General features: G+C 33.1%; 49 protein-coding genes, 1 pseudogene, 1 riboswitch and 1 other annotated feature (2 of these 52 running past the window's edge). Of the genes and pseudogenes, 46 read left to right on the top strand and 4 right to left on the bottom strand.

Features of this window, described 5'->3' with window-relative positions:
- From ATZ35_RS15435 to ATZ35_RS15405, 7 genes are all read left to right on the top strand, one after another.
- A protein-coding gene (locus tag ATZ35_RS15435) for an FtsW/RodA/SpoVE family cell cycle protein (protein WP_208928016.1) crosses the window boundary here: on the top strand, positions 1–799 show its 3' portion. The gene continues 386 nt to the left of window position 1, outside the view; the window shows 799 of its 1,185 coding nt (coding positions 387–1,185); its start codon lies beyond the left edge, outside the window; the stop codon is at positions 797–799.
- 18 nt (positions 800–817) lie between these two features.
- Entirely contained in the window at positions 818–1,174 is a 357-nt protein-coding gene (locus tag ATZ35_RS15430; RefSeq protein ID WP_208930513.1) for an arsenate reductase family protein, read from the top strand.
- Positions 1,174–1,503: a glycine cleavage system H family protein gene (locus ATZ35_RS15425; protein ID WP_208928015.1), complete on the top strand. Its 330-nt coding sequence runs from the start codon at positions 1,174–1,176 to the stop codon at positions 1,501–1,503. The genes ATZ35_RS15430 and ATZ35_RS15425 overlap by 1 nt, the downstream gene beginning before the upstream one ends.
- A gap of 55 nt (positions 1,504–1,558) precedes the next feature.
- Positions 1,559–1,803: a binding site (T-box leader), on the top strand.
- Positions 1,804–2,045: 242 nt separating this feature from the next.
- Positions 2,046–3,083 carry a methionine ABC transporter ATP-binding protein gene (locus ATZ35_RS15420; RefSeq protein ID WP_208928014.1) on the top strand — a complete coding sequence of 346 codons (1,038 nt, stop codon included), beginning with the start codon at positions 2,046–2,048 and terminating at the stop codon, positions 3,081–3,083.
- 49 nt (positions 3,084–3,132) lie between these two features.
- Positions 3,133–3,762: a methionine ABC transporter permease gene (locus tag ATZ35_RS15415; RefSeq protein ID WP_208930512.1), complete on the top strand. Its 630-nt coding sequence runs from the start codon at positions 3,133–3,135 to the stop codon at positions 3,760–3,762.
- Positions 3,763–3,798: 36 nt separating this feature from the next.
- A complete protein-coding gene (locus tag ATZ35_RS15410) occupies positions 3,799–4,650 on the top strand; it encodes a MetQ/NlpA family ABC transporter substrate-binding protein (RefSeq protein ID WP_208930511.1) in 852 nt (283 codons plus the stop codon).
- A 188-nt stretch (positions 4,651–4,838) separates the two neighbouring features.
- On the top strand, positions 4,839–5,384 hold the full coding sequence (locus tag ATZ35_RS15405) for a hypothetical protein (RefSeq protein WP_208928013.1): 546 nt from the start codon (positions 4,839–4,841) through the stop codon (positions 5,382–5,384).
- 66 nt (positions 5,385–5,450) lie between these two features.
- On the opposite strand, the gene hemH is transcribed toward ATZ35_RS15405, so the two are convergent.
- Positions 5,451–6,395: a ferrochelatase gene (gene hemH, locus ATZ35_RS15400; protein WP_208928012.1), complete on the bottom strand. Its 945-nt coding sequence runs from the start codon at positions 6,393–6,395 to the stop codon at positions 5,451–5,453.
- Positions 6,396–6,711: 316 nt separating this feature from the next.
- Between hemH and sufC the strand changes: the two genes are divergently transcribed.
- From sufC to ATZ35_RS15355, 9 genes are all read left to right on the top strand, one after another.
- Positions 6,712–7,482, top strand: coding sequence for a Fe-S cluster assembly ATPase SufC (gene sufC / locus ATZ35_RS15395; RefSeq protein ID WP_010765431.1), 771 nt, complete (start codon positions 6,712–6,714; stop codon positions 7,480–7,482).
- Positions 7,483–7,496: 14 nt separating this feature from the next.
- The gene (gene sufD / locus ATZ35_RS15390) at positions 7,497–8,783 is read left to right on the top strand and encodes a Fe-S cluster assembly protein SufD (RefSeq protein WP_208928011.1); all 1,287 of its coding nucleotides are present in this window, start codon (positions 7,497–7,499) and stop codon (positions 8,781–8,783) included.
- Complete coding sequence (locus tag ATZ35_RS15385; RefSeq protein ID WP_208928010.1) at positions 8,780–10,015, top strand: cysteine desulfurase; 1,236 nt, start codon at positions 8,780–8,782, stop codon at positions 10,013–10,015. Before sufD ends, ATZ35_RS15385 begins: the two co-directional genes overlap by 4 nt.
- Positions 10,002–10,469: a Fe-S cluster assembly sulfur transfer protein SufU gene (gene sufU / locus ATZ35_RS15380; RefSeq protein WP_208928009.1), complete on the top strand. Its 468-nt coding sequence runs from the start codon at positions 10,002–10,004 to the stop codon at positions 10,467–10,469. Before ATZ35_RS15385 ends, sufU begins: the two co-directional genes overlap by 14 nt.
- A gap of 48 nt (positions 10,470–10,517) precedes the next feature.
- Complete coding sequence (gene sufB, locus ATZ35_RS15375) at positions 10,518–11,912, top strand: Fe-S cluster assembly protein SufB (RefSeq protein WP_208928008.1); 1,395 nt, start codon at positions 10,518–10,520, stop codon at positions 11,910–11,912.
- Between the two features lie 184 nt (positions 11,913–12,096).
- Entirely contained in the window at positions 12,097–12,588 is a 492-nt protein-coding gene (locus ATZ35_RS15370) for a hypothetical protein (protein ID WP_208928007.1), read from the top strand.
- Entirely contained in the window at positions 12,578–13,195 is a 618-nt protein-coding gene (locus ATZ35_RS15365; protein WP_208928006.1) for a hypothetical protein, read from the top strand. The genes ATZ35_RS15370 and ATZ35_RS15365 overlap by 11 nt, the downstream gene beginning before the upstream one ends.
- 11 nt (positions 13,196–13,206) lie before the next feature.
- Positions 13,207–14,133 carry a hypothetical protein gene (locus tag ATZ35_RS15360; RefSeq protein ID WP_208928005.1) on the top strand — a complete coding sequence of 309 codons (927 nt, stop codon included), beginning with the start codon at positions 13,207–13,209 and terminating at the stop codon, positions 14,131–14,133.
- 699 nt (positions 14,134–14,832) lie between these two features.
- A complete protein-coding gene (locus ATZ35_RS15355; RefSeq protein ID WP_208928004.1) occupies positions 14,833–18,012 on the top strand; it encodes an SIR2 family protein in 3,180 nt (1,059 codons plus the stop codon).
- 245 nt (positions 18,013–18,257) lie between these two features.
- On the opposite strand, the gene ATZ35_RS15350 is transcribed toward ATZ35_RS15355, so the two are convergent.
- Positions 18,258–18,566 carry a hypothetical protein gene (locus tag ATZ35_RS15350; protein WP_244148179.1) on the bottom strand — a complete coding sequence of 103 codons (309 nt, stop codon included), beginning with the start codon at positions 18,564–18,566 and terminating at the stop codon, positions 18,258–18,260.
- Positions 18,567–18,743: 177 nt separating this feature from the next.
- Between ATZ35_RS15350 and ATZ35_RS15345 the strand changes: the two genes are divergently transcribed.
- The 5 genes from ATZ35_RS15345 (at position 18,744) to ATZ35_RS15320 (ending at position 27,086) form a co-directional block, all read left to right on the top strand.
- Complete coding sequence (locus tag ATZ35_RS15345; protein ID WP_208928003.1) at positions 18,744–19,058, top strand: helix-turn-helix domain-containing protein; 315 nt, start codon at positions 18,744–18,746, stop codon at positions 19,056–19,058.
- A 251-nt stretch (positions 19,059–19,309) separates the two neighbouring features.
- On the top strand, positions 19,310–20,983 hold the full coding sequence (locus tag ATZ35_RS15340; protein ID WP_208928002.1) for a class I SAM-dependent DNA methyltransferase: 1,674 nt from the start codon (positions 19,310–19,312) through the stop codon (positions 20,981–20,983).
- Positions 20,973–22,187 carry a restriction endonuclease subunit S gene (locus tag ATZ35_RS16850; RefSeq protein ID WP_244148178.1) on the top strand — a complete coding sequence of 405 codons (1,215 nt, stop codon included), beginning with the start codon at positions 20,973–20,975 and terminating at the stop codon, positions 22,185–22,187. The genes ATZ35_RS15340 and ATZ35_RS16850 overlap by 11 nt, the downstream gene beginning before the upstream one ends.
- 33 nt (positions 22,188–22,220) lie before the next feature.
- Positions 22,221–25,445, top strand: coding sequence for a type I restriction endonuclease subunit R (locus tag ATZ35_RS15325; RefSeq protein WP_208928001.1), 3,225 nt, complete (start codon positions 22,221–22,223; stop codon positions 25,443–25,445).
- A gap of 87 nt (positions 25,446–25,532) precedes the next feature.
- The gene (locus ATZ35_RS15320) at positions 25,533–27,086 is read left to right on the top strand and encodes an endonuclease NucS domain-containing protein (RefSeq protein ID WP_208928000.1); all 1,554 of its coding nucleotides are present in this window, start codon (positions 25,533–25,535) and stop codon (positions 27,084–27,086) included.
- Between the two features lie 139 nt (positions 27,087–27,225).
- Here ATZ35_RS15320 and ATZ35_RS15315 read toward each other — a convergent pair whose 3' ends face one another.
- Together ATZ35_RS15315 and ATZ35_RS15310 are read right to left on the bottom strand one after the other, a co-directional pair.
- Positions 27,226–27,492 carry a hypothetical protein gene (locus ATZ35_RS15315; protein ID WP_208927999.1) on the bottom strand — a complete coding sequence of 89 codons (267 nt, stop codon included), beginning with the start codon at positions 27,490–27,492 and terminating at the stop codon, positions 27,226–27,228.
- Between the two features lie 814 nt (positions 27,493–28,306).
- The gene (locus ATZ35_RS15310; protein WP_010763377.1) at positions 28,307–29,161 is read right to left on the bottom strand and encodes a helix-turn-helix domain-containing protein; all 855 of its coding nucleotides are present in this window, start codon (positions 29,159–29,161) and stop codon (positions 28,307–28,309) included.
- Between the two features lie 236 nt (positions 29,162–29,397).
- Between ATZ35_RS15310 and ATZ35_RS15305 the strand changes: the two genes are divergently transcribed.
- From ATZ35_RS15305 to ATZ35_RS15190, 25 genes and pseudogenes are all read left to right on the top strand, one after another.
- Positions 29,398–30,495, top strand: a complete 1,098-nt coding sequence (locus ATZ35_RS15305) for an SUMF1/EgtB/PvdO family nonheme iron enzyme (protein ID WP_208927998.1) — start codon at positions 29,398–29,400, stop codon at positions 30,493–30,495.
- Positions 30,492–30,737 (top strand): hypothetical protein, encoded by a 246-nt coding sequence (locus ATZ35_RS15300; protein ID WP_010763379.1) that lies wholly within the window; start codon positions 30,492–30,494, stop codon positions 30,735–30,737. The genes ATZ35_RS15305 and ATZ35_RS15300 overlap by 4 nt, the downstream gene beginning before the upstream one ends.
- A 61-nt stretch (positions 30,738–30,798) precedes the next feature.
- Positions 30,799–31,536 (top strand): HesA/MoeB/ThiF family protein, encoded by a 738-nt coding sequence (locus ATZ35_RS15295; protein WP_010763380.1) that lies wholly within the window; start codon positions 30,799–30,801, stop codon positions 31,534–31,536.
- A gap of 13 nt (positions 31,537–31,549) precedes the next feature.
- On the top strand, positions 31,550–32,539 hold the full coding sequence (locus tag ATZ35_RS15290; protein ID WP_208927997.1) for a hypothetical protein: 990 nt from the start codon (positions 31,550–31,552) through the stop codon (positions 32,537–32,539).
- Positions 32,540–32,541: 2 nt separating this feature from the next.
- Positions 32,542–32,793, top strand: coding sequence for an acyl carrier protein (locus tag ATZ35_RS15285; protein WP_010763382.1), 252 nt, complete (start codon positions 32,542–32,544; stop codon positions 32,791–32,793).
- Positions 32,790–34,040: an ATP-grasp domain-containing protein gene (locus ATZ35_RS15280; RefSeq protein ID WP_010763383.1), complete on the top strand. Its 1,251-nt coding sequence runs from the start codon at positions 32,790–32,792 to the stop codon at positions 34,038–34,040. The genes ATZ35_RS15285 and ATZ35_RS15280 overlap by 4 nt, the downstream gene beginning before the upstream one ends.
- A 15-nt stretch (positions 34,041–34,055) precedes the next feature.
- Entirely contained in the window at positions 34,056–35,297 is a 1,242-nt protein-coding gene (locus ATZ35_RS15275) for an MFS transporter (RefSeq protein ID WP_010763384.1), read from the top strand.
- Positions 35,284–36,801: an AMP-binding protein gene (locus tag ATZ35_RS15270; RefSeq protein WP_081631827.1), complete on the top strand. Its 1,518-nt coding sequence runs from the start codon at positions 35,284–35,286 to the stop codon at positions 36,799–36,801. Before ATZ35_RS15275 ends, ATZ35_RS15270 begins: the two co-directional genes overlap by 14 nt.
- An 80-nt stretch (positions 36,802–36,881) precedes the next feature.
- Positions 36,882–37,415: a 4'-phosphopantetheinyl transferase family protein gene (locus ATZ35_RS15265; RefSeq protein ID WP_208927996.1), complete on the top strand. Its 534-nt coding sequence runs from the start codon at positions 36,882–36,884 to the stop codon at positions 37,413–37,415.
- Positions 37,363–41,232: an AMP-binding protein gene (locus ATZ35_RS15260; RefSeq protein WP_208927995.1), complete on the top strand. Its 3,870-nt coding sequence runs from the start codon at positions 37,363–37,365 to the stop codon at positions 41,230–41,232. Before ATZ35_RS15265 ends, ATZ35_RS15260 begins: the two co-directional genes overlap by 53 nt.
- Positions 41,229–41,933 (top strand): ABC transporter ATP-binding protein, encoded by a 705-nt coding sequence (locus ATZ35_RS15255; protein WP_208927994.1) that lies wholly within the window; start codon positions 41,229–41,231, stop codon positions 41,931–41,933. Before ATZ35_RS15260 ends, ATZ35_RS15255 begins: the two co-directional genes overlap by 4 nt.
- Entirely contained in the window at positions 41,927–44,236 is a 2,310-nt protein-coding gene (locus ATZ35_RS15250; RefSeq protein ID WP_208927993.1) for an ABC transporter permease, read from the top strand. Before ATZ35_RS15255 ends, ATZ35_RS15250 begins: the two co-directional genes overlap by 7 nt.
- Positions 44,237–44,602: 366 nt before the next feature.
- The gene (locus ATZ35_RS15245) at positions 44,603–45,982 is read left to right on the top strand and encodes an AAA family ATPase (RefSeq protein ID WP_208927992.1); all 1,380 of its coding nucleotides are present in this window, start codon (positions 44,603–44,605) and stop codon (positions 45,980–45,982) included.
- Positions 45,979–46,545: a hypothetical protein gene (locus ATZ35_RS15240; RefSeq protein WP_208927991.1), complete on the top strand. Its 567-nt coding sequence runs from the start codon at positions 45,979–45,981 to the stop codon at positions 46,543–46,545. Before ATZ35_RS15245 ends, ATZ35_RS15240 begins: the two co-directional genes overlap by 4 nt.
- The gene (locus tag ATZ35_RS15235) at positions 46,542–47,135 is read left to right on the top strand and encodes an HNH endonuclease (protein ID WP_208927990.1); all 594 of its coding nucleotides are present in this window, start codon (positions 46,542–46,544) and stop codon (positions 47,133–47,135) included. Before ATZ35_RS15240 ends, ATZ35_RS15235 begins: the two co-directional genes overlap by 4 nt.
- A gap of 770 nt (positions 47,136–47,905) precedes the next feature.
- Positions 47,906–48,037 (top strand): annotated as a pseudogene (locus tag ATZ35_RS16955) (IS30 family transposase); the annotation flags it as partial.
- 121 nt (positions 48,038–48,158) lie between these two features.
- Positions 48,159–48,827, top strand: a complete 669-nt coding sequence (locus ATZ35_RS15230; RefSeq protein ID WP_208927989.1) for a TetR/AcrR family transcriptional regulator — start codon at positions 48,159–48,161, stop codon at positions 48,825–48,827.
- Positions 48,805–49,761, top strand: a complete 957-nt coding sequence (locus tag ATZ35_RS15225) for an alpha/beta fold hydrolase (RefSeq protein ID WP_208927988.1) — start codon at positions 48,805–48,807, stop codon at positions 49,759–49,761. The genes ATZ35_RS15230 and ATZ35_RS15225 overlap by 23 nt, the downstream gene beginning before the upstream one ends.
- An 18-nt stretch (positions 49,762–49,779) precedes the next feature.
- Complete coding sequence (locus ATZ35_RS15220; protein WP_208927987.1) at positions 49,780–50,712, top strand: alpha/beta fold hydrolase; 933 nt, start codon at positions 49,780–49,782, stop codon at positions 50,710–50,712.
- A gap of 459 nt (positions 50,713–51,171) precedes the next feature.
- Positions 51,172–51,341, top strand: a riboswitch (M-box (ykoK) riboswitch).
- A 150-nt stretch (positions 51,342–51,491) separates the two neighbouring features.
- Complete coding sequence (locus ATZ35_RS15215; RefSeq protein WP_208927986.1) at positions 51,492–52,166, top strand: MgtC/SapB family protein; 675 nt, start codon at positions 51,492–51,494, stop codon at positions 52,164–52,166.
- Positions 52,167–52,170: 4 nt separating this feature from the next.
- Positions 52,171–52,644, top strand: a complete 474-nt coding sequence (locus ATZ35_RS15210; RefSeq protein WP_208927985.1) for a GNAT family N-acetyltransferase — start codon at positions 52,171–52,173, stop codon at positions 52,642–52,644.
- Between the two features lie 200 nt (positions 52,645–52,844).
- Positions 52,845–55,499 (top strand): magnesium-translocating P-type ATPase, encoded by a 2,655-nt coding sequence (gene mgtA, locus ATZ35_RS15205; RefSeq protein ID WP_208927984.1) that lies wholly within the window; start codon positions 52,845–52,847, stop codon positions 55,497–55,499.
- Positions 55,500–55,799: 300 nt separating this feature from the next.
- Positions 55,800–56,168, top strand: coding sequence for a DUF2620 domain-containing protein (locus tag ATZ35_RS15200; protein ID WP_208927983.1), 369 nt, complete (start codon positions 55,800–55,802; stop codon positions 56,166–56,168).
- 4 nt (positions 56,169–56,172) lie between these two features.
- Entirely contained in the window at positions 56,173–57,480 is a 1,308-nt protein-coding gene (locus tag ATZ35_RS15195; RefSeq protein WP_208927982.1) for a YhfT family protein, read from the top strand.
- A 23-nt stretch (positions 57,481–57,503) separates the two neighbouring features.
- Positions 57,504–57,671, top strand: partial view of a phosphotriesterase family protein gene (locus ATZ35_RS15190; protein WP_208927981.1) — the 5' portion only. Its footprint extends 720 nt past the window's final position; 168 of the gene's 888 nt are visible here — the first part of the coding sequence; the start codon lies at positions 57,504–57,506; its stop codon lies beyond the right edge, outside the window.

Here is a 57,671-nt window from a genome sequence, read left to right as displayed (position 1 = left end):
TTTAATGTTAGCTTATGTTGTGACCATGCATAATGTGAAAAATGTCAATCGAACGTTAAAATCGGACTTTTGGCTGATCGGTAAAATGTTGCTGGTGACGTTGCCAGTCATTGTTTTGATTTTACTACAAGATGATTTTGGAACGATGTTGGTTTTCCTTGCCATTTTCGGTGGTGTCTTCTTGATGTCAGGAATATCGTGGAAGATTATCTTACCGACTTTTTTAGCGGCTATTTTAATCGGTGCAGGAACGATTTATCTTGTTACAACAACAACAGGGCGTGAGTTTCTTTATTCAGTTGGGTTTAAACCCTATCAGTTTGATCGGATTGATCTCTGGATGAAACCTTTCCACCATGATCCTGATCGTTCACAACAACCGGCATTGGCATTGACGGCAATCGGTTCTGGCGGATTATTTGGTAAAGGTTTTAATGTCAGTGATGTTTATGTGCCAGTTAGAGAGTCAGATATGATTTTCACTGTTGTCGGTGAGAACTTTGGTTTCATTGGCGGCTGTTTTATTATTTTGCTATACTTTATCTTGATCTACCGCATGATTCGTGTTTGTTTTGAGACAAATAATGAATTTTATGCCTACATTGCAACAGGGATTATCATGATGATTTTGTTCCATGTATTTGAAAATATTGGTGCAAATATTGGGCTATTGCCTTTAACAGGGATTCCATTACCATTTATTAGTCAAGGTGGTTCCTCGATTTTAGGGAATATGCTAGGCGTAGGGTTGATCATGTCGATGAAATATCAAAAAGAAGCAACGATCGAAGACTATTAAATGAAAGAAGGCGTTAAAATGTACACATTTTTCTGGTATCCAAAATGTTCAACTTGTAAGAAAGCAAAGGCTTGGTTAGATGAGCATCAGGTAAAATACGAAACGATCGATATGATCGAAAATCCACCCACTGCAAAACAATTAGCAAGTTGGATGGAGCAAAGTGATTTACCAGTCCGCCGTTTCTTTAATACAAGTGGCATCCGCTATAGAGAACAAGGCTTGAAAGATAAAGTCAACGACTTTTCAATCAAGGAAGCAAGTGAATTATTAGCAACTGATGGTATGCTGATCAAACGTCCGATTTTTGTTAAAGGAGAGCAATTTTTAGCAAACGGATTTAAAGAATCTGATTACAAAGGAGCTATTCAATAATGGCGGAAGAATTGAAAATAATCGATAGCTTGTGGCTCTTAAAAACAGATGCTGGCTATAAAATCGGTTTGACCAATCAAGCGCAAGAAGATTTAGGCAATATTACTTTTGCAACCATGCCGAAAGTAGGACAAACGTTGAAAAAAGGAGATTCATTGATTGAATTAGAAGCTGAAAAAGCAGTCAGTGAATTTAGTACACCACTTAGCGGGACGGTTTCAGCGATCAATGAAGCAGCTGAACAAGATCCTAGTACATTAGACGATGGCAATCAACTGAATGCTTGGATTGCGATTTTAACAGATGTGGATGAAGCAGAATTAAGCTAAGTGTGAAAATGATTGACAAGCGATTTGGATATTGCTATAATTTCATCAATATAAAGTGAAAGCTTTGAAAAGAAGAGTACATGTCAAACATGTTTGAAGAGAGCCTTGTTCGCTGAAAATGGGCAGCATAGTTGAGATGGAAGATGGTCTTTGAGCAGAATAAGTAAGCGAATGTGAACTTATTACGGGAGTGCCCGTTATAGCACAACAGTATGCGAATTCAAGTACTGTATAAGGCTATTATTGTGAAATAATGGTAAATCAAGGTGGTAACACGAAAGACAAGCTTTCGTCCTTTTGTCAGATCGATGACATGGGGCGGAAGCTTTTTGCATGTTCTACACAATTTACAAAGTAAAATGATGTTGAACAGTACTTGGCGAACGAAGTGAGAGGAATTTCTTACTAGTGAATGACAGTCCAAGCAGTAGATTAATCACACTGTATTATAAAAAAATAATCTACCTGCTATTTCACAACGCAAAGCAAATCATGTAGTATAATAAAAAAGAAGCAAAACCAAAGAAAGTGGAGGGGAAGAAATGCCTCTAATCGAATTACAAAACGTACAAAAACAATTTTCCGGTAAAAGCGGGCAAGTAACAGCGGTGAATGATGTTTCACTAACTGTTGATCAAGGTGATATTTATGGAATCGTTGGTTATTCTGGCGCTGGTAAAAGTACCTTGGTTCGTTTATTAAATGGTCTAGAATTGCCAACACAAGGAGAAGTCATTATTCAAGGTCAAAATGTTGCCCAAATGGCCAACCGAGAGTTACGCCAATTTCGTAAAAAAATTGGAATGATCTTTCAGCACTTTAATCTACTATGGTCAAGAACGATTTTAGAGAATATTATGTTGCCTTTAGAGCTAGCGAATGTTCCAAAGAAAGTCAGAAAGGAACGAGCACAAGAACTTTTAAGCTTAGTTGGATTAGAAGGTCGTGGAGATGCTTATCCAAGTCAATTATCTGGTGGCCAAAAACAGCGTGTAGGGATTGCTCGAGCGTTAGCCAATAATCCAGAAATCTTACTTTGTGACGAAGCAACAAGTGCATTAGATCCACAAACGACAGATGAAGTATTGGATCTGCTTTTGGAAATCAATCAAACGTTGAACTTAACCATTGTATTGATTACCCACGAAATGCATGTGATTCGTAAGATCTGCAACAAAGTTGCGGTAATGGAACAGGGCCAAATCGTTGAAGAAGGGGATGTTTTAGAAGTCTTTAGACATCCGCAACAAGCTGTTACCAAACGTTTCGTTCAACAGGAATTAGAGCCAAAAGAAGATACAGAAGAGCTGTTGCAAGAGTTGATCAAAGAAAATCCAGCAGGACTTGTTGCAACATTGCAATTTAGCGGTGATAATGCCAATGAGCCTGTGATCTCACAAGCAATTCGTCAGTTTGCTGTAGATATCAATGTGGTTCAAGGTCAAGTTCAACAAGCAAAAGAAGGAGCCTTTGGGACCTTGACTGTGATGATTACAGGAACAACTAGTGAAATAGATAAGGCATTGGCATTTTTCAATGAAAAAGAAGTTGTAATGGAGGTGATTCACCGTGGCGAATGAAACATTTGCAGAGAAATATTTAAACTTTAGCCGAGTGAATCCAGAATCAATGCAGCAGGCGGCGATCGATACATTGTTTATGACGGTCGTTGCGATGATTTTTGTTATTATTATTGGTTTTTTATTAGGTTTGCTATTATACAGTTTAAGCCGTAACAAATCACCGTTTGCAAAAATTTGTTATAGTGTTTTATCAGTCGTTAGCAATATTTTCCGCTCGATTCCTTATATCGTGTTGATTATCTTGTTGATGGACTTTTCAAGAAAATTAGTTGGAACAGGAATTGGTGCAAAGGCAGCAATTCCATCATTGATCGTATCAGCTGCACCATTTTACGCTCGTTTAGTCGAAATTGCCTTTCGTGAAGTGGACAGTGGTGTGCTAGAAGCAGCCGATGCAATGGGGGCTTCTAGAATTCAAAAAATCTTTAAAGTCTTGATCCCTGAAAGCACACCAGCGTTATTATCGGGTGTAACGCTAACAACGATCACAATGATTGGCTTTACAGCAATGGCTGGGATCATCGGTGGCGGAGGTCTTGGTGGTTTAGCGTATCAAGAAGGATTTAGTCGTAACAATAATACAGTAACGTTGGTTGCAACAGTTTTAATCTTGGTTATTGTGTTTATTATTCAGTTTGTCGGCGATCAATTAGTGAAACGCTCTGACAAACGATAAACAATCAAAATAGAACATAATTGGAGGAAATACATGATGAAAAAGAAATTATTCGGTTTAGCAGCATTGGCAGTTGTAACATTTGGTTTAGTTGCTTGTGGAGGCGCAAAGGACAAAACAGATGATAGTAAATCAGCAGGATCTGCAAAAGAATCTTCAGTTTTAAAAGTCGGTGCATCAGCTTCACCTCATGCAGAAATCCTTGAACAAGTTAAACCAATTTTGAAAAAAGAAGGTGTTGATCTAGAAATCGTTCAATTCGATGACTACATCTTACCAAATAAAAACCTAGCTGAAGGCGATATTGATGCTAATTACTTCCAGCATATTCCGTACTTTAATTTACAAGTCAAAGAAAATAATTATGATTTTGCAAATGCTGGCGGTATTCATATTGAGCCAATGGGTCTATACTCAAAACGAATCAAAGATATTAAAGACTTAAAAGACGGCGCAACGATCATTACATCAAACTCAGAATCTGACTGGGGTCGAATCATTACAATTTTACAAGATGCAGATTTAGTTACGGTTAAAGACGGTGTTGACTTAGAAACAGCGACATTTGAAGATATTGATAAAAATCCTAAAAACTTGAAATTTATCCATAATATCAATCCTGAAGTATTAACAACAACATACAATAACGATGAAGCAGATCTTGTTGCAATCAACGCTAACTTTGCTTATAGCGCAGGGCTGAATCCGTTGAAAGATTCAGTTTTACTTGAAAAAGACAACTCACCATATGTAAATATTGTGGCTGTTCGTTCTGAAGATAAAGATAGCGATAAAATCAAAAAATTAGTTGATGCCTTGCATAGTAAAGAAATCCAAGATTGGATTCTTGAAAAATGGGATGGATCTGTAAAACCAGTAGATAAATAAAGATGAAATCTGAAATGAGTGTTCCAACTCATTTCAGATTTTTTACAATAAAACTACAAAAAATACCTGTTTTTTGTAATATATTTATTTTTTATAGTTTAAAAAATATGTTCTAATGTTGAGATAAATATATTTTTATGTTAATATTAAATTTCGGTATACTGAAATAAAAAAAGGAGATAAGAAAGATGAAAAAAAGAAAAGTAATTTTATTTACCATCGCGCTGATTACAATGCTTTTTGCAAGTATTGTTAACAGCCAAAAGAGTGAAGCCGCACAAGAAATTGATATGAACAATGGCGCTGTTTTCACGTTTGATTCAAGTGGAGCCTGGAAAAGAATCTATTCGGGCGTTTATACGTTCGAAGCGGGTCGGTATGGTTATGCTGATTATTCAGGTGAGATTCAATACGCTCAGGCAACAGCCAATAGTCGATCGATTCAAGCTGCATATGTTGTAAAAGACCGTATTTTTGATTTTGTTGGAACCTATTCACCAAGCGATTCTTACTTTAATGGCGACGACAAGATTTGGGGGTATACTGTAACGCAAGTGAATGGCTTAACACCGGTATTCAAAACAACGGTTGCGATAACACAAGGTGCTTATGGAACCTCTCTATTTGTAAAAGCGAATCGGAGTATTGTTCCTAACTGGGCAGCTTTACCGAATGTGGGCAATATGTCTAAAGTAACCATTGAACCTGCTTATATTTCAATGAACCTACAATAATAATGAATTAAATAGTAAAAAGGAGTGACTCTGCTAATCAGTAGAGAACACTCCTTTTTAGTATGGTTATTTTTTATTTATCAGTTGTTCTAAAATATCAATGAAAATAGGATCAGCATTAAATGGATGAATATAGTGGAAATGTTCACCGCCATTTTCCATAAAATAGCCATAATTTTCTTTTTCAATTTCTTCTATCGTTTCTAAACAGTCAGAAACAAAACCAGGTGTCAGAATCAAAATATTTTTAGCTCCTTGCTTAGGTAACTCTTTTAACGTTTGATCAGTAGCTGGTGTCAGCCATTCAGCAGGTCCAAATTTTGATTGAAAGGTGCTAATGTGCGAAACATCACCGACCTGTTCCATAACAGTTTGGGTCGTTTGTTGACAATGCTCTAAATAATGATCCCCTTTTTCTACATAAGAAACTGGAATACCGTGATAAGAGAACACAATTTTATCTATTTTTCTTTCTGTTAAAGCTTGTTTGATTTGATTCGCTAAGGCTTCGATATATAATGGCTCATCATAAAATGATTGAATAAAATGTAAGCTAGGAATTGCTTCAGCTTTCAAATAAAATTTTGCTACTTCATCGAATATTGGCGCTGTAGTCGTTGTTGAATATTGGGGATACAATGGAATGATCGTCAAATCAGTTACCCCTAAATCATGCATCTCTTGTAACACTTCTGGAATCAAAGGGCTGCTGTATGACATAGCATAACGCACAACTTGATCTGGAAAGCGTGCTTGCAGTTGCTTCGTTTGTGATTGAGTATAAATAAGTAACGGTGAACCAGCTTCTTGCCAGATTTGTTGGTACAAAGCAGCAGATTTTTTTGGTCTGGTTCGTAGAATGATCCCGTGTAAAACAGGAAGCCAGATCAAACGATTAGTATCGATCACTCGTTTATCTCCTAAAAAGCGTTTAAGATAAGCTCGAACTTCCTTGGTTTCAGGTTTATCTGGTGTACCAAGATTAACAAGAATGATGCCTTTTTTAAACATTAAAAACCCTCTTTTCGGTTGGCTGGACAAAATGATTTTTGCTCTAGTCAAAATTATTCTGAAATCGTTGTAAATTATCTCACAATATGTGGGGAAAATCAAAGTAATCAGGAACGTATAAAAGCAAGCAACGGAGTAAAATCCAAATAAAAGAACAATAGTTAATTTAGAAAGATTCTAATTAAGTCCACTTTTTCACAAACAAAAGCTAGCTTAATTAAGAATTATTCTAGTAAAGAGATTGCTTATCATTCTCAATTGGGATAAAATGAATGAGAACGATAAAATAATTATTTTAAGTTGGAGGGAATTGTACATGTCCGTTTTAGAAATTAAAAATTTACACGTATCAATCGAAGATAAAAAGATTTTAAAAGGGGTTAACCTGACGATGAAAACAGGTGAAATCCACGCAATCATGGGGCCAAACGGAACAGGTAAATCAACCTTATCTGCGGCCATCATGGGAAATCCTAATTACGAAGTCACAGAAGGCGAAATCTTGTTTGATGGCGAAAATGTCTTAGAACTTGAAGTGGACGAACGTGCCCGTTTAGGTTTATTCCTTGCGATGCAATACCCAAGTGAAATTCCAGGTATCACAAATGCTGAATTTATGCGTGCGGCGATCAATGCAAAACGTGATGAAGATAACAAAATCTCAGTAATGGAATTCATCAAAAAATTAGATAAAAAAATGGATCTACTAAATATGCCAGAAGAAATGGCTGAACGTTATTTAAACGAAGGCTTCTCTGGTGGAGAAAAGAAACGGAACGAAATCCTACAATTATTGATGTTAGAACCAACATTTGCCATATTAGATGAAATTGATTCTGGTTTAGATATCGATGCGTTGAAAGTTGTTTCAAAAGGTGTAAACGAAATGCGCGGTGAAAACTTTGGTGCATTGATCATCACTCACTACCAACGTCTATTGAACTACATCACACCAGATGTGGTGCATATCATGATGGAAGGCCGTGTAGTGAAAACTGGCGGTGCTGAACTTGCAAAACGTTTAGAAGCAGAAGGCTATGCAGGAATCAGCCAAGAATTAGGTATCGAATACAAAGAAGAAGCATAAGGAGGACAAGATAAATGAAGGAAATAACAACAGCGAATTATCTTGACGACATCAACGCTTTTTCAGCCCGTAACGAAGAACCTACTTGGATGACCGACTTACGTGTAGCGGCTTTAGAAAAAGCTGAAAACCTAGAATTACCAAAGATCGAACGTGTGAAATTTCACCGTTGGCCTTTGTTTAACGTGAATACTGAAGAGTATGCACCTGAAACGATGAACATCCCAAGCTTTGACGCAATGAAAGACAATCCTGTGATCGTGCAACAAGGGTCGATTACAGCATTTGAACAACTTTCAGCTAAATTAGCCGATCAAGGGGTAATTTTTACTGACATGTTTACTGCAATGCAAGAACATGGCGATTTAGTCAAAGAATATTATATGAACAAAGCCGTTGAGATGGATGAAGATAAATTAACAGCATTCCATACAGCCTTTATGAATAGTGGAGTCTTCTTATACGTACCAAAAAATGTTGTCATTGAAGAACCAATCGAAGCAATCTTTATTCAAGATTCAGCCAGTGAAGAATCGTTCTTCAAACATGTCTTGATCGTAGCGGACGAACATAGTGAGTTTAGCTATTTAGAACGATTCCAAACAATTGGCGAGCAAAAAGTCAAAGTATCAGCGAACATCGTCGTTGAAGTGATTGCCAAAGCTGGTTCAAAAGTGAAATACTCAGCTGTCGATCAATTAGGCGAAAATGTTTCAACGTATATAAACCGTCGTGGACACATTATGCGTGATGCATCTGTTGATTGGGCCTTAGGTGTCATGAATGATGGTGACGTGGTTGCTGATTTTGATTCTGACTTAGTAGGCGAAGGCTCTCACTCAGAAGTCAAAGTCGTGGCAATCAGTGCTGGCAAACAAACGCAAGGGATAGATACTCGTGTAACCAATAAAGCCTCTCATTCTGTGGGACACATTTTACAACATGGTGTTATCCGTGAGCGTGGAACATTAACATTCAACGGAATTGGTCATATTCTAAAAGGAGCTAAAGGGGCAGATGCCCAACAAGAAAGTCGTGTCTTAATGCTTTCTGACAAAGCCCGTGGTGATGCGAATCCAATTTTATTGATCGATGAAAACGAAGTAACCGCAGGACATGCAGCCAGTGTTGGTCGTGTCGATCCAGAAGAAATGTACTATTTAATGAGTCGTGGGTTACGTAAAGATGATGCGGAACGTTTGGTTATTCGTGGCTTCTTAGGTTCAGTGATCACAGCGATTCCTGTTAAAGATGTTCAAAAAGAATTTGTAGACGTAATTGAAGGGAAGTTGAATGCATGATAAACGCAGATAAGATTCGGCAGCAGTTTCCCATCTTGTTTCAAGAAGTCAATGACGAGCCGCTTGTTTATCTGGATAATGCAGCAACAACTCAAAAGCCTAAAGCAGTTTTAGATAAACTGACTTATTATTACGAACACGATAATGCTAATGTTCACCGTGGTGTGCATACGTTGGCCGAACGTGCCACGAAAGAGTATGAAGAAGCTCGTGAAAAAGTTAGAGCCTTTATCAATGCCAAAGAAACAGCGGAAACGCTCTTTACCCGAGGCACAACGACGAGTTTAAATTGGGTCGCAAAAAGCTATGGCGATTTAGCGGTTGAAGCAGGGGATGAAATCGTGATTTCCTATATGGAGCATCACTCTAATATTATTCCTTGGCAACAACTAGCGGAACGCAAAGGCGCAACCTTGAAATATATCGAGATCACAGCAGATGGCTTTTTAGATATGGAAAGTGCAAAACAACAAATCACGGATAAAACCAAGATTGTTTCGATCGCACATGTATCCAATGTTTTAGGCGTAATCAATCCAGTGGCAGAGTTGGCTAAGTTAGCTCATAGCCACGGAGCTGTCTTAGTTGTTGATGGTGCCCAAGCGGTACCGCATATGCCAGTGGATGTTCAAGCAATCGATGCTGATTTTTATGCATTTAGCGGGCATAAAATGTGTGGTCCAACTGGAATTGGTGTATTATATGGAAAACGTGAATTACTAGATCAAATGGAACCAGTGGAATTTGGTGGGGAAATGATTGATTTCGTGAATTTGTATGACAGTACGTGGAAAGAACTGCCTTGGAAATTTGAGGCAGGAACCCCAAATATTGCTGGAGCAATCGCTCTAGGTGCCGCAATCGATTTTCTAACGGAGATTGGTTTAGAAGACATTCATCAACATGAAGCAGAATTAGTGGCTTATGTGTTGCCAAAACTATTGGCGATTGAAGGTCTGACGGTTTATGGACCACAAGATCCGGCTCATCATACAGGCGTTTTGGCGTTTAATTTAGCTGGATTACACCCGCATGACACAGCGACAGCTTTGGATATGGAAGGTTTGGCAGTTCGTGCAGGACATCATTGTGCGCAGCCATTACTGAAATATTTAGACGTTCCAGCGACAGCTCGTGCAAGCTTCTATCTTTATAATACCAAAGCAGATGCTGATCGATTGATCGAAGCAATTTTAGCGACAAAGGAGTTTTTCCAACATGGCTCTATCTAAATTAGATAATTTATACCGTCAAGTGATTTTGGATCATTCCAGTCATCCTCATCATCATGGAACATTAGCAGAATCAAGCAAAAAAATCGAAATGAATAACCCAACTTGTGGCGATGTGATCGAATTGCAAGTGGCTATTGAAGACAATGTTATTAAAGATATTGCCTTTAGCGGAAGTGGTTGTTCGATTAGTACGGCAAGTGCTAGTATGATGACAGATGCGGTGATTGGGAAGACGTTAGCCGAAGCAGAACAGTTGGCTGAAGATTTTTCTCAGTTGGTACAAGGAAATGATGTGTCAGAGGAAGAAAAACTCGGTGATGCAGCGATGCTTAGTGGCGTGGCCAAATTCCCCGCACGGATCAAATGTGCAACATTGGCTTGGAAAGCGTTAGAACAAGCAGTTGAAAATGACGGACAAGGAACCGCAGGACAATTACACTGCGAAGAATAATAAATAAGTTGAAGTCAGTAAGGAATCAAGAAAAGGACGTGAGATAATTTGAGTACTGTACCTGAGTTAGAAGAATATCAATTTGGTTTCCATGATGATGTGAAACCAATTTTCAGTACGGGAAGTGGACTAACAGAGGAAGTTGTTAGAGAAATTTCACGTAAGAAAGAAGAACCAGAATGGATGTTGGAATTCCGTTTGAAATCATTAGAACAATTCCACAAAATGCCTATGCAAAATTGGGGACCAGATTTATCTGATATCGATTTTGAAAAAATCAAATATTTCCAAAGAGCTAGCGACAAACCTGCTCGTGACTGGGATGATGTACCAGATAAAATCAAAGAAACCTTTGAAAAAATTGGAATTCCAGAAGCCGAACGTGCTTACCTAGCTGGAGCTTCAGCGCAATATGAATCAGAAGTGGTTTACCACAATATGAAAGAAGAATTCCAAAAATTAGGGATCATCTTTACAGATACAGATTCAGCGTTGAAAGAATATCCCGATATATTCAAAAAATACTTCGCAAAATTAGTCCCACCAACAGATAACAAATTAGCTGCACTAAACTCAGCAGTTTGGTCGGGTGGAACATTTATCTATGTACCAAAAGGGGTTCGTGTGGATGTACCATTACAAACATACTTCCGAATCAATGCGGAAAACACAGGACAATTTGAACGTACACTGATTATCGTGGATGAAGGTGCGAGCGTTCATTACGTAGAAGGCTGTACAGCTCCTACGTATACAAGCAATAGCTTACATGCAGCAATCGTTGAGATCTTTACCCATAAAGATGCCTATACACGTTATACAACCATCCAAAACTGGTCTGATAACGTTTATAACTTGGTAACAAAACGTGCCAAAGCTTATGAAGGTGCCACAGTTGAGTGGATCGACGGGAACTTAGGTGCCAAAACAACGATGAAATACCCAAGTGTTTATCTAGATGGAAAAGGCGCTCGCGGCACAATGCTTTCAATTGCATTTGCTGGAGAAAACCAAATCCAAGATACAGGGGCGAAAATGATTCATAATGCGCCAAACACTTCAAGTTCGATCGTTTCTAAATCAATTGCCAAAGACGGCGGTGAAGTGAACTACCGTGGTCAAGTAACGTTTGGGAAAGATAGTGCTGGATCAATTTCACATATTGAGTGTGATACGATCATTATGGATGATAAATCGAAATCTGATACGATTCCGTTTAATGAGATTCATAACAGTCAAGTGGCGTTGGAGCATGAAGCGAAGGTTTCGAAAATTTCGGAAGAGCAGCTTTATTACTTGATGAGTCGTGGGTTGACTGAAATTGAAGCGACTGAGATGATCGTTATGGGATTTGTGGAGCCGTTTACGAAGGAATTGCCGATGGAGTATGCGGTTGAATTGAATCGATTGATTAGTTATGAGATGGAAGGATCAGTCGGGTAATTAAATCTTGGAAGCTGGAAATGTCTGATTGCAGGTATTTCTGGCTTTTTTTGTTTTGTGATGTAGAAAGTAACAATAAAATTAACGCCAATTAGAAATAAAAGCCAAATTTTTATGAATTTTAATAGTAATGTGTTGTAATGCTTGATATAATTATCTTGATATAAGAAATGGGGGATGGAATATGAATGTAGAAAATAAAAAAATATTTAAACATTTCCAAAATAATTGTTACTCTTTTCAATTAATTTCTTATGATGCTAAGAAGATTTCATATTCACAACTGATAAAAAAATTAAAACAGGAAAATAGCCGTCAAGTTTTGTTTAACTCTGAAGTTATGATAGAGCTAATAAAAGAAACTGCAATAAATAATAAAGAATATATAGTAGCAGCTCTGAAAATAGGAAGCGAAGATGATTTAGAAGTACAAGAGAATATTAATAAGATAATTCTTTCTATGAGAACTGATTACTCAAATGTAGTAAGATTAATAGAGGAATTGTCTTGGTGTTATGATAATGAATCTATAGATATTAGTGAAATAAAAATTGTAGGTCGAGGCGGAAACTACGACAATGCAAAAATATTATCAAATGGTATATATTTCGGAGATGAAGAAATATTTAATAATTTCATTGTTCCAGTTTTAACGAGGTATTTTAATGGGGAGTGAAGTGTTAAAACAAGTTAAAGTCTTATTCTTAATGATAGGTTCATGTATATGTGCATATAAATTTCCGCTTGCAACCATTTTTTTAAATATAACTGATCAAAAAGTTTTGGCATCATTAGACATTGGTTTTTATAATTTTGTTTTTAGTGTGATATTTGCATTAGTGTTTAATTTCGTCAGCAATCGCTTACTACATATTGACGTAAATATTAGCTACCCAAATCAAGAAACTAATAAGATTGTTTTTTCAGAATCAGATTTAGCAAAAAGCATGGATATAGAAATGAAAATAGTAGCCAAAGGAAAAGTTAGGAAAACTTATAAGAGTATTACTTTGGTATGTCCTGAATCTTATATGATTCAGTTACATGAAAATTCAAGTAGAAAATTTATTTCTATTGACTCAGGCGGTTCAAATTACGAGTTAGATATAAACAAAATGATATCCAGATATAAGAAGGACGTTTCAACTGTTAGAACAATTAAATTAAGTCTAGTTTTGGAAGAATACAACAAGGGTGATAAAGATTACCTTGTTTTAGAAAAACCAATCTGGTTAGGTTTTGTTAGTCTTAAAAAGAATAAATTAGAATTGAAACAAAATTAAGGGGTGTCAATATGGTATATTCAAAGTGGCAAAATACGATAAATAGAGATATAGATAGCTTAATAGATCATATAATGTCTTATTCTGAATGGCTTAAACCTAGTATAGATCCATTTGATAATAGTAATTTATCTTTTAGAATAACAAAAGCTTTTCCAAAAAATGAAAGTATACAACTAGATAATGAAACTGTAGAGTATAATTTTTTAGAGTTTCAATTTGAAAGAGTTAGAAATAGTGAAAAAAAAAATAGTAATAGAGAAAAGAGAATTAGAACTGAAGATTATGAGATAATAATTTACAGCCATAAAAATAAAGTTAAGTATATAGTTAATAGAGGATATACACAACCTACTTTATCTATACTAAGGAAATTGCACGGTTATGAGGGAAAACATGAAATTAAAGAAGAAACTATAGGTGGTATTAAGTCAGACCTTTTTATTTGGTTAGTATATAATTTAATTGAAAATCCTAGCCTACCGTTAGGCGTGAATTCAAGCCTGTACCTAAAAAGTCTAACAGGTTTTATGGGGAAAACAGAAGACAAAATAAACACAATCCAAGGAACTGGGAAAAGAATTCTGAATATGTTGACAACTCTTTTATTTTTATTTGAAAATCAAAATATATCGAAAGTGAATTTAGAAATTAAAGATGATAACCATTTTTATGATATTACTTTAGGAGAAGAAAGTTTCATAGATGTGTCTATAATTGATTATGAAGGACCCGATATGTTTGGTATTGAAGAAATTGTAAAATCAAGAATACTTTTAAGATCATTCATAGAGCTTATACCTAATCTAATAAAAGTTTTTTCAAATGCACAGACACCACCAAGGGCTAGTTGGAGTGAAAAAAAAGAGCGAGCATTTTTTAATGAAATAGGAAAAACTATTAAAAAAAATATTACAGAGTTATTGAAAAAAAAATAATTTTGAGGTTTAAAAACAAAAGTAAAATTGTTTTCTGATCCGCTAAGTATAATATCACAGAATATAGATACTCATTTTTATTGGGTGAATCCAGGGTCGTGTCTATTTAGATCTACTATCATTTGCGGTGTTTTTTTATCAAATGACTTTTTCAAAAGGAGTTTTTATTATTAAAAATGGTCATTTTGGAACATTGTCAATATTTTTTGCTTTCTTTGCAGTTTTTAATGGATTTAGTTTATATTCTAAAACAACCGATGAATACTCGGGTAATTTCTTTCCTAAGTGTCCACAATTTTTGAATGACAATCGCTTGATTTTCAATGACATTTAGTTTTAATAAGAAAATATTGATTTGTTAATATGACTGGTTTTCCAGCCCATTCATTTGTAAAATCTCAAATGAAAGGTTCAGTTGGTTAATAACAAAATAAAAACTAGGAACGCTGTTATCTAGGCATTCCTAGTTTTTTTAATATCTGAAAATAAAAGTAGTATTAATATTAGTACCAGTAGTACCTAGAATAATACTATTTTTGTTTCGGTGAACTTATAAATTTGTATCGGTTTAAAATAGGTTGAACAGTAGAAAGTTTGATATAAAAATGTTAGAGTTATTGAAGAAAAAAAGTAAATAATACTTATTTATAAGATTGAAATAATGCTAACTAAATTATTGCAGTAAGACGGGAGATTATTATGGGCAATTATTATACAGAAAACGAATTTGATGAGTTAGTTGATTCATTAGCAGGAGCAGTAAAAAACTTTAATCTAGTTGTTTTTGTAGGAGCAGGTATTTCACTTTCGCAAGGCTATCCTAACTGGAATGGTTATATTGAAAAATTAATTCATTTTTGGCAATTCAATATACAACATGTTGCGGGGGGAAAGATAGAAGTATCAAATAAATTGCTTTCGCAATTTGATGAAATCTTGAGATCAAAAAATGGTCCAAAAAGAAAGATTGATTTATTACATACTTTGTTGCACGATATTTTGGGAGAAGACTTTGACGATGTAAAGCTTAATTTTGAAAAATATTTTTTTAAAGAAGTCGTACCAGATTATTTAGAAAATAGTGTGTTAGTTGAATTGATAAAATTAGATCCAATCTTTATAACTTCAAATTATGATTTCGAAATTGAGAAACATTTGAAACGTATCAAGCAGAAAGATGCATTTAAAACTATAAATAATCTACATGAATTTACCAATTGGAGTAGTAGACTAATATCTGGTGATGTGTTGCATTTGCATGGAACTACAGAAGGAGAAGGGCATTATTTTGTTAATTCATCATTGGATTATTCTCGGCAATATTTAAAAGAAACACAGGAATTTCAGAAATTAAGAACATGGTTTGAAATGAAACAACCTATTGTTTTATTTCTTGGAAGTAGTATGGAAGAAGAAGAGATTTTATCCTTATTACCAGCAACATCTAAAAATTTTGCGATGATGAAAACAGAGCGGAATGAATCTCCAGAGTTCAGAAACCTTTATAATCAAACCTACCAAAACAATAATCGTACAACCATTTTTTGGTATGGTGATGATTATGATGATTTGCCAAAAGAAGTAGAGAAAATGGTAAGTTCTGTTCAGAGAAAATTAGAAGTGGCTAAGTCTAGTGAGGATTGGGCTATACTCCACAGTATATCAACCGATAAAGAAATTTATCAGAAAATACTTGAGAAATATTCGGAAGATGAACATTATTTATCTGATATTTTTAAAACGGATGATATTGATTTGCAAAAGAAGATTTTAAAAATTACTTTACGTAGTCAGATCTTATTGAAGAAAATTAGTAATATCAGTAGTTTTTGGAATATGGTTAGTAAAAATTTTAAAAATATAGACACTGAACAACTTAAAATAATTGTTGAAATTTTTAAGAATAAAAAACTAAATATTTACTGCCAAGATCTTTTTGAAGTGTATGAACAACTTCTGAACTCAGATAATATTTCAAACGAAGATATTAATGAAATAAGAAAACATTTGGCACAAAATCAATCGTTAGTTAATACATCTTTTTCAGGTGATTCAGATTTGATGGGATATTGGCTAAGTGAACAATTTCAACAGGAAATTTCACGTCATAGAAATATTTTTTACGGTGATCAGAGTCTTAAAATTAATTTTAGAAATGAAATGATTACGCCAATTATCGAGTCAGTAAAGGACGAAGGAATATATCTCTATTGGTCATTTGATGAAATTATTTCAATGGATGGGTTAATAAAGATTATATATAATTCCCTTTTAGATGAAAAATTATTGTTCGAAGATACGTTTATTTTAGAGAATTTCCCCGAACCCTTATTGGAAACGCGTCTATTTCAACGAGTGCTAGTTAATATTGATAATGAAAAGAAATTGCCTAATCCTATTGTTAACAAGTTAATAGCTAAAATTGATTTTACTGATACTATTTTTGGAACTGAGCTAAATGAATTTGCAAGAAATCATAAAACAGAAATAGGAGAGGATGCTCTTGAAGTTTATGAAAATGCGATTGAATCAGGACCTGCTAGTATTGTTCATCCTCGTTCATTTATAGACAGTAGTCAGATTCTTAAAGAAAATGAAGAATCAATCTTGGAGATTTTATTAGGTGGTCAAGATGAGTCATTTTCACAGAGAGAAGACTTTTATTCTGAAAAAACCAATAAAGAAACTTCTAATTATTTGTTAAATGTATTGAAAAAAAATGATGTAGTTTCGCAAAAAATAGAGAAGATAATCATTGATAAGGGGTCACTTCTATATCCAAAATTTGATAGACTTTTTCTCAAAATTTTAACGGATGATTATAACTCTGATTTAAAAGAGAAGGCTTTAAATATATTTTTAGAAAAATTCAATTCAGATAGTTTTAGTTGGGAAGAAAAATTGTTCTTCCAAGAGTTGATTTCTAAAAAGGAATTTGAACATAAAGCTTTTGAAAAGCTATTTCAAGTCGAGGTTAATAAGCTTAGTTATAACTATGTGTATACAAATAAAGAGAGACCTGAATTAATTGAACGTGATGATTTTATTAATACTGAGTTAGGAAGGTATTTGGATATACTGATATTAATAAACAAAAAGGACAAGTCTAAACGTGGTGTAATTAAAGAGATTGTAGCTAAAGTTAATTTCAATCAATTTAGAGAATTTACGCTGGGAGCTTTGACAACAGTTGATAATTCAATAGATTTAGAAAAGGTTACGATCAATACTTTCCAAGGATATTCTTTTTCAATAAGCGGATTCAAACAAGGTGATTTAGATAAATTTAAGCTTGTAGGTCAAGAGTTACTGAAAAAAGGCTATGTAAATAATGTAAATCAAAATAATCTGTTCTTTCTTGCTCTATCTAAGATAAACCCTAGTGATGAAGGAATGGAGATAAATTGGAATAACATCAATTTTTCTTGGATGCTCTCTCTTATTTTTCAAAGTGAATTTGAGTTTGAGTATGAAGAGAAGTGGCTTCGAGAAATAATGCTGCATGATAAGGAAGGTGATTTTGGAAGAGACATTCTTTATTATTTAGAGGAAGACAGCACTGTATTATCTAAAGGAGAAAAGGTTTTACGGGTATTTGAAGAAAACATTTCTGATTATAAAGGGAAGGTAAACATTCATTCACTTCCTGATAGTCTCAAAGAACAAAAAAATAGTGAGAAAAAAGATTTATTGATTAAGCTGTTCTTTTTATTGATAGAAAATTCAAAAATTGAAAAAAGTTATTTTGGCAGTCGTACTTTATTAAGTATCATGCAACAATTACCTTTGGAATCAAAGAAAAGACTTGCAGGTCATGCAAATCTTTCAACGGTTCTTTCACCATTAGAGATTGATGAGTTGAAAAGAGCTATTGATTAAAGTTGAAATTTGTAAGCTGACTATCAAATCGTTGGATTAAAGCAGTGTTGGAAGGCTCAACATGAAGCGATATGGATAGAACAAAGGATTATCTTACCTAATTGTGTGAAATGAATAAAATGATATTTTACATGTATTAATGCAATAAACGAAGTCAACAGCTATTATGTAGATTTAACATAGCTATTGGCTTCGTTTATTATCTAAATCTGTCAATGTTCGAAGAACTCATAAAATGATTGGAATTATTGAGTAATTTTCACTTTTTCTTTTTTCATTAATTGATCCAGTTGTGTTTCTAATCGGTCAATACAGGTTGAAAAATCATCCATAAATGAACCGAAAATTTGAGATATGGAGTAGTAATCTTTTGCAATTTTTTTCTTGTCTAGTGGTAGTTTTCTATTGGCAAAGTGTTTATCTACCACCATTAAAATTTCTGTCCATGATTCAAGTTGTTCCAGAGTATCTTTCATAGCATACATGTCTTGGTAGGAGACTTGTTTGATGGGTTGCTTGTTTTGGGTTAATAGTGTAGTCTTTTCTTTTTCCAATATTTTGTATCCTCCTATTTTTTAGTATGATTGAGATAAAAGGCGATTACACTTTTTAAATATGCCTTATGAACATTATACACTTTATAAAAATGAATTTCAATAGAAATTGGTTTTTATAACTCGTAAATTTTGGTTTTTATGTTGTAAAATTGTGTGTGAAAGAGGAGTGATAAAATGCATGAATCAGAACTTAAACGTTTTATATCAAAAAAGCTAAGCTACTTTCGCTCTAGGAAAAACGTTAGTGCTAGAGAAATGAGTTTGGCAATTGGACAAAGTGATAATTATATCAATTCTATTGAAAATGAGCGTGTTACACCTTCCATTCAAATGCTATATGTTATTTGCGACTATTTAGATGTGACCGTTGAAGAATTTCTTCGAGAAACTCGTTCAAAAGAGTATTATTTGAAAGAAATTAATAAAAGATTGATAGGGTATGAAAGTGAGCAACTAGAACATATTTTGTTAATGTTGAAATCTTTTTAGGAATAAAGCTAGGTGTTGAAATAACGGATAAAAAATATTGAAAAAAGTCATTCTTTAAGATATTGAGAATGGCTTATTTACTGAGTTCAGATTGAGATAATGATGTATACACAATAGATTCCATCAAGACAGGTAATGATTAACTATAAATACACTGAAAAGTATACTTTTACATTGCTTTAATATATAATTTACTTGACTACGTATATAAATAATTAAACATATTTTTATAGATAAAGGGGCAACTAAAATTGAATGATAAAGAATTAAAAAAACTGAAAGACGATCTTTGGACGACGGCGATTGATATGCGTGCCAACTCTAATTTAAGTGCCCATGATTATGCTGAACCCATTTTAGGGCTAATTTTTTTGCGTTTTGCTGACGCTAAATATAAAAAATTTGAAAAAGCTATTGAAGAAGAATTTGAAAAAAGGCAAAAAAGTACACGTATTTCAGCAAATAAAAGTGAGATTGCTCTTGAATTAGCAGGAATTTATGTGCCAGATGACGCAAGATACGATTATTTATTAAATCTTCCAGAAAAAGAAGATGTTATTGCGCCAGCAATTGTAAATGCAATGACTGAAATGGAAAGATATGCATCGTCTGTAGAAGGAGCATTACCCAAAGAAAAATACAAAGAAATACCAGCAACGAATTTAAAAAATTTGCTGAAGAATTTCAAAGATATTCCAACTGAGGGATCAGTTGATATTTTTGGAGAAATCTATGAGTTCTTTCTTGGAAAATTTGCCATGGCTGAAGGACAAGGTGGCGGTGTCTTTTACACCCCAGCATCAGTTGTTCAATATATGGTAGAAGTTGTCCAACCCAAAAAAGGTAGAATATTAGATCCGGCATGTGGCTCAGGAGGCATGTTTGTTCAATCGGCTCTTTATGCGAAAAAACATGGCTATGGCCCAAATGCTTTAAGAGCCCACGGCGTTGAAAAAGAACCGGCAACTGTAAAATTAGCTCAATTGAATTTATTACTTCATAACATGAACGGAGATATTTTCCAAGCCAATTCATTTTACGAAGATCCCCACATTAGCTATGAGAAGTTTGATTATGTTTTTGCCAATCCTCCGTTTAATGTAAGAGGTGTTGAATACGAGCGTGTATGTAATCAAAAAAGATTTAATGAATATGGTATTCCAAGAAATTCTAGTAAAAAAGATGAAATTGAGAAAGTCCCCAATGCCAATTACTTATGGATTAATCAATTTGCCACTGCACTGAAAAAAAATGGAAAAGCAGCATTAGTTATGCCAAATGGAGCTTCCACAGCAGGGGACGGCGGACAAAAAGACATTCGCAAACGTTTATTAGAAAGTGGTCACCTCTCACAAATTGTTGTGTTACCTTCAAATATGTTTAATACAGTTACTTTGCCAGCAACTCTTTGGTTCTTTGATAAATCAAAGAAACATGAAGAAGTTTTGTTTATTAATGCTGATAAAAAAGAATTATATACACAGGTAGATCGTGCACATCGTAAATTTGATGAGGCGCATATTAAAAATCTTGCCTTGATTACAAGGTTGTATGAAGGCAATACTCAAGAATATGAAGAACTCAAAAACTGGTATCAAGAAAATATTGACTTAAATGATGACCAAAAGGAATATTGGCTAAAACAACTAAATTGGGTCAATGAACAATTTCCAGAAAGACTGTATAAAGACATAGCGGGATTATGTAGCGTTGTTCCAGTTCATGGAGAAAACAGCATTGAATCAAAAGATTGGAGTTTATCCCCTGGTCTATACGTTGGTGTGGAAGAGATAGAAGCAGATGAAGAACCATTCGAAGAGAAGATGCAAAGGCTAACAAAGCAATTATCGGAACAGTTCCAACAATCTAGTGAGTTGGAAAAAGAAATTCGTAATGCCCTAGGAGGGATAGGGTATGAGATCTGAGTGGAAAAGAAAACGACTAGATGAAATAATTGATTTTGCTCCTAAAGAAATTCTAAAACGCGATACATTAGCAAAAAAGATTAGTATGGATAAATTGCCTAATTTTGCTAGAAAAATAAATGGTTTTGAAATTGAAATGTTTAAAAGTGGAACTAAGTTTAGAAATGGAGATACTTTGATGGCAAGGATAACTCCTTGCTTAGAAAATGGAAAAACGGCAATTGTAGATATACTAGATAAGGACGAAGTAGGATATGGCTCAACTGAATTTTTTGTTCTGCGTGCTAAAGAAGGCATTTCTGATCCTTTATTTATCTATTATTTGTCTATCTCAGAGGAAATTAGGAACATAGCCATAGCTTCAATGACTGGAACTTCTGGTAGGCAAAGAGCTCAAAAAGAAGCGATATTAGAGTATGAAATGGCTATTCCTACACTTACAGAACAGAAAATAATGAGTCGCATTTTAGGAAATTTAGATTCAAAAATCGAACTCAATAATCAAATTATAAACACTTTAGAAGAAACAGCAACTACTCTTTTCAACCATTGGTTCATTGATTTTGAATTTCCTAATAAAAATGGAAATCCATACAAATTAAATGGTGGGAAAATGATTGAAAGTGAACTGGGTGAAATTCCAGAAGGATGGGAAGTAAGCTCATTAAAGAATATTACAGAAATTATTATGGGACAATCTCCAAAAGGAACATCATATAACAATGAAAATATTGGTTTACCACTAATCAATGGTGCGAGTGATTTTAAGAATGGTTTTGTTAACCCCAAAAAGTATACTACTGAACCTAAAAAAGTGACAAAAAAAGCCGATATTATTTTTGGAGTTCGTGCAACTATCGGGAATCCAACAATTGTTCAGCAAGAATATGCGATCGGTAGAGGAGCAGGTATAGCAAGAGTTATAGATAATCATTATCAAGAATTTGTATTTTTGTTATTAGAAGAAATGTTTAAATATTTTGCGAATACTGGATCAGGAAGTGTGTATATTAATATTTCTAAAAATGATTTTGAAAATTATAAGTTTGTAAGTCCATCATTTGAAGTAATACTGATGTTTCATGAATCTGTAATGAGTATTTTTGAATTGATTGCAAACAAAAGAAGTGAAATTGAATCCTTAAAAGAACTTAGAGACACTCTACTCCCAAAACTTCTTTCTGGAGAAATTGAACTAGAGTAAGAAAAATGAAACTTGAACTAAAGGAGGTCTAAAATGGTTGATTTTATAACGGAAGATGATTTAGAATTGCGTATTATGGAAGAATTTGAAGATTTAGGTTATTCACTTTTGAATGCTTACACAAAAACAAATTCTTCTCTTAAGGACGGAACACATCGACAGACAAAAAAACAAGTTGTTTTACCTGATGTTCTTTTAGAATACGCTCGTAAACTAAATCCTTCAATTCCAGATGCACTCATTGTTGGGGAAGTACAAGCAATTATCAAGGATGATTCTTTGAATTCTAGGTTATTAAAAGATAAAAATTATGAGTATTATCAATCTTTAATCAACGGTGTCAATATAAAATTCTCTCTTAATGATGAGGAACAGATTGAAACATTAAAGCTAATTGATTTTGAGCATCCTGAAAATAATTATTTTATTGCCGCTCGACAAGTTTGGATTGCTGGTGAGATTGGGTACCGTCGACCGGATATTATCGTGTATATCAATGGACTTCCTTTAGTTTGGATTGAGTTAAAGAAACCAAGTGAAAATGTCCAATTAGGGTATTCAAAAAATCTGATGGATCAGAAAAAGGATATTCCGCAATTATTTTTCTTCAATCAATTATGTATTATTTCAAATGGACATATCACCAAGGCTGGCAGCTATAATTCGACTTTCTCTCATTATTTTGAATGGCTTAAAATTGAGGATGAAAAAGAAGTGATTGATCGAACAAAAATTCATGATGAAGAGCTGTCCATTCAATATTTACTGAAAGGACTTATGCCAAAAGCGAAAGTTTTAGATTATATTGAAAACTTTATTTTGTATCTAAATAAAGATACGAAAATCGTTGCGAAAAATCATCAGTTTTTAGGTGTCAATCATGCGATTGAAGCTTTTGAGAATCGAGAAGCTAGAAATGGGAAATTAGGGGTATTTTGGCATACACAAGGTAGTGGAAAAAGCTTTTCCATGGTGATGTATGTTCGGAAAATCAGACGGAAATTTGCAGGAAACTATACCTTTTTACTTGTGACAGATCGCAATGATCTAGATTCGCAGTTAATCAAAAATTTTGTGCGAACAGGTGTGGTTGAAGATACCAACATGGTTAAACCAAAAAGTGGCTTGCAACTTAGAAAATTACTTAAAAGTAACATCTCGATGATTTTCACTACGATACAAAAATTTAGATACGATAAATACAAAGAGTTTCCTCTGCTTTCTGAACGTAAAGATATTATTGTGATTGTAGATGAAGCGCATCGAACCCAATATAAAAATTTAGCTGAAAACATGCGTAAAGGCATACCAAATGCACAATATATTGCTTTTACAGGAACGCCATTGTTAGGTAGTAAACAATTAACCTATGATTATTTTGGAAATCCAGTGAGTGAATATACGTTTAATGATTCCATTAATGATGGTGCCACAGTTCCTTTGTTCTATACCAAAAAAGTTCCTACAGTTAATTTAAATAATGATCTATTAAATGATGAATTTTTGGATATTATTGATAAAGAAGAATTAACAGAAGAAGAACGAAAGAAATTAGAGAATAAATACCGTAGTTCTTTAAACGTAATGAAACGAGACGACCGGTTAGATGAAGTTGCTCAATACATCGTGAAGCACTTTCCAAAAAGAGGTTTTTTAGGAAAAGGGATGGTCATTTCAGTCGATAAATATGCGACAGTTATGATGTATAACAAAGTGCAAGAGCATTGGAAAAAAAGAATACGAGCCATTAATTCTGAGTTACAACGAGCACAATCTCAAGAAGAGAAAGAAGCTTTAGTAAAAGAGAAAACATTCATGAATAGCGTCGAAATGGCTGTTGTGGTAAGCGAAGAAAGCGGAGAAGAAGAAAAGTTTGAACGGTTTGGCTTAGATATTATGCAACTTAGAAAAAGATATCATCAAGTGGATGACGAAGGTCGTGATATTGAAGAACAATTCAAAGATCCAGATCATCCGTTACAGTTGGTTTTTGTAACCGCTATGTGGCTAACTGGCTTTGATGCGCCTTCGGTTTCAACGCTTTATTTAGATAAACCAATGAAGAGCCACACATTAATGCAAGCCATTGCCCGTGCGAATCGTGTTTATTCAGATGATAAACGTGGGATTAAGATCAATGGCTTGATTGTAGATCATGTGAATATTTTCCATTATATGAAAAAAGCCCTGAAAGACTACGGCGGTTCTCATCATGAGGCTGAATTAGACTTGCCAGTAAAACAAGTAGATGAGCTGGTTGAGATGCTTGTCTTAACTCAGGAAGAAATTATTCATTTTTGTACATCCTTAAATATTGATTTAATGGAAATAGTAAATACTGAAGATGTATTTTCAAAAACTTGTAAGATAAAATCTGCAGTTAATGTTGTTCTAGCAACAGATGAACAAAAAGCGCAATTTATTATTTATACGAATTTATTAAAGAATATTTATGATGCTTCTTGTCCTGAAATTTTCCAATATGATTGGGATAATCGTATCTTTAAGCTAGTTCAATACATGTCAAAACTGATGGGGAATTTGATTCAAAATGAAAGAATTGAAGATGCACAAGTGAAAGTTGAAGGGTTATTGGATGTGAGTGTGGATTCAGAGAATTTATTTTATATCAAAGAAGATTCAGATGTTGATTATGATAATAAAACAATCTCGCTTTCAGAGTTAGATGTGGAATCCCTGATTGCAAAAATTCAGAAATCAGAATATGTAAACATTGAATTGGTTGAGTTGAGAAACTTTATCGAACAAAAATTAGAAGCAATGCTAAATAAGAATGAAACAAGAGTTTCTTTTGCTCAAAGGTACGAAAAATTAGTTCAAGGATATAATGCGGGTGCTACAGCAAATGAGAATTATTTTGAAGAGTTAAAGAAATTTGTAAAAGATTTGAAAAAAGAAGATGCACGTGCGTCAACAGAACATCTTTCCGAAGAAGAATTGGTTTTATATGATTTACTCTTGAAAGAAAAACTAACAAAAGAAGAAGAAAAGCAAGTGAAATCAGCAGCCACTCAATTGTATCATTCGTTGATGAAAGAAAACGGAAAATTTTTGAGTGTCGACTGGTTTAAAGATGAACAGCCAAAACAACGAGTGAAAAATAAAATAGAAACAGTACTTGATAAAGCCCTACCAGATTCATACGATAAAGAAGTTTTTCAAAATAAGACAGAAACAATTTTCCAATTTATCTTGAATAGAGCTGTGTCAGGTAGAGGATATGTTGGAAACTTATAAAATAAGAATAGTATTGGAATGAATTATCAAATTTCAATACTATTTTTGTATAGAAATTTTGATTCAACCTATGAAGGAGGTTTGGAAATGGAGTCCCAAATTCGGGATTATTTAGCAGAAAATTTAAACTTTTTATCGGATGAACTAAGTTTAATTGGAAAAGAATACTTATTACCCAATAATGATGGGACAAAAGGATATGTAGATTTACTAGCTAAAGATAAGCAAGGGAACTACGTGATTATTGAAATAAAAAGAAGTAATCAAGCTGCACGACAAGCGTTACACGAAATTTTCAAATATTCAGCTTTATTAAAAAGAAATCTATATATTAAGCAAAGCGAAATTAGAGTTATCTTAATTTCTACAACTTGGGATGAATTATTGGTTCCTTTTTCTCAATTTGTATTAGAGACTGATTTACTAGTTGAAGGTTATGAGATCGAAGTCAATAATAATTTCATACCAATAGCTAAAAGAAAGATAAAACCACTACCTAATCCTATTCAAAGAAAAATATCAAGAATTCAACATATTTTTCTCTATGAATCCAAACGTTGTATAGATGATGAATTATCAATAATAGGTTATCTTTTAGAACAAGTGGGTATTAAGGAATATATTTTATTAAATCTAAATTATCAAGGCACAAATAATCAGGTTATCTATCCAAAAGGAATATATCTAGCTTTCCAAAAAGTACCAATTAGTAATTATATAGAATTTTGTAAAAAGCAGAGTAAACATGACTTAATAGATTATGAAAATTTATATGAAAAATTATTAGAAATAGAGCAATATTGTGATGGAGAAGAATTACAGGGAGAGATAGAACAAGCAATATTAGGGGAGGTAATCAACCGATCATATTGTGATACATCTGAGATTGGCTATCCAGAGAAATTTTTGAATATGTTGAATTCTGATTGGAAGATTGAGCATCATGTTTGTGGAGGATCTTTTGCTAAAGACCATTTATATACAGTAAATAAAATAGTTCAAGATACAGCAGGGTTAAACGATACAAACTATGTTTTCTTTTATGATTACGCCAATTCTAACTATTTGGCAAAACTGAAAGAGGTGTTTAGCACTGCAAAGAATGCTTTTTACGGTAATAAAATTTGGAAGCAACATTTTACTTGTATTTTTAATGAATTAGAAGAGAACTACGACAACTATACGATTTTTGTTTCTATGACAAATCCTGAAAGTATATTGGAATGTATAATATATGGAATAGAACCTACATATGAAATTATGATAGATCATAAAGATTATGAATCAGCGCAAATATATCGAGGAAATATAGAATATAATTTTAAAGAAATATCTTTAAAAGACATTTTATTGCAGCATTTTAATAATGACCCCATGATGTTGTTTATTGTACTAAATTATGGAGAATTATATATGCAAGAAATGGATATAATGAAAGATATCGGACTAAAATATGTTAGTAAGAGATATGACATTTCTGATGATAAAACAGAATGTTATGATGTACGTATTTCAGAATATGGAGAGATATTTTATACTCCTTGTGAAGAAAAAATACTCTTTCAGGATTATTTGAACTACGATCAATTTTTAGTTTCAGATTTAAAAGAACTTTTTTCAAGTTATATTGTAAAATTATGAATAAGTAGATTGTTTGTCTTTAGATTATTTCTAGTCTATAAAATGAAAAGATGAAAACAAGACCTTAATTTAAGTTTAAAAACTAAAATAGGGCTTGTTTTCTTTTTGATAGAGATGTTCCTAAATAGTGCGTGTATGTTTACATTTTCCCTCTCTGAACCATCCTCGCTACAATCTCCTCACTCTCCTTCAATACCCCCTCAAAATCCCCAGAAAAAACCTGATACAACTGCTGACAAGAATAATACCGCATCCGCATATCTTTCTTATTCCTCGTAACCTTCCCATCAAAAAACTCATCCAAATAAACCAACGACTTCTGCCAAGACCTTAGCTTGATCAACTCACTCCGCACATCCAAAATATCCTGATAAGGTACCGCCTTCAAATTCTGTTCTTTACTCATCACTACACATCCATTCCTATTTTTTTTTGAAAAACCAACAGGAAAATAAAAAACGATCAGACCTATCTGTGCCTCATCGTGTGCAATAGTTCGCCAAAGAACACATGAAATCGCCAAAAAGATGAAAGAATCCAGCAAAGAGACTAGTAAAATCAATCAAAATTAAGTACAATAAAACATGCGAGTACTTCGGTACGCGCTATCGGCAACTCGATTATGCAGTTACTGCTGCTTATTCGGGGCCTTGCAACGTGATGCCAGTCAGGTTGTAAGGTGCCGTTTTTTATTTTTCTATTTTTAAACCTGTACATCGTTACGTTTCATTATCACCACCATCGACAAAAATCAGACCTAGAATAGAAACAAAAAAGGCATTGGCGCAATGTCCAATACCTGAATAAGTCAATAGTACCTTAAAGAAACCTAGTAATCCTTTCTAGTTGTAGCTCAAAAAAGAGACACAACAAAAAAACTAGTGATTCATTTACTATTGGCATACTTGCGTAGACATTTACTGATGTTTTCAAGACCATTTCCGTTCGGTGCCAGCCAAACAAAAAGGTGCCAAGGATTAAATTGTCATAAAGTTGAGTGATGTTCTGAATCAGGACTTACTCAGCTTTTTTATTTCCATTCTATACACTAAGTATAAATAAATCAACAACGAGAATCAAGGCGAACAGAGAAAAAAGGGAATGAAAATTTCGAATTCGTTAGGAAAATTTGATAGATAAAAGTATAAGTATTACGTTAAAAGATATTAGTAACATAGTAAATTAGGGATTAATCGTCTAGCTTTCAAAGGATAACTAAACTAATCCAAAACAATATCAGCAACTTCTTTATCAATCTGATTTGCTAAATCATGGTAGCCAGAAAAACGAAGGAACTCAATCCATGTCTCTATTTTGGGTTGGGGAGACTTATCTATTTTTGTTTGAGCAAGTGCGGCATTGATTGAAGCAAGACATTTTTCAAATAACCTGTTTGTATTTTCACATAATTTAATAGCTAGTCTGCTATATTTTAAAGATTCTCTATTTAAATCTAATTTTAACAGATAATCGCTCATATTAATCAAGGTCAAAATTAAAACTTCTTTTGTCATTACTGATTGAGTTTTTTGGCAATTCATAATGAGGGAAGATGAAAGGGTTATAGCAGTATCAACATCATAAACAAATAAAGAGTTATTAAGTAAATTTATTTCATAATAGCCCCAATCGTTACAAGCGGTTAGGTATTCTTTTAGCGGTGCAAATCTCTCAGGATTACATATTTTTCCGTGTTTCCGATATTCAATAATGGCTTCACAAAGAATTTGAGCATGTATTATTCTAGAAGAGGGGTTATTACTTTTTTTAATGTAAGAATTTATTTTTTTTTGAACCATTTTTAGGTCACGTTCGTTTTGACTATTGTTTGCTTGCATTAGTTTTTTTAAAAGCGATTCTTCTTCAAAAAAAATACTTTGGTTTAAAAGTTCTTCAAACTCCATTAAACTGACATTTAATTTTCTAAGTAACAAAATAAATTTATCGTAAGAGCAATAGTAGTTACTGTTCTCTAATTCTGAAAGGTGACTTCTTGAGATGATACCAGTAGCTAATGATTCTTGAGTCATATTCTTGCTATTACGTATTTTTTTTAGTAATGGTCCAATTTCCATAATTATTCTCCTTATGATTTGAATTATCCTACTCTCTAATAGTTATATTTTACGTCATGTAACACCTTGAATCAAATGGAAAAATAAGCGACTAGTTTTTTATGAAATGTCGGTATGAGGTACATTTTCTATAATTTAGGTTTTTCAAAATTATAATAGACCAATAAGGAGGTGTTGACTATGCAAATTATTGGGCTATTAATATGGTTAATAAATTTTTAAAAGGAGAAGTAACAATGATGAAAGCAAAAATTGAAGCTAACACATATCAAAAATTTATTTCAGAAATACAAGATTTTTATCCTAAGAAAACGTTCGGCTATTTTTTTTCAAAAGAAGATGAAGAAATTGCAACTGATTATTATATTTTTAGTGAAGACTCAAGAAAAGAAGAAAATGTGATGGAGAGGTTTAATAAATTTGGTAAATATTATGAAAATAATCTCAATGCCGGTTTTCTGTCATCAATTCAAGAAAGTGTAGCTATTGAAAAATACATCATTAAAAATAAATTGAAAAAAATTGGTGTTTTCCATACTCATTTAAGACATCCACCGATTTTCACAAAAGTAGATGCAGAATTTCATCCAAGCGAAAATTTTTGGCATTTGATTATTAGTTTAAGAAATGCCCAAAAACCAACAATAAAGATCTTTGAGATTCTTAGCAATGTTAACTTTAATGAGATACCTGTTATTCTATGTGATCAATCAAGAAACATAGTATCGATAAAAGGATATGGACGACAAAAAGTATTAAATAGTTCTTTGCTAAAAATGTCAATTAATAATCAAATATCAGATTGTTTCACAATAGAAGATTTTGCAAAATGTGGAGAATTATTCATTTCAAAAACAATGATAACAAATGAACAGTATAAGAGAGTATTCAAAAATCATCAATATAATATTGGGGAAGAAAAATTTCCTGTAGTAAATATTACTTGGTATGAGGCACAGTATTTTTGCGAGGTAACAGATACAGAACTACTTACAAAAGAAGAGTGGGAGTTATATGCTGATGATCAGCTAGATCCATTTGATTATGAGCATCATAATGAAGCTTTTATGAAAGTTGCACTTTATAGTGAAAATTCAAAAAATCAATTACAACAAGTAGCTACTTTAAAGCCAAATCAATACGGTTTGTATGATATGCAAGGTAATGCTTGGGAATGGTGTGCATGTTTTGAATCAAAAACTGAAGTTGCGAATACAAAAGGAGGAAGCTATTTTGCTTTTCCTGAAATGTGTAGAAAAACTGTGGATCAATTGGAAGACAAAGATTATTTTGCAAGAGATTTAGGATTTAGAGTAAAAAGGAGGAATGTATGATGGATATCAATTATCTAGGAAAAAAACAATCATTCAAAATCTCCAATTTGGGGGAAGCGATAAATAATTTGAAAGGCACAGATGAGGATTTCAAAAAAGCATTTTTTGATCAACAAGAAGAGCTGAAATGGAATACAGTATTTGTAGTAAATGAGAATGTAGTTGAAAAAAATCAAATTTTTTCAAAAGAATTGTCAGAAGATTCAGAAGTTATTGTTTTGCTTCAGCTATCTGGTGGATAGATAAACATCGTCTCAAACATAATCTTTTTTGACTATAAAAGAGTTATAGGGAGTTGTATTTATGCGATATGAGCGTCAGTTATTAATGTCCCAAATAGGTGAAACAGGGCAAAAAAGCTTAAAGGAGAGTTCGGTTGCTGTGATAGGTGCCGGAGGGCTAGGTTCACCCATACTATTGTACTTAACCGCTGCGGGCATTGGCAATATCTGTATTATAGATGATGATATTTTAGAAGTCTCAAATTTAAATAGACAAATCATACACAATGAACATAGGCTGGGGGAAGCTAAAGCTCTTTCAGCAGAAAAATCGTTGAATAAACTTAATTCAACTACAAAGATTTTAAGTAATCAGGTCAGATTAACAAAAGAAAATATATTAGAAGTTATTGGCAAGCCAGATTTAATAATCGATGCCGTTGATAATGTTGAAACACGAGTATTACTAAATAAGTTTTCACTTAAATATCACATTCCAATTGTTTTTGGGGCTGTAGAATCAATGACAGGATACCTTTTATATGTCGACCCTAACAAAGCAAACACGCCTTGCTACGAATGCCTTTTTCCAAAAGACCAGAAAACAACTCAAAAAAAAGTCCCCATCATAGGGTGTACAGCTGGTGTTGTAGGGTCATGGCAAGCTTCAGAGGCTATAAAGATCTTGACAGGGCAAAAAATGAATACTGAATTAATTTACATTAATCTTGAAAATAATCAGATTCAAAAAATTGCAGTTCAGCAGAGGAAAAATTGCATGTGTAATCAATATAGACATCAAGATAACCAAGAGATATGAATAGGAGACTACTATGGAAAAAGAATATCAAATGACTGATAGGGAACAGGTTGAAAGTTTGATTTATCCGTGTTATGAACGAACACTATACCATATTTTTAAGCGAAATATGAAACTTAAAAAATTCAATTGGTTGATGGCTGATCGTTTTTTCGAGTTTGATTACACGGAAAAAAATGAGCCCATTCTAGCCACGCATAATGGTTTAAAAGAAATTCAAGATAAGTTGGAAGAAACACTAGTTATAAAACCATCAGAGTTAGAAACAACCTTGGATGAATTTTTAAATCAGTCTTATTATGCGCATAGTATGCTTGAAACAATACGTCCTGACAGTAGTAAGTACTTTACAAGTAACTTAATAGAATCAATTGATCAAAGCACCGTTTTTATAACTAAAACAAATGAAACAATGAAAGAAACTAAAGTACCTATTTCTGTTCCAGAATTATTAGAAAAATTTCCTGTTTCTGATTCGGGAGAAATCACACTAAGTTTTATAAAGGTTCCAACTGAATTCGTACAGACAATTGAAGAGAGTAACCAACCGTTTAGTCATATTATGAACGAGCAATATGGATATACAGTAGAAAAAAATACCATTTTTAATTCTGGTGAAAAAGTAATCTGTGATGATCAAAGCTTATGGACTTTATATGATTATTTTCTTTCAGAAAAAGAAGCCGTTCTTTCAGGTGAGATGTCTAAAAAGACGCAACTGCGAATGTATAAGCATTTAGCAAACAAAATCGAGCCAATAACAACTGCATGGCAAGAGATAGCAGAGTATTATGAACCAAATGCTGAAATATTGAATACAATCAACAAAATCAATCAAGATTTAGAAACGTTGCTAAAGTGGTTTAGTTTGCTCTATAATCGTCCGAAAACTCACTTTTTGGAGAAATATCTACTCCAATACCAACAACTTGTTTCAGATTATAAAGAGTTTCAAAATCAAGCTTATCAACTGACCATAAAATTATTAATGGAGGAAAAATAGATATGAATATAGAGAAATTATTATCGGGTTTGGTTGAAGAAAAAGTCATTAATGATATCATCGGAAATATTGAACAGTTTGAATATGTGCCGATTAAGAACCTTGGGGTAGATTCTTTAGCATTAATGGAGCTTGTATTAAGAATTGAAGAACAAGCAGGAATTGAGATTGATTTTGATGAATTTGAAGTGGATTCAGTTTCCACACTAAATAAAATTAGTCATTTTTTCAATCAAAGTGAGGAATTAAAATGATCAATAGAAAAAAAAATGTTATTCTGATTTTTTCTGAAGATACTAGTACTCAATATTTATATGAAGCAGCAAAAAAAATAGGCTATCAACCAATTTTTATTTATCTCTCGGAAAAAGATATTGATTCTTCATATCCGTATCTTGTTTTAGATATTTTCGATAGTGATACACAAAATATTGTTAACATTATTGAAAATCAATATGGGGAAATTTTTGGTATTGTTTCTTGCATAGAGCAATTGACCAATAAAGTTGCTTTGATTGCAGAAGCAATGAATATTAATGTGAATAATACGAGTACTTATATGACACTGAGAGACAAAACGTTGATGAAATCTACATGGTTACAAAAAAATGTAAAGACACCTCAAATGTTTTTTGGAAAAACTATTGATGAGTTAACGTCTTTAACGCTTGAGTTTCCACTGATTGTGAAACCAGTATTTGGTGCAGGGAGTGCAGGCGTAAAAATCGTGAGTACAGAAGTTGAATTAATAAATCAAATCAAAAAAATTATTCGTTTTAATAAAACAGTTCTCAATAAAGAGGCTGCTCAAACTAGCGGCTATCTTATTGAAGAGTATATCAATGGAAGAGAATATTCCGTTGATACAATTTGGATAAATGGTGAACCAATTATTGATGGTATTATGTCGAAAGGAACACCTGTAGGACCAAACTTTCCAGATAGACTGTACTTTACAGAAGTAGATTTAGATCAAAAAATTAAATCTGATATTCTAAGTGAAGCTCATAGCGCAGCTAAAGCATGTCAGATAGAAAATGGTGCGACACATACCGAATTAAGACTAGACGAGAAAAATCAACCGTACGTAATTGAAGCAGCTTTAAGACCAGGAGCTGGAGGATCTTTTTATCAAATTTTTGAAAAGACGTCGGGGGAGCCTTACTATGAAATGTTACTAAAATCTTATATTCCTCAGGAAATTATGCGTATCAAAAAATACCGAAGAGAATGGAAACCTATGGAAAACCTTTTTTGGTACAATGTCAGTTATAAAGGACAAGGTAAAATTAAAGAGATTAAGGTGGGGGAGAAATTAAAACATGAGGCGATTGACAAGATTTTTCTTAGAAAAAGAGCTGGTGATTATATTGCTGCCGAGGGAGAGTCATTTTCTTATTTAGCTTGGATAACAGGTTGTTTCCCAAGAGATATGCCTAAAAAACAGTATTTTGAATTTTTGGAAGAGTTTGAAAAAGATATCCAACTTAGCTTTTATTAAAAAGGTGGTATAGGAATGACTAGAAGAAAGTATTATAATGATCCACAATTTTTATTACCAATGGGAATGCTTATTTCGAATATTGGTAATGGAATGTATGTATTAGCAGTGGGAATGATTTTATATAATCAAACAGGGAAAACATCGTCGTTTGCTTTAATCCTTGTCCTAGAAGCAGTGTTGGCTTTTTTGACGCAGTCTTTTGCTAGTATTGCAGCTGATAATGGGCGAGCAAAATCAGCTGCTGTTATTTCCGAGATATTAAGAGGAATAATTATTGTAATAGCAGGCTTTTTTTCAATGCTAGGAATAACATCGTCATTAGTCTTTGCCGCAACATTATTGAGTTTACTAAGACCCTTTTATAGAACTTCAATTTTTACAATAGGCCCTTTGATAGCGCATGATTCTGATTTAGCTAAATACAATGCAAGAACGTCAACCTACCAGCAAATAGGTCAATTTATGGGTGCAGGATTTGCAGGAATTATTATTGCGATTTTTTCACCATATGTAGCTATTTTCATTAATGGTATATCTTATTTTTGTTCAGCTTTTTTCGTGAAAATTTCATATATACCCAATCAACAAGAAGAGTCTATTTTAGAATTTTTTAACAATTTTAAACTATTTTCTCCTAAGAACGTTTTACATGATTGGAAAGAAATGATTCTTCATTTAGCTAAGCATAGAATTATCCTTTTTATTGCCCTCATTGGTACGATTGATTTTGTTATTGTTTCTTTTATTAATTTAACATATGCACCGTTGCTATCTTTTATAAATGTAGGAAGTAGTTGGTTATCCATTTGGGACTCTTTATTTGCTATCGGAGCAATAATTGGGGTTAATCTATTTGGACGAAACGAAAAGATTCATCATACGTTTTATATAGCATTAATTGCTTTATCTATTGAAGGTATAGCGATTGGCTTACTAGTTATTGATCAGAAATATATTATTTGTGTTGCAATGTTATTGCTAGGAATTACTAATGCTATATCAGTATCTATGTTTAGCTTTACATTACAAATGAAAAGCAAACAGGAGTTTATGGGAAGAGTATCTGGTATTCGTCAAATGTTGATTTCATTTTCAACTACGATGTTAATACCAGTACTATCTACGACTATTAATATGAACTTTAAAAAGGGGATCATGCTTATGACAACAATTATTATTATTTGTGTGCTTGTTGCTTCATTTCTCTTACGATCTATTATTTTTAAAAAAAAGGGAGTCAATGATGTTGATTAAAGAAATTGAGTCTACAGTTAAACGTTTCCCAGATAAAGCAGCTCTTGTTGATGGAGAGATAGTAATAACTTATAGAAATTTATTAAATTCAAGCAGAGGAATAGCTGAATTAATTACTAATACTCAATACAATAAAATTGTTACTTTTACTTGTGGATTGCTGTTTGATCACGAGGTAACAAGTATTATTGCAATGATCGGCTGTCTATATGCCGAATGTACATATATACCTATTGAAAAAGGCGATCCAATTGCAAAAATTGAAAAGATAATTTTAACTGCAAATCTTGATATGATTCTAACAAACCAACTAAGTGAAGAAAATACAAACTATTTTAATAAAATCTTTCCCAAACTAATAATTGTAGATCTTGCCACTTTTGATTTATTTAAAAATCATGATATATCTTTTAAAAAAAGCTTAAACTGTGAAGAGGTTTATCGATTACCTACTTCGGGATCAACAGGTCATCCTAAGTATGTTTGCCAAACTTCTTTTGCAGTTGATTATTATGTTAAAGAATATATTAAAAATTTGCACATTACTGCAAATGACCGCCTAACACTATTTTCAACTCTTAGTCATGATGCTTCTGTTGTAGATATCTATACTTCACTTTATTCTGGGGCAACTCTATATTTGTGTGATTTAAAAAATATGAAAAATATAATGTTATTAGATAGATGGCTCAAAAAAAATAAAATTACTATCTGGCATAGTGTCCCTACTTTCTTTAGATATTTTTTAAGAATCCACCAGAAAAAAAATCAATTAAATCATTTAAAAGTTTTTGTTTTGGGTGGAGAAGCTGTTTTGAAACATGACTATTTAAAAGCTGCTGAATTGTTCCCAGCAAAACCAATATATGCTTTATATGGACAAACAGAGTCTTCTTACTGCTCTGGTCAATATCTGACTCATGTAGATCAGGTAGGATGTTTGGGTATTGCAAATAGATGTTTGGATTATAGACTAAAATTAGAAAATGGTGAAATATATCCTGTTGAGAATTATCATACAAAAGGTAAAATAGGTGAGCTTGTATTGGATTACAAAATACCTGTAGTTGGGAGTTACTTTAAAAATAATCAAAGAGCAGAACCAAAAAGTATATATAGTACTGGTGATATCATTGAAGTAAGGGAAGCTGGTCTTTATTATATTGAACGAAAGGATACACAAGTAAAAGTTCGAGGCCATCGAGTACAGCTGGCTGAGATTGAATCGGCAATTTTGTCTTTTTTTCCAAATATAAAAGAGGTAATTGTTATTCAATCTAAAAGATCTTCCGGTGAACCTAAGATTATTGCTTGTATTGAAAGTACTATAGAATATAATTGCGTTGATATCAATGAAAAATTGAATAAAGTATTATCGTCCTATATGTTATTGGATGGTGTTTACTTATTTGATTATGGAGAACTTCCTAAAAAAAACACTGGTAAACTTGATCGGAAAAAGGTATCCAAAATAATTTGCAACTTAAAAAATGATGTAGTATGACGCTAAAATAATTTCTTCAACATTACATCTATTTTTTAAATTAATTTATAAACAGGTATATATGGATGGGGATGAAGAAGTTGAGAAGTGAAATATATTTGCTGGAAAAAAATATCAGCAAGGAAAATCAAAGGATTTACTTTAATCAATTAATAAAGTGTAAAAATCCAAAATTCTTTTCTAAATCGTATTCGGGAAACTATGCGGCACTTATAACTTCATCTATTTGCCCTGTATCAATTGATATTGAAAAAAAGAAACCTCTAACTCATGAACAGATGGATATTTTTATATCATTTATGTTTAACTGCAAAGATTGCATCAGCTATTCAAAGGCTCAACAAGAAAATTTTTTTAAACTATGGGGGATAAAGGAGGTGTATTCAAAGTATTTTGGAGAAGGATTGTATATTGATTTTAAAGAAATTAGTATTGAACAGGACGAACTCAATCGTTACAAAGTATCTTATAAAAATAAGAACCATGTAACGGTGAAGATAGTCGAGCAAAATAATTATGTTGTTGCGTATATTTGTAATCATTTTAAGGGAGAAAATAAAAATGGAAATAAAAATGACAGAAGTTCAAAAAGCGTATCTTTTAGGGAGAAATGAATCTTTTGATGCAAAGACTGGTACTCATATGTATTTGGAAGTTAAGTATAAAGGAAATATTCAGGAATTTCAGGATGCGTTAAACAAAGTAATACAAGTACAACCGATGTTAAGAGCAAAAGTAAAAAATATGGAAACGTTTGAAATTATCAATAATTTTAATTATGAAATAATCGTTAGCTCAAAATCTAATGATGAAATGAAGAGTTTTAGAGAGAGAACAAGAGAACGGTTATCACATAAATTATATCAATCTGGTGATTTTCCATTGTATACTTTTGAAGCAGTAAAAAATGTAGAGGAACCTAGTAATTATTTGATTTTTATAAGTATAGATTTATTAATAGCTGATGGTCTAAGTTTATTTCAGTTGTTTGATGACATAAAAAAGACAGTGAAAAATGATCGAGTAAAATTAACAGACGTGTCTGACCTTCTTTTAGAAATAAATGACTCATACTTAAATTCAAAAAAATCTGCAAGGTATGAGAAAGATAGAGAATATTGGAAACAAAAGATAGAGACTTTGCCAGATGCGCCAAATTTATTAGTGAAGGAAGAAAAAGCAAGTCACAGTAAATTTGCTAGAAAAGAATATATTTATACAGCAGAGAAGCTTTCAAAACTAAAAGAGATTGCTGAAAGAAGAAAAATATCATTAAATTCGCTCTTTTTAACTCTTTATAGTACTGCTCTGCAACAATGGTCTGAAAATAAGAAATTTACAATCAATGTTACTACATTTAAAAGGTCGAGAGGAGAAAAATATTTATCGGTTATAGGTGATTTTACTAGTACAGTCTTAGTTCCAACTGATATTGATATGAATAAAACGATTTTAGAGAATACGTTAGACACTCATAGAAACATCTTTTCAAGTTTTAGACGATCTTCTTTTGAAGGAATCGAAGTTCTAAGAGAATTAAAAAAGCGTGGACGTCAGCCTTTAATGCCATATGTATTTACTTCTATGCTATTTGATTTTGATAAATTTGATGAATTAGGCGAAATAGACTATTGGATTTCGGAAACAGCTCAAGTATATCTGGATTGTCAAATGAAAATAGTGAATGGAAGCTTGAATATTAGTTGGGACTACTTAAAAGAGATTTTTGAAATCAATCAGATAGATGAAATGTTCCAGTTCTTTATTCAAAGTATTGATGGCTTTCTTTTGGACGAAGAAATTGATGTAAGAAGTATATCAAAAAAACTCAATCAGTTGATCGAACAAAAGTATTTTAAGTATAATTCGAGTCCATCAATTATTAAAAAAAATACTCAAAGTATATTATCAGCGTTTAAAAAAGTAAAAAAAGAATTTCCTGAAAAATTAGCTTTTTCTGAAGTAGATGATTCAATAACTTTTAATGAATTAGACAGAAAAAGCGATGACTTGGCTGAAGTGATAGGTAGAGAAAAACAGCGATACGATTTTAAAAAAATTAGGATAGGAATAGTCGGTAAAAAGTCTATTGAAAGCACAGTTCAAATGCTGGCGGTAATCAAAACTTCAGATTCTTTTTGCTTTATTTCAGAAGATATGCCTGAAAATAGATATAGAAAATTGTTAAAAACGAGCAATATTCAGCTTCTGATAAAAGGAGAACGAGTCTTCAGAGCTGAACCTAGTTTAAGGTTAGAAAATGAATATCAAGAGATTCCAAACGATGAACTTTATGTTATCTTTACTTCTGGAACAACTGGAGAACCAAAGGGAATATCAATTTCTGAGAGGCCAGTACTTAACACTATCGATGATATTATTGCAAGAACAAGAGTAAATCAAGAAGATGTTCTTTTTAATGTTTCAGACTTGTCTTTTGATCTGTCAGTGTTTGATCTATTAACTCCGTTACTTTCTGGATGTGAAACTATATTATGCCCAAATTCATCAAACTTGTATCCATTTAAAGAAAAAATTTTACAGGCAACTTTTTGGAATTCAACACCTGGGTTGGTGCAAACGCTCTTATCAATTTTTGATTGTAAAATTATGAATATTAGAAATATATTAATGAGTGGCGATTTTATTCCAGCAGATCTGGTCTATCAAATCAAAGGAACGTTTCTAAATGAAGAGTTGAATATTTTTAGTTTAGGAGGTGCAACTGAAGCATCTATCTGGTCAATTTACTATCCGCTCAACGATTTTTCAGACAGAAGAGTTCCCTATGGATATCCTCTAAGTAATCAGAATTATTACGTTTTAGATCGAAATGATTGCTTGGTTAATAGCAATGTAAGTGGTGAATTGGTCATTGCAGGTGAAGGACTAGCAAATGGATATTTGTTGAAAAATCAAAATCATGGTGTTTTCTATGAACATGCGCAATGGGGTCCAATTTATAGAACGGGTGATAAAGGCTATTTAACAGATGAAGGATATGTCAATATATTAGGTAGAATGGAATCAGAGTTGAAGGTTAATGGATATAGAATCGATCTAATTGAGATAGAACATAGTCTATCATCTATCAAGGATATAAGTGAAACTAAGGTTGTTGTCAAAGAAAATCAGAATGAGAAAAAGTATTTAAGCGCCTTCTATACTACAAACACTATGAATGAAATTAGTCATGAAATATTCAGGAGCGAATTAAGAAAAGTTTTACCAACATATATGATACCTAGTTCATTTACTCATTTAAATACATTACCATTAACAAGTAATGGGAAAATCAATCTTAAAAAATTAAAAGAAATGGAACCAAAAGCTAGTCAGAAGTTTACTGAGAAAGAACTTGAACTTTTCGACTTATGGACGCAAGTAATTGATCTAGAAGAAAATAACACTAGACTAACTAAAAGTGCAACATTTTTCGAAATAGGTGGTGACTCAATTAAATTACCTGAATTGCTTTATAAAATTAACAATAAGTATAATGTAGATATTACAATTGAAGAACTATTGAATCATTTTTCATTGAATGATCAGGCTCGTTATCTTGAAAAAATAAAACAAGAAGATAACAATTTTAAGACAAATCAATTTTTGACGCAATTAAAAAAGGGAACAAGTGAAAAAAGTATTGTATTTATCCATGCAGGATCTGGAGAAATAGGAATATATAATGAATTAGCTAAGAATATTGATTCAAAATATAATGTATTCGCAATTAGATTTAAAAAGGATATTAAAAAATCTGCTCCTAGAGTAATTGACTTTACAAAATTAGCTAAAGAGTACAATGAATATTTAGAAAATTTCGAATCTATTGATTATTTAGGTGGTTGGTGTATTGGAGGAACAATAGGGTATGAAATATCTAAGATAAATTCAAAAGTAAACAATCTTTTTATGATTAATACGATGCCACCAGTTGAAAATAAAATACAAAAATTCGAATTTCAGTTGAAAAATGAACAACAATTTATTTATGAAACATTTGATTATAAAGTAGAGAGTGCTGTAAATACAGATGAGCTTTGGGAACAAATTATTCTTTTATTAGAAAAGAGACTAGACTTGATGCCCAAATTGTTAAAAATTGTACCTAATGAGTTAGCAAGGCTAATCCCCTTTTTTGGTGAAAGTAGTCCACGAGAGCTAATTTATTATATCAATTTATTTAGAAGTTTTGAGACTGCAAGACATTTATATGAAGACTCAACGAGTGTTCTTAAAGACATTTTTTATTTTGGTGCTGAATCCGAAAAAATTCCTAATTATGTTCAGTGGAGGCAACATGTAAAAGGCAGTTGGATTGAAAAACATATATCAGGTGATCATACAACTATCTTTGAAGGAGATAATGTCAAATTATTAGCAAGGGCTATGAATCAGACATTTAGAAAAAAGGAGGAAAAACAATGACATACATCAATTTTAAAGAGGTCAGCAAAATATACCAAGTAAGTGGGGAAGTCACGGTAAACGCTGTAAACCAAGTAAACTTCACGATTAATGAAGGGGAATTTGTTGTAATAGTAGGTGCAAGTGGCGCTGGAAAAACAACCCTTTTGAATCTACTAGGTGGAATGGAAAAAACAAGTTCCGGTACAATCGTTATCGACAATAAAGAAATTTCTTCACTAAAAAAAGAAGAACTGACAGAATATCGTAGGAATGATGTTGGGTTTGTCTTTCAATTTTACAATTTAGTCCCTAATTTATCTGCTCTGGAAAATATTGAGTTAGCTGCGGAAGTTTGTAAAGAGCCGCTTAATTCTCGTGAGGTATTAACTAGCGTTGGTCTTGATCAGCGAGCAGGGAATTTTCCAAGTCAGTTATCAGGTGGCGAACAACAACGCGTCTCTATTGCCAGAGCACTTGCGAAAAATCCTAAAATGTTACTATGTGACGAACCAACGGGAGCCTTAGATTCAGAAACAGGTAAAACAATCATCAAGCTTTTAGTAGACACTTCTAAAAAAATGAATAAAACAGTCATCATTGTGACTCACAATATAGAATTTACTAAAATTGCAGATAAAGTAATTAAAATGCATAATGGGAAAATTGCAGATAGTTATACGCAGGAAAGTCCTTCAGATGTGGAGGAATTAGTATGGTAATTTCTCCTTTGAAAAAAATGTTTCTTCGTAGTTTAAAAAAAAATAGCATCCAGCTTCTATCAATTGCATTGATGTTGATTTTAGGCGTAGCAATTTATATAGGAATCGATAGCACTTGGAGAAGTTTAAATGATTATGTTGAAACGAACTATCGTAAAGAAAATAAGGCTGACATTGAAGTGTTGATCAAACCAACAAACAAAGATTTTTCAGGACTCAGTGAGTCAGAAAACATTAATCGGCTCGAAGAACAATTTCTAATAGAAGGTGCAATTGCAGATAGTGACGGCAAAGAAGTCCTAATTAACGGCGTAGATCAAGAGGCTAAACTCAATCAGTATACGATTGTTAAAGGAAAAAATTTAAACAAAAAGAATACGGTTATTATCGATAAAAGCTTTGCTGAAGCAAATCATTTAGACATTGGGGACAAGCTCACGATTGAAATAAATTCACTTGAGAAAGAGGTTTCGATTAGTGGATTGGCTGTAAGCTCTTCTTATATTTATATTACGCCAGATTCAACAACTGTGGTACCAAATCACGAAGATTACGGCTTTATCTATATGAATAAAAAAGACACGAAATATTTTACACAAAATAATGCAATGACCAATAAACTCGTCATAAAAGTAGCAGATGGGAAAAATGTCGAAACAGTCAAAAAAGAAATCGAACAGAAATACGAACAGGAAATTATTAGCATTCTAGAGTCAAAGGAAACGTTGAATGATTTAGCTACTAGTCAAAAAGTACAACAATATCAATCAATAGGCAACCTGTTTCCAATTATCTTTTTTGCGATAGTCATCCTAATGAGCTTTACAACAATGTACCGCCTAATCAATAAGGAACGAGCGATTATTGGAACGATGAAAGCGCTAGGATACAGCAGTTTTAAAATAATTACACATTATTTATTTTATGGTATATGGGTGAGTATTATTGGTGTATTTTTCGGAGTATTAATTGGTTGGAAGGTCATTCCTAATTATATCTGGCGATTTTTTAATGAGCTATTTATTTTTGATCATCCTGAAATTGTCATCAATGGCTATCAAGTAGCCATAATTACTGCATTATCTATTTTTAGTACGTGCGTTGCCACGTTGATTGTTTTTTATAATGTTGAAAAAGAGTCTCCAGCTTCACTTTTAAGAGAAAAGAGTACCACCAAAGGCTATAATATTTTGTTGGAAAGAATCAAACCTTTTTGGAATGGATTAAAAACATCTCAAAAGTTGACTTTGCGGCAAATGTTTAGAAGTAAAATCAGAATGTCAATGACGATTATAGGAGTGGTTGGCTGCACGAGTCTCTTGTTATCTGCTTTGGGAATTAGAGATACAATCAATCATGTGGCTAGCTCAGTTTACGAAAAATCTTATTTATACGAAGAAAAGGCTTATGTAGCAAGTGACACAGATTCAAGAGAACTGTATGATAAAACTCGGAGCAATAAAGAGATAGAAGGACTTGAAGAACGACCGTATTTTATTTTATCTAATAGTAAAAATAAGAGTGGTTTGATTCATGTTATAGAGGATAATAGTTCGTATATAAAGTTTTATGATGAGAATAAACAAGTAAAATTATCAGAGGATCGTTTACTTATTACAAAGAAAACAGCTGAAATTTTTTCTTTAAATAAAGGAGATGATATTCGATTTAGAAATTCTGCTGGGAATTTAGTCAAACTAAAGGTGACTGATATTGCAGAGTTGAGTATTGGGCAAGGCTTCTATTTAACAAAATCTGCATGGGAGAAAGCTGATCAAGTATTTGTGCCGACGAGTTTGGTAGGTGAAAATCTAAAATCAACATTTTCAAATGATGAAATGAAGAAAATTGTCTTAACAAAAAATCAGGAAAATGACTTTTTAGGTAGCATGGGAAGTACACTTTCGATGTCAATTTTATTAATATTATCTGCTAGTCTGTTGTTGACTGTAGTCTTGTACAATTTAGGTACCTTGAATTTTTCAGATAGGGAACGTGATATGGCAACTTTATCTGTTTTAGGTTTTAGATTTTCTGAACTTAAAAAGATTCTTTCGACTGAAAACATTATTTTATCTCTTTGCGGTATCATTATAGGGATACCCTTTGGGATTAAAATCCATGAAAAAATCTTTTCTAATGCAGGAATGGGAGATGAGCTTTATTTTAGGCCAGTTATTGATCGACAGAGTTATTTGATTACGATAATTTTTACGATTGTTTTAATCATTATTGTTAACTACCTTTCAAATAAAAAAATCAATAAAATTAAAATGACTGAAGCACTTAAAAGTGTTGAATAACATGTCTTTCGTTTGATGAGAATCAAAGGAGTAGGACTATTTAAGTTATATACAGTTGAGTAATGTTCTAACTCGGGACTTACTCAGCTTTTTTACTTCAACTCTATAAACTAAATATAAATAAATTGACAGGCTTCAAGATGAACATAAAAAGGAATGAAGCTTCGCTCTTTAATTTAATAATATAAAAGAATAAACATTCTATTACAAAGATGAATAATTAAAAAGTGAGCTTCCGAAATGACAGTACTAATTACTCTTTTATGTTGCTTTGATTAATGTTAAAATTATTATAAAGAACTAATTGTAAAATTAATAGGACAATTTTGATGATCAAAGATTAAACATTATTAGGAGGTATTTACAGTGAAAATAGAAAAAATAGTGGTAAAAAAATATAAAGGGATAGAAAATTTTGAACTTGATTTTAGTACTAATACAGAGAGTATTTTATCTAAAAATTACAATTTATCTCTTTTAATAGGAGAGAATGGAACATTTAAAACTACTTTTTTTCAATTAATTCTTGAAGCATTTACGGATAAATCTTTTGAAAAAAACATGAATGATGTTGATTATACCATTGACTATTCTTTGAATGGTAAAAATTATACATATTATTCAAGCAATAATAATCAAAATATCAAAGTAAAATGTTATTCATTTTCTTATGGATTAATAGATAAATTAAAATTAAACACTTCAGTTCGTACAAATTATTCTAATAAATATATTCGAGACGTATCAAATGAAATGCTTGAGCAGTTCTTAACTAGAAATGATGTACAAACAATTAGAGTATTTGAAAAGTTAGGTGTAAAAAAAAATCAACTATTTTTTGAATTACGGCAGACACCTTATCCAAAAATAAAAGACGGAACGAATGATGAAAAGTTAAATGATGTTCTAGAAAGTATTAAAAATGAATTATCTAGGGAGATGCAACATTACTATTTTAAAAATCTTGATAGAAGAAGCAGATCAAAAGAGAGTAATGTATTGAAGGATGTCAAAGCTTTATATAGTACATTATATTTTTTTTGCAAAAAAAGTGAACTTAATATCAATACCCCAAAAATAGGATATAAAAAAAAGTATTGTTTATTGAGCACTCAATTCGTTAAAGAAAATTCAACGTTATTGGAAAAGTTCACAAGACTGAGTAAATTTATTTCTTATGATACGATTGTAAAAGAAATTTGGTGTGAAAAGAACAAGTACTTACTTCCTATTACTGACATGAGTTCAGGTGAACTGAGTTTTATTTTAAGAATGGAGGAATTAATCCATAAAGTTGAAGATCATTCGATTATCTTAATTGATGAACCTGAAATTCATTTACACCCGAGGTGGATCAGTGAGTATATTTCATTGTTAGACGAGCTTTTTAAAGGGAAAAAATGTCATTTTATCATTGCCACACATTCACCTCTGTTGGTAGCAAATGTTGAACCTGAGAATTTAATTGGTTTAAAACAAACGAGGGATGGGAACCTTCAACAAAAACAGATTGATTTTAAATCGTTTGGTGCAGACGTTGATAGAATACTTAATGAGGTCTTTTACGCTGAACCAAATGAATCGAGGATAGTTCAGCAATATATAAAGGAAACTAGGAAAAAACTTTATAAAGAAAATAGTCGAAAAGAAGGCGTTGAACGTTATCATAGAATGGGAGATTCAGGAGAAAAATTTCAGTTATTTAATGAGTTCTATAAAATAATTAAGGAGTATTCAAAAAAATGATTGGCACACCGATAAATGTGAAGATAGCTCAAGCAACAGATGCTTTTTTAGATGATGTTATTGAATTTGTAACACTCTCTAACCCAGTAGATATAAACTTAAATATTCTTAACGCTAACTCTATAGATGAAGAGCATAAAGTTGAAATGACCATTACTTTATGGAAAAATAATTGCAACTATGAACAGGCAGGATTGCAATCAAAATACAAAGAGTATTCAAAAAAAGTTATTTTGCAAGAATGTAATAAATTAAGTGATAGTGAGAAAAAATTATTGAAACTTTGTTCGGTATCAAATAGTAAGTTGTGGGAGAAGTTGGCACTTCTCAAAAATGTTTCTTTTCAAGAATCAATTAATCTAAAACAACTATATGAGAATAGTAATTCTGGTGCTAAATACAAAACTATTTTAGATCAGGTGAATAATGGTTATCAAAATTTCGCTCTTTCTGGAAATGCACGTGTAAATTCAGTTTTTGATTATTTTTATGATAATATTTTATGTTCGAAAAGCTTTCATAAAATTTATTGTGAAGAGTGTGATATTCATAGGAATTTATGAAAGAAGGTAGATCAGTTGGTGTCTGTCCTTATTGCGGAATTGAAAAATTATTAATAAACAGTATCGATATCGATCATTTTTTACCCAAGGCGCATTTTCCATTTTTATCAATTCATTCTACGAATTTGATTGTATCTTGTTCAACTTGTAATAATAGAATAAAAAAGGACCGGATGTATTCGCCAATTTTACATCCATTTTACGATAATATTGATGCAGCAATTAGTTTTAGTTATCAGCCAGGAAAAATAAAAATAGATAACAAGGGGAAAGATGCAACTGAAAATTTCATAAAGCTATTTAAGTTAGAAGATAGATATAATGATGAACTTATCATAGATACACTTGTAAATTTTATCCATAGATATGCAAAGATAGTTAAGGATGTAAATGATCCAAATATAGATTGTATTATATCAAGTTTAGTAGATCAGATTATTGATGATCTGAATGATATTCCGGCTAAAGCACTTGAAGAATACTATAAACTTTATCGGGATATTTTTACTGACTATCAAAAAAATGGGATGGCTGTATTTAAAAATCTGATAAAAGACTACTTCACGTATAATAATCTAAAAGATAGTTGAAATAGAAAAATGTGTATCTCAATAAAGTTTTTAAATAACCGAAAACTAGTTTTAAGACAAATAATATCTGCTCTTTCTTCAAAATATATTTGAGAAGAAAAGGGCTTTTTTGTATTTCTATGTGAGCCGATAGTAAAAATTAAGCTAGATAACTAAATAAGTAATTTATGACACACTCAAAATAGTCCCGACTAAAGAATTACAAGGAGTGAATATAAATGACTTATATTCATCTTACACCAAAATGATAGAAACTTATTTCAACCAGTATTAACCGGTTACGTTACTTTTAAGGTTTTAAATCGTTCTAGACGTACTATCTACAATATTTATAACTTTCTCAAATGAGGAAAAACTATTAGTGTCTAGTCCCAACAATGTAAGGAAAAGAAAATACTTTGTGATCACCCTCTACTGATCTCTCTACAGGGCAGCATGAATACATTCAAACAAAGGCTGGATACTAGATGTCATTATCAGTCTAATTGAGCACCTTTCGAAAGTCATTATTACCCTAAAACCAGAAAGTCGGAAGCAGCTGATATTGAAAAAAGACGACTGAATAGTTACAGAATGTTTCAAAAAATTATTTAAATCAATTAGTTTTGATTGTGGTAAAGTGTTTTCTAATCGGAAAAATGGGAGTAACGCCAATGATAATTCTATCTACTTTGCAGATCCTAGAAAATCGTCATAATGCAAACTTAGTTAGTATTCTAATAGCCCGTCATGTAAAGATGGATCTATAAAATGAATGGATTTTAACGATTTTGGTCAAGCGATTGATTAAGCAGCTTCTTCCAAAAAGAAATTATATACCAAGAAACTCATTGAACTACCAGACACCATTAGAGGTATTTTTGAGTTACGTAAATGAGAAACAACGGTCTATTTCAATTTGATAAATCAAATGATATAAAACTCAGCTTAATTTGAGTATCAAATCAATATAATTTGACATTCCCCAAAAAAAGCGTATGATAAAAACATACCGATTGAATGTTTTTTAAAGGAGAGACCACAATGACCAAAAAATATACAGCAGAGGAAGCCAAATCATTAATTCTAGACGTTTCAACAGAACTATTTATCGAAAAAGGCTACGAAAAAACATCCATCTCAGATATCGTAAAAGGATTAGATGGTTTAACCAAAGGAGCCGTTTATCATCACTATGCGTCAAAAGATGAGATCATAGATGCGGTTGTCAGACGATTTATTCCCAACGAGACAGCCCTGACAGAAATTATGGAAAAAGATAAATTAAATGGATTAGAAAAAATTCAGGCACTTTTATTTGAAGGAATGTTCAATAGTGAGGCCAGTCAATCTCGAATCCTTAGTTTTACCTTGTTAGATAATCCCAAATTCTTTTCAATGTATATTCGGACGACGAATGAAATCATGGCTCCTTTAGTAGAAACCTGTTTAATCGAAGGAAATAGTGATGGATCAGTCACCGTTGCTCAACCGAAACAAATGGCTGAATTAGCGATTTTGATTTTAAGTACGTGGTTTATTCAAGCGCTATTTCCCAATACAGCGGAGACCTTTTTTGAAAAAATCATGGCGGCTAAAACAATGCTTGAGAATACTGGAATGCCAATTATCAATGATGGCTTTTTAGAGAAACTTGACCAACAAATTATGCTAAAGGTGGCAGAATTAAATGACCAAACAACTGAAAACTAAATCATTTCTTGTCAGATTATTACAAGGAATGGGCAAAGTCATCTTAGGTCTAATCACTATCCTAATTGTGACCTTGTTGATTACTTTTACGATTCACCAGATAAGTTTGAAAAGTGAAGCAAAACGAATTGAGTCTTATGGTGAGAAAATAAAAGTCTTTGATGGTGAGATGAATGTTGTCGATGAAGGAGAAGGCAAGAAAACAATTTTACTCCTACCTGGGCAAGGAACAGCTAGTCCTTATCTAGATTTTAAACCAATGATCGATGAGTTGAAGAAAGAGTACCGTGTAGTTACGATCGAACCATTTGGCTATGGATTAAGTAGTCAAACGAATCGACGTCGCAGCGTTGAAAATATTGTAGAAGAAATCCATCAAGTAGCGAAAGAACTGAACATTTCTAAATACACATTGATGGGACACTCGATTGCAGGTCTTTATGCAGTGAATTATGCTCAAGCTTACCCAAATGAAATGGAAGGTTTTGTGGGAATTGATTCCAGTACACCAGAACAGCCGTGGCCTGGTATTGATATGACCGTCTTTGACTTCTTAAAAACAGCAGGCGTCTTTCGAGCATTAATTAAAGTTAATCCAGAGAAGGGGTTAGGCGTGAGTCAAGATAATCCTGACTTTGAACAGATCAAGTTATTGACAATGAAGAACATGAGTAGTCCTGCGATGAAAGATGAGCTTCAAGAATTAAGTAACAGCTTCTCGGATTCTCGTGGCTTAACCTATCCTAAAAATATGCCAGTTTTATTATTTGTGGCAGATAATGATAGGAATCAAAAAAAATGGCTTGAGATGCATCAAGATCAAGTGAATGGTTTAGATAAAGGCGAATTGATTCAACTATCAGGTGCTCATTATTTACACCACACACAAATGGAAACAATCGTAAAAGAAACAAGCAATTTTTTGAAAAACTAACAGATTTGAGGAATGTAGATGAAAAAAATAGTGAAGATTTTCGGTATTTTAGTCGGAAGTTTAGTAGTAATCGTGCTTCTTGTTTTTATCGGAATTTACGCAAACAATAAAATCCAACTAAAAAAAGAATCTAAAAAAATTATTCCTTATGGTCAAGAAGTGAAAGTAGATAACAAATCTTTACGTGTTCAAGTGACTGGAAAAGGTGAAGAAACAATGGTATTACTGCCAGGTTATCTAACAGCTTCTCCTGTACTTGATTTTCAACCACTAGTGAATGAGTTATCAAAAGTATATCAGGTCGTGGTGGTGGAACCCTTCGGCTATGGGTTAAGTGATGATACGGATAAAGTACGTTCAATTGAGAATTTAACGAGTGAGCTTCATCAAGCGTTGACGCAGTTGAATATCAGCTCGTATCACTTGGTAGGACATTCTATTTCTGGAGTCTACTCACTTGCTTATATTAATGAATATCCAAATGAAGTGAAAAGCTTTATTGGTATTGATAGTAGTTTACCTGACCAAGGCGGAGCAGCTGATAATCAAGGTGGGATAATTAAGTCATTGAGCCAATCAGGTATCTATCGTCTGCTCGCTGATGCCGATCCGACTTTTTTAAATGCACCTAAGTTATCGAAAGAAGATGCTGAACAGTTTAAATATATTTCTTTGAAGAATGTTGGCAACAACGCAACAATGAATGAAGGAGAAGAAATGCAAAAGAACTTTGAAAAAGTAGCTAACCTAACGTATCCAGTTCAGCTGCCAGTCTTATATTTCTTAGCCTCTGAAAGTGTTGAGCCAGATGATAAGTGGGTGGCACTTCATGAAGCGATGATAAAAGAGAGTCAAAAGTCTGAGATAAAGATTTTGGAAGGTAGCCACTATTTACACCACACGCAATCTGAAAAAATAGTAGAAACAATTACATATTTTTTAGAGAAATAAGTTTTCGTTTCTAGTTATAGTATAAAAGGCACGATATCAAAGAAAGCGAATGATTCAATTCCTATTGGCTTACCTGTACGTAAAGTCGTTACTATTTTTAAGACCATTTAAGTTTTAGCTAGAAAAAAGATGTCAGTTAGTTAATTATCATAAAGTTGAGTAATGTTCAGAATCAGGACTTGCCCAGCTTTTTTTTGTTTCCGCTATATAAACTAAATGTAAAAAAATACATAAAATTAAAAAGTACTAAAGTAAGGAGTGATGTTCAATTTAAAATTTTTCATAGATTATCGATTGTTAAAAATCTTTATATTATATAGTAATACTGATTAATTCTTCCCTAACTTTTACCGATATCAAAAGACATACTGAGACCTAAATAAACAACAATTTCCCACCCACCACCAAAATCCTACTTGACAATAATTTCTTCTTCTGTTAGTTTGTTAGTGAATATAAAATATGATTTGTTAGGTGAGGCTCCTATACAAACATAGGCTACTGCCCAAAAATGTCGAGAGACGCCAATGGGTAGAACAGGAATTGTCGAATACAAGGCTTTTCATAAGGTAGCTAAGATGTTTGTCTTTACGTTGTATAGTGCCAAAACTCAACGACTAGATCAATGTCTTAATTTGTCATGCTTTTTTGGTGAATATAGAGTGACTTTTCGCGGAGTTTTTGTGCGAAAAGTCACCTTTTTTGCGTCTAAGAAAATCGGATTTTATGTTCAATAATAGTCAAGGGGGAATGTATATGAATTTTTATTGATGTTATCAATGAGCTTGTTAGCAGGCAGTTTGATTGGAATTGAACGGCAATGGCGAAAAAAATTAGCCGGCGTACGTACCATGATCTTGGTCTCGCTTGGCGCAACTCTTTTTGTGTCCATATCTACCATGGTCACAACAGATACAAGCCCAACGAGGATCGCTGCACAAGTTGTTAGTGGCATTGGCTTTTTGGCAGGAGGAATTATTTTACGAGACGGCTTTAGTGTGACTGGGCTAAATACGGCTGCGACTCTCTGGTGTACGGCGGCAGTGGGTGCAATGATCGGCGCCAGTTTTATTAAAGAAGGGTTTTTAGCCGCCATCGTTATCATGCTGGTAAATAGTGTGATTCGTTTTGCTTCGCAACGATTTGATCAAATGACGGAGAGTTATCGACCAGAAGAGCAAGTGAAAATGAAAAATTCATTTTTGATCGTCACTGGAAAATCAACTGCGGAGGTCGCATTACGAACAGAAATGATGACACAGCTAGACCGCTACTATTTATCCTTTTGTCATTTTTTATGTCTGGATCTTGCAGGAAATAATGTCCAGTTACAGGTAGAAATCGAACCAAATTCGAATCGTGAATTGGCCATGAAAGAGATCATTACACAGTTATCAAAAAACAAAGAGGTATTGGAAGTGTATCAATTATCAAAGGAGGAAGAATCATGGTAAAACAGTGTTCACTTTAATCAGGTGGGATAGTCCTATTTATCGAGAAACCTTAGCCTTACGCAATCAAGTATTAAAAGCAAGCGCAGGCAAACCCTTTCTAACGAAATCTGCTGTAGAAGAAAAACACGATATTCACTTAGTCGTCAAAAAAGAGGATCGTGTGGTTGGCACTCTTCTTTTGCATCCTTGTGATTCAAACTGTATCCAAATAAAACAAGTTGCACTAAGTCCAGATTTTCAAGGTCAAGGGTTGGGAAAGAAATTAATCGTTTATGCTGAGCAAGTTGCTCGAAATTTAAACTATGCCACTATTTTTTTGACAGGTCGAAAGCAGGCCTGGGGATTTTATGAAAAACTAGGCTATGGTAGTTTGACGGAAGCCTATCAAGAAGACGAGTTACTCTTAAAAGTATTTAAAAAAAGTATGTTAGACATAAGACATTTTACAAATCAGAGGGAGTTGAAAACAAATGGATGACAGTAGTTCGAGGCAACAGGGGTCACAGGAAAGAGTTGTACTAAAAAGGAGTCGATTATTATTATCTATTTGTTTTTAGTGCCCTTTTTTCTCCAAGCCCCTGCAAATAGGGAGCAATGTAAAAACACTAGGAAAAATGGTTATACGTTTAGTTATTGGCGCAGGATCATGGTGGATTTTTTTGGAGAGAAGGAAACAAAATGGAAAGAAAAAAAAGAGCAATTCAAGAGATAAATTATGGCTTAATGGCTAGAAAAACAGTTGAAAATATTTTTGAAACATTTCAAACATCCAAAAAAGGACTATCTGAAGTTCAAGCAGTTATGGCTCGAGATGAATATGGAGACAATACTATTTCCTACGGGAAAAAAACACCTTTATTCATAGAAATCTTAAAAGCCTATATTACACCGTTTACCCTTGTTCTAATTGGCTTAGGCATTATGTCCTTTATTACAGATGTAGTTATCGCTGCACCGGAAGATCGTGACTATTTTGGTAGTGGTATTATATTCACTATGGTCTTGATCAGTGGGACGATGACACTCATTCAATCTGTGCGCTCAAATCAAGCGGCTGAAAAATTGAAATCATTGGTTAAAGTCACCGCAGCAGTAAAACGGAAAAATAAATATGATGAAATTCCTATGGAAGATATTGTGTGTGGAGATATTGTCAGATTATCAGCAGGAGATATGATTCCAGCAGATATTCGCTTGATTGCCACTAAAGATTTATTTATTTCTCAGTCTGCACTGACGGGAGAAAGTTATCCTGTTGAAAAACGGGCAGAGGCAATCATTACTCAAGATAGCAATGAAACGAGTTATGAGAATCTAGTGTTTATGGGCAGCAACGTTATAAGCGGAAGTGCTGAAGGTGTGGTCATCGCCACTGGAAATCATACACTGTTTGGAGATGTGGCCAAATCATTATCTACTAAACCGGTACAAACAAGTTTTGAATTAGGTATTCGCAAAACGTCATTCTTGTTTATCAAATTTATGGCATTGATGGCGCCAACGGTTATTGTAATCAACGGTTTTACAAAAGGGGATTGGATGGAAGCCTTCTTGTTCGGCTTATCCGTGGCCGTTGGGTTGACACCAGAAATGTTACCGATGATCGTTACGACCAACTTAGTCAAAGGTGCAACAGGTATGGCTAAAAAAGGAACGGTGATTAAAAACTTAAATGCTATTCAAAACTTTGGTGCAATCGATGTTCTATGCACGGATAAAACAGGCACGCTAACACAAGATAAAATTATACTGGAATATCATTTGGATCTGGCTGGTGAAGAAGATGATCGTGTCTTACGTCATGCCTATTTAAACAGTTACTATCAAACCGGATTAAAAAATTTATTAGATGTCGCAATTATTGATGCTGCCAAAACGGAATTGAATACAACAGGAATTACGTATAAAAAAGTGGATGAAATTCCCTTTGATTTTGATCGTAGACGAATGAGCGTTGTCGTAGAAGATCCTAGCGGAAAGACACAAATGATCACTAAGGGTGCCATCGAAGAAATGTTGAGTATTTCGAGTTTTGTCGATTTCAAAGGCAAGGTTACTGTGTTAACGGATGAGGTTAGACAAGAAGTATTGAAAAAAGTAAATGAGCTAAATGAGGATGGTTTGCGTGTAATCGGCGTTGCGCAAAAAACGAATCCAAGTGTTGTTGGTGAATTCTCAGTAGCGGATGAATCTGAGATGGTACTGATTGGCTATTTAGCATTCTTAGATCCGCCAAAAGAAACGACAAAACAAGCACTAGAAACGTTAAAAGCACATGGCGTTGAAGTGAAAGTTCTAACAGGAGATAACGCTTTGGTAACTCGATCTGTATGTAAACAAGTTGGTTTGGGTGCTGAAAAATTGATCAATGGCGAAGATATTATGAATATATCCAATGATAAATTAAGTCAATTAGTTGAAAAGCACAATGTATTTGTAAAATTAAATCCGCAACAAAAACAAAAAATTACGAGCATTTTGAGAGAAAATGGACATACTGTTGGCTTCCTTGGCGATGGGATCAATGATGCACCAGCAATGAAAGCAGCAGATGTTGGTATTTCAGTCGATACAGCGGTGGACATTGCCAAAGAATCCGCTGATGTCATTTTATTGGAAAAAGATTTGATGGTTTTAGAAAGAGGGATTATTTCAGGTAGAGAAACATTTGGAAATATCATGAAATATATAAAAGCAACAGCAAGTTCAAATTTTGGGAATATGTTTTCAGTGTTAGTTGCCAGTACCTTTTTACCATTTCTGCCAATGTTACCACTGCAAATTTTATTCTTAAACTTGATTTACGACATTTCGTGCGTATCTATTCCTTGGGATCATATGGACAAAGAATATTTGGAGAAACCTAAGCGTTGGCAAGCATCCAGCATTGGAAAATTTATGGTTTGGTTAGGCCCTACAAGTTCGGTATTTGATATTACTACCTATTTATTGATGTATTTCATTATTTGCCCAGCAGTTGTAGGAGGAGATTTCCATACACTGAATGCTTCTCAGCAAGTTGCCTTTATTGCCGTGTTCCATGCAGGTTGGTTTGTGGAATCATTATGGTCACAAACGTTGGTTTTACACGCCTTACGTACACCTAAAATTCCGTTTATTCAAAGTAGTGGTTCGTTTATTATGACGACCATTACGTCGCTAGGGATTGTGATCGGAACAGTCTTGCCTTTTACAGCATTTGGACAAAGTTTAGGAATGGCTGTTTTACCGTCTAATTATTGGTTATGGTTAGTTGGTACAATCGTGGCCTATTTAACACTAGTAACGGTTGTAAAACGCTTCTATATTCAACGTTACAAAGAATTGCTATAGAGCAGGAAACTAGTGTTTTAACGACAAGATAAATGTAGGATGTTAAAAATAAGATTGAACTAAAAAGGTATCCTTTTTAATACAAGTTTATTTGTACTAACATTGATAAGCCATAGAAATTGCTTATCAATGTTAGTTTCTAAATAATTGGGAAAAAGTAGCAGTATAATCGTTATAAATTGGAAAGGGTTTACATTCGAAAATAAAGGTGCTATAATAACCGTGAAAATAAGAATACATTTTTTTGTATTTTTATTTTTGGTTTAAATATACAAAATTTTGTACGAAAGGAGAGTTATCATGAAAAAAATTGTTATAGGTGGACAAATCGAAAAAGGAGCAATTGAAGAACTACTACAAAAATATGGAAAGGGGAACTATGAAATCACCGTAAAAACTGATATTGATGCGGCGATGGCCTTAAAAAACGGCACGGCTGACTACTATTTTGGTGCTTGTAACACAGGCGGTGGCGGAGCATTAGCAATGGCGATTGCATTATTAGGCGGAGATAAAACGGCAACTTTAGGAATGCCAGGTAAGACTGCTTCTGAAGAAGAAATCAATCAAAGTGTTGCGGCAGGTAAAATTGCTTTTGGTTTCACTTCGCAAGATATGGAGTTTATCATTTCAAATGTGATGAAAGCGCTTGAAAATAAGGGGGAGTAATGAAATGGCTTTAAACATAGTAATCATGGCAGCATTATGTGCTGTTACAACGATTATGGCGAATACGAAAATTGCTGTTTTTAATGATGCGTTAAGACCGATCGTTTTAGAGTACCGTGAAAAGAGAGTCACAAAATCAGCATTAGGAACTACGGCACTTGCTTTTGGAATCGGGTATATCGTTGGGTTTATTCCACAGTCTATTGCGTCCAGCGTAATTATCATTCATGTTGTTTTATTGGGAACAGATATTATTGGTAGCTATTTGCCAGATGATAAAAAATATTCTATCTGGATAGCAGGAGCAGCTGGCGGAGTTTATGGTGTTGTGATGGGGGCAGGTCTAGGAACAATTCAAAAAGTATTTGAAATTCTTCCTTATAATTTCCTAGATAGTCTCGGTCAAGTATCGTCTGTTGTTTTAGTAGCATTTGCTGTTTTCCCAGCCTTAGTTGTCGCTCTTCAATATGGTTGGAAAAAAGGGATGATCACTTTTTCGGCAACAGTGTTGGCTCAAGTGGTGACGACACAATTTGGTTCGTTTAATTTAGCAAATGGTAATACGATCGTCATTAATGCGAATGCGATTGCGTTACTTGTTGGGATGATTTTTATGATCAGCTATGCGATGAATGATAAAAGAGAAAGAACAGATTCTCAGGCACAATTGGCAAATATCTTTGCGGAACGAGTAAAACAAATTAAGAAATATTGGTACTTATTTGCCTTATCCGGCGCATTGATTGCTTTGGCGGCTTCGATGTCAATTGTAACGGAATCTGCACTCTCAGCTCCATTATACCAAGAAGGTCAATTTAATTCAGCTGCTTTGACCGAATTAGCACGAGTTGTTGGCTTTATTCCATTAGTTGTAACAACAGGAATTGCTACAGGCACCTATTCGCCAGCTGGCATCAAGATGGTATTTGTGATCGGCTCGATCGGTGCAGCGATGGGACAACCGCTTTTAGCCTTTGTTGCAGGCGGTATTTGGATGTCAATTGAAGTGTTACTCTTAACGAAATTTTCTGTATTGCTCGATCGGTTCCCAGGAATGCGTGATGCTGGCGATAATATTCGAACAGCGATCACAAAAGTCTTGGAAATCGCCTTGCTTGTTGGTGGTGTGATAGCAGCAACAGCAATTGCTCCAGCTTGGGGGGGGTTATTCGTTGTTGGACTTTACGTATTAAATGGCACATTCAAAAAGAAAATGGTCGATCTAGCTATTGGACCAGTGGGGGCCTTATTAGTCGGTGTGATTTCAAATATTTTAGTATTGCTTAATCTAATGACACCACCAGGACTTTAAAAATTTTAGGAGACGACAACGAAATGAGCTTAGTAGATGGAATAACCTATATGCATGAACATACGACAATTGATTTGTCTCGTATAAAAAATATTGACGATACAAACTTAAATTGTTTTGAAGAAACAGTCAAAGAATTTAAAGAACTTTATCATAAAGGCGTTCGTAATATTGTGGATGTCACAAATTTA

The sequence above is a fragment of the Enterococcus rotai genome, from assembly GCF_001465345.1.
In the GTDB taxonomy this organism is placed as follows: Bacteria; Bacillota; Bacilli; order Lactobacillales; family Enterococcaceae; genus Enterococcus_L; species Enterococcus_L rotai.
Note: the sequence above shows the minus strand (reverse complement) of the source record. Positions and strands in the feature narration are given on the sequence as shown.

Bases quoted from the DNA above. Each gene is read 5' to 3' on its own strand.
- ATZ35_RS15405 (WP_208928013.1), top strand. From the start codon at position 4,839: ATGAAAAAAAGAAAAGTAATTTTATTTACCATCGCGCTGATTACAATG.
- ATZ35_RS15425 (WP_208928015.1), top strand. From the start codon at position 1,174: ATGGCGGAAGAATTGAAAATAATCGATAGCTTGTGGCTCTTAAAAACA.
- ATZ35_RS15420 (WP_208928014.1), top strand. From the start codon at position 2,046: ATGCCTCTAATCGAATTACAAAACGTACAAAAACAATTTTCCGGTAAA.
- ATZ35_RS15230 (WP_208927989.1), top strand. From the start codon at position 48,159: ATGACCAAAAAATATACAGCAGAGGAAGCCAAATCATTAATTCTAGAC.
- mgtA (WP_208927984.1), top strand. From the start codon at position 52,845: ATGGAAAGAAAAAAAAGAGCAATTCAAGAGATAAATTATGGCTTAATG.
- ATZ35_RS15290 (WP_208927997.1), top strand. From the start codon at position 31,550: ATGGAAAAAGAATATCAAATGACTGATAGGGAACAGGTTGAAAGTTTG.
- ATZ35_RS15430 (WP_208930513.1), top strand. From the start codon at position 818: ATGTACACATTTTTCTGGTATCCAAAATGTTCAACTTGTAAGAAAGCA.
- ATZ35_RS15415 (WP_208930512.1), top strand. From the start codon at position 3,133: ATGCAGCAGGCGGCGATCGATACATTGTTTATGACGGTCGTTGCGATG.
- ATZ35_RS15250 (WP_208927993.1), top strand. From the start codon at position 41,927: ATGGTAATTTCTCCTTTGAAAAAAATGTTTCTTCGTAGTTTAAAAAAA.
- ATZ35_RS15235 (WP_208927990.1), top strand. From the start codon at position 46,542: ATGAAAGAAGGTAGATCAGTTGGTGTCTGTCCTTATTGCGGAATTGAA.
- ATZ35_RS15300 (WP_010763379.1), top strand. From the start codon at position 30,492: ATGATGGATATCAATTATCTAGGAAAAAAACAATCATTCAAAATCTCC.
- ATZ35_RS15270 (WP_081631827.1), top strand. From the start codon at position 35,284: ATGATGTTGATTAAAGAAATTGAGTCTACAGTTAAACGTTTCCCAGAT.
- ATZ35_RS15220 (WP_208927987.1), top strand. From the start codon at position 49,780: ATGAAAAAAATAGTGAAGATTTTCGGTATTTTAGTCGGAAGTTTAGTA.
- ATZ35_RS15345 (WP_208928003.1), top strand. From the start codon at position 18,744: ATGCATGAATCAGAACTTAAACGTTTTATATCAAAAAAGCTAAGCTAC.
- ATZ35_RS15410 (WP_208930511.1), top strand. From the start codon at position 3,799: ATGAAAAAGAAATTATTCGGTTTAGCAGCATTGGCAGTTGTAACATTT.
- ATZ35_RS15365 (WP_208928006.1), top strand. From the start codon at position 12,578: ATGGGGAGTGAAGTGTTAAAACAAGTTAAAGTCTTATTCTTAATGATA.
- ATZ35_RS15255 (WP_208927994.1), top strand. From the start codon at position 41,229: ATGACATACATCAATTTTAAAGAGGTCAGCAAAATATACCAAGTAAGT.
- ATZ35_RS15305 (WP_208927998.1), top strand. From the start codon at position 29,398: ATGATGAAAGCAAAAATTGAAGCTAACACATATCAAAAATTTATTTCA.
- ATZ35_RS15295 (WP_010763380.1), top strand. From the start codon at position 30,799: ATGCGATATGAGCGTCAGTTATTAATGTCCCAAATAGGTGAAACAGGG.
- ATZ35_RS15355 (WP_208928004.1), top strand. From the start codon at position 14,833: ATGGGCAATTATTATACAGAAAACGAATTTGATGAGTTAGTTGATTCA.
- ATZ35_RS15385 (WP_208928010.1), top strand. From the start codon at position 8,780: ATGATAAACGCAGATAAGATTCGGCAGCAGTTTCCCATCTTGTTTCAA.
- ATZ35_RS15240 (WP_208927991.1), top strand. From the start codon at position 45,979: ATGATTGGCACACCGATAAATGTGAAGATAGCTCAAGCAACAGATGCT.
- ATZ35_RS15260 (WP_208927995.1), top strand. From the start codon at position 37,363: ATGGAAATAAAAATGACAGAAGTTCAAAAAGCGTATCTTTTAGGGAGA.
- hemH (WP_208928012.1), bottom strand. From the start codon at position 6,395: ATGTTTAAAAAAGGCATCATTCTTGTTAATCTTGGTACACCAGATAAA.
- ATZ35_RS15215 (WP_208927986.1), top strand. From the start codon at position 51,492: ATGAGCTTGTTAGCAGGCAGTTTGATTGGAATTGAACGGCAATGGCGA.
- ATZ35_RS15360 (WP_208928005.1), top strand. From the start codon at position 13,207: ATGGTATATTCAAAGTGGCAAAATACGATAAATAGAGATATAGATAGC.
- ATZ35_RS15225 (WP_208927988.1), top strand. From the start codon at position 48,805: ATGACCAAACAACTGAAAACTAAATCATTTCTTGTCAGATTATTACAA.
- sufD (WP_208928011.1), top strand. From the start codon at position 7,497: ATGAAGGAAATAACAACAGCGAATTATCTTGACGACATCAACGCTTTT.
- sufU (WP_208928009.1), top strand. From the start codon at position 10,002: ATGGCTCTATCTAAATTAGATAATTTATACCGTCAAGTGATTTTGGAT.
- ATZ35_RS16850 (WP_244148178.1), top strand. From the start codon at position 20,973: ATGAGATCTGAGTGGAAAAGAAAACGACTAGATGAAATAATTGATTTT.
- ATZ35_RS15325 (WP_208928001.1), top strand. From the start codon at position 22,221: ATGGTTGATTTTATAACGGAAGATGATTTAGAATTGCGTATTATGGAA.
- ATZ35_RS15315 (WP_208927999.1), bottom strand. From the start codon at position 27,492: ATGAGTAAAGAACAGAATTTGAAGGCGGTACCTTATCAGGATATTTTG.
- ATZ35_RS15285 (WP_010763382.1), top strand. From the start codon at position 32,542: ATGAATATAGAGAAATTATTATCGGGTTTGGTTGAAGAAAAAGTCATT.
- sufC (WP_010765431.1), top strand. From the start codon at position 6,712: ATGTCCGTTTTAGAAATTAAAAATTTACACGTATCAATCGAAGATAAA.
- ATZ35_RS15310 (WP_010763377.1), bottom strand. From the start codon at position 29,161: ATGGAAATTGGACCATTACTAAAAAAAATACGTAATAGCAAGAATATG.
- ATZ35_RS15200 (WP_208927983.1), top strand. From the start codon at position 55,800: ATGAAAAAAATTGTTATAGGTGGACAAATCGAAAAAGGAGCAATTGAA.
- ATZ35_RS15195 (WP_208927982.1), top strand. From the start codon at position 56,173: ATGGCTTTAAACATAGTAATCATGGCAGCATTATGTGCTGTTACAACG.
- ATZ35_RS15280 (WP_010763383.1), top strand. From the start codon at position 32,790: ATGATCAATAGAAAAAAAAATGTTATTCTGATTTTTTCTGAAGATACT.
- ATZ35_RS15275 (WP_010763384.1), top strand. From the start codon at position 34,056: ATGACTAGAAGAAAGTATTATAATGATCCACAATTTTTATTACCAATG.
- ATZ35_RS15320 (WP_208928000.1), top strand. From the start codon at position 25,533: ATGGAGTCCCAAATTCGGGATTATTTAGCAGAAAATTTAAACTTTTTA.
- ATZ35_RS15370 (WP_208928007.1), top strand. From the start codon at position 12,097: ATGAATGTAGAAAATAAAAAAATATTTAAACATTTCCAAAATAATTGT.